This is a genomic window from Affinundibacterium flavidum (assembly GCF_014284175.1).
GTDB classification, from domain to species: Bacteria; Pseudomonadota; Gammaproteobacteria; order Burkholderiales; family Burkholderiaceae_D; genus Undibacterium; species Undibacterium flavidum.
The window spans coordinates 1-57,671 of sequence record NZ_JACOGA010000024.1 but is presented as its reverse complement, the minus strand read 5'-3'; the positions used below and the strand labels follow the sequence as shown (position 1 = coordinate 57,671).

General features: G+C 47.5%; 36 protein-coding genes (1 of these 36 running past the window's edge). 21 read left to right on the top strand and 15 right to left on the bottom strand.

Translation table 11 applies throughout. The annotated features are described in order from the left end of the window. The 4 genes from H8K55_RS19725 to H8K55_RS19710 all read left to right on the top strand — a co-directional run. Positions 1–287 carry the 3' end of a LysR substrate-binding domain-containing protein gene (locus H8K55_RS19725; protein WP_186943788.1) on the top strand. 796 nt of this gene lie to the left of the window's left edge, so 287 of the gene's 1,083 nt are visible here — the last part of the coding sequence; its start codon lies beyond the left edge, outside the window; the stop codon is at positions 285–287. Between the two features lie 256 nt (positions 288–543). Continuing rightward, positions 544–912, top strand: a complete 369-nt coding sequence (locus tag H8K55_RS19720) for an ArsR/SmtB family transcription factor (RefSeq protein ID WP_186943787.1) — start codon at positions 544–546, stop codon at positions 910–912. Between the two features lie 58 nt (positions 913–970). Then, on the top strand, positions 971–1,648 hold the full coding sequence (locus H8K55_RS19715) for an aquaporin (RefSeq protein WP_186943786.1): 678 nt from the start codon (positions 971–973) through the stop codon (positions 1,646–1,648). Positions 1,649–1,666: 18 nt separating this feature from the next. After that, positions 1,667–2,143, top strand: a complete 477-nt coding sequence (locus tag H8K55_RS19710) for an arsenate reductase ArsC (protein ID WP_186943785.1) — start codon at positions 1,667–1,669, stop codon at positions 2,141–2,143. Between the two features lie 65 nt (positions 2,144–2,208). Here the strand turns inward: H8K55_RS19710 and H8K55_RS19705 are convergent, their stop codons facing one another. The 3 genes from H8K55_RS19705 to H8K55_RS19695 all read right to left on the bottom strand — a co-directional run bounded on the left by H8K55_RS19705 (position 2,209) and on the right by H8K55_RS19695 (position 4,703). Then, a complete protein-coding gene (locus H8K55_RS19705) occupies positions 2,209–2,958 on the bottom strand; it encodes a LytR/AlgR family response regulator transcription factor (protein WP_222612550.1) in 750 nt (249 codons plus the stop codon). A gap of 8 nt (positions 2,959–2,966) precedes the next feature. Continuing rightward, positions 2,967–4,058 (bottom strand): sensor histidine kinase, encoded by a 1,092-nt coding sequence (locus tag H8K55_RS19700; protein WP_186943783.1) that lies wholly within the window; start codon positions 4,056–4,058, stop codon positions 2,967–2,969. 198 nt (positions 4,059–4,256) lie between these two features. Further along, a complete protein-coding gene (locus H8K55_RS19695) occupies positions 4,257–4,703 on the bottom strand; it encodes a hypothetical protein (protein ID WP_186943782.1) in 447 nt (148 codons plus the stop codon). A gap of 463 nt (positions 4,704–5,166) precedes the next feature. On the opposite strand from H8K55_RS19695, the gene H8K55_RS19690 reads away from it, so the two are divergent. From H8K55_RS19690 to H8K55_RS19655, 8 genes are all read left to right on the top strand, one after another. Then, positions 5,167–5,904, top strand: a complete 738-nt coding sequence (locus tag H8K55_RS19690) for a FadR/GntR family transcriptional regulator (protein ID WP_186943781.1) — start codon at positions 5,167–5,169, stop codon at positions 5,902–5,904. A 34-nt stretch (positions 5,905–5,938) separates the two neighbouring features. Further along, positions 5,939–6,331, top strand: a complete 393-nt coding sequence (locus H8K55_RS19685) for a hypothetical protein (protein ID WP_186943780.1) — start codon at positions 5,939–5,941, stop codon at positions 6,329–6,331. Positions 6,332–6,734: 403 nt separating this feature from the next. Next, positions 6,735–7,055 (top strand): hypothetical protein, encoded by a 321-nt coding sequence (locus H8K55_RS19680; RefSeq protein ID WP_186943779.1) that lies wholly within the window; start codon positions 6,735–6,737, stop codon positions 7,053–7,055. 368 nt (positions 7,056–7,423) lie between these two features. After that, on the top strand, positions 7,424–8,335 hold the full coding sequence (gene kdgD, locus H8K55_RS19675) for a 5-dehydro-4-deoxyglucarate dehydratase (protein WP_186943778.1): 912 nt from the start codon (positions 7,424–7,426) through the stop codon (positions 8,333–8,335). A gap of 96 nt (positions 8,336–8,431) precedes the next feature. After that, positions 8,432–10,003 (top strand): aldehyde dehydrogenase (NADP(+)), encoded by a 1,572-nt coding sequence (locus H8K55_RS19670; RefSeq protein WP_186943777.1) that lies wholly within the window; start codon positions 8,432–8,434, stop codon positions 10,001–10,003. A 229-nt stretch (positions 10,004–10,232) separates the two neighbouring features. Then, a complete protein-coding gene (locus H8K55_RS19665; protein WP_186943776.1) occupies positions 10,233–11,615 on the top strand; it encodes an MFS transporter in 1,383 nt (460 codons plus the stop codon). 1 nt (position 11,616) lies between these two features. Then, positions 11,617–12,543, top strand: a complete 927-nt coding sequence (locus tag H8K55_RS19660; RefSeq protein ID WP_186943775.1) for an SMP-30/gluconolactonase/LRE family protein — start codon at positions 11,617–11,619, stop codon at positions 12,541–12,543. A gap of 37 nt (positions 12,544–12,580) precedes the next feature. Further along, positions 12,581–14,224 carry a glycoside hydrolase family 43 protein gene (locus H8K55_RS19655; RefSeq protein ID WP_230408730.1) on the top strand — a complete coding sequence of 548 codons (1,644 nt, stop codon included), beginning with the start codon at positions 12,581–12,583 and terminating at the stop codon, positions 14,222–14,224. 41 nt (positions 14,225–14,265) lie between these two features. Here H8K55_RS19655 and H8K55_RS19650 read toward each other — a convergent pair whose 3' ends face one another. The 7 genes from H8K55_RS19650 to H8K55_RS19620 all read right to left on the bottom strand — a co-directional run bounded on the left by H8K55_RS19650 (position 14,266) and on the right by H8K55_RS19620 (position 29,211). Then, the gene (locus H8K55_RS19650) at positions 14,266–18,315 is read right to left on the bottom strand and encodes a response regulator (RefSeq protein WP_186943774.1); all 4,050 of its coding nucleotides are present in this window, start codon (positions 18,313–18,315) and stop codon (positions 14,266–14,268) included. Positions 18,316–18,353: 38 nt separating this feature from the next. Continuing rightward, entirely contained in the window at positions 18,354–19,274 is a 921-nt protein-coding gene (locus tag H8K55_RS19645) for a GGDEF domain-containing response regulator (protein ID WP_186943773.1), read from the bottom strand. A 300-nt stretch (positions 19,275–19,574) separates the two neighbouring features. Beyond that, positions 19,575–21,437 (bottom strand): glycoside hydrolase family 28 protein, encoded by a 1,863-nt coding sequence (locus tag H8K55_RS19640; RefSeq protein ID WP_186943772.1) that lies wholly within the window; start codon positions 21,435–21,437, stop codon positions 19,575–19,577. Positions 21,438–21,535: 98 nt separating this feature from the next. Next, positions 21,536–24,292 (bottom strand): pectinesterase family protein, encoded by a 2,757-nt coding sequence (locus H8K55_RS19635; RefSeq protein WP_186943771.1) that lies wholly within the window; start codon positions 24,290–24,292, stop codon positions 21,536–21,538. After that, positions 24,289–25,110: a rhamnogalacturonan acetylesterase gene (locus H8K55_RS19630; RefSeq protein WP_186943770.1), complete on the bottom strand. Its 822-nt coding sequence runs from the start codon at positions 25,108–25,110 to the stop codon at positions 24,289–24,291. Before H8K55_RS19630 ends, H8K55_RS19635 begins: the two co-directional genes overlap by 4 nt. A 339-nt stretch (positions 25,111–25,449) precedes the next feature. Beyond that, entirely contained in the window at positions 25,450–28,146 is a 2,697-nt protein-coding gene (locus H8K55_RS19625) for a TonB-dependent receptor plug domain-containing protein (RefSeq protein WP_186943769.1), read from the bottom strand. A gap of 375 nt (positions 28,147–28,521) precedes the next feature. Next, positions 28,522–29,211 (bottom strand): FadR/GntR family transcriptional regulator, encoded by a 690-nt coding sequence (locus H8K55_RS19620; protein ID WP_186943768.1) that lies wholly within the window; start codon positions 29,209–29,211, stop codon positions 28,522–28,524. Between the two features lie 424 nt (positions 29,212–29,635). Here H8K55_RS19620 and garD point away from each other — a divergent pair, with 424 nt between their 5' ends. The 6 genes from garD to H8K55_RS19590 all read left to right on the top strand — a co-directional run bounded on the left by garD (position 29,636) and on the right by H8K55_RS19590 (position 37,144). Next, positions 29,636–31,240 (top strand): galactarate dehydratase, encoded by a 1,605-nt coding sequence (gene garD / locus H8K55_RS19615; RefSeq protein ID WP_186943767.1) that lies wholly within the window; start codon positions 29,636–29,638, stop codon positions 31,238–31,240. A gap of 76 nt (positions 31,241–31,316) precedes the next feature. Then, a complete protein-coding gene (locus H8K55_RS19610) occupies positions 31,317–32,126 on the top strand; it encodes an NAD-dependent epimerase/dehydratase family protein (RefSeq protein ID WP_186943766.1) in 810 nt (269 codons plus the stop codon). Positions 32,127–32,633: 507 nt separating this feature from the next. Next, the gene (locus H8K55_RS19605; RefSeq protein ID WP_186943765.1) at positions 32,634–33,362 is read left to right on the top strand and encodes a hypothetical protein; all 729 of its coding nucleotides are present in this window, start codon (positions 32,634–32,636) and stop codon (positions 33,360–33,362) included. A 66-nt stretch (positions 33,363–33,428) separates the two neighbouring features. Next, complete coding sequence (locus H8K55_RS19600) at positions 33,429–33,986, top strand: C39 family peptidase (protein WP_186943764.1); 558 nt, start codon at positions 33,429–33,431, stop codon at positions 33,984–33,986. Between the two features lie 180 nt (positions 33,987–34,166). Then, positions 34,167–35,774, top strand: a complete 1,608-nt coding sequence (locus tag H8K55_RS19595; RefSeq protein ID WP_186943763.1) for a serine hydrolase domain-containing protein — start codon at positions 34,167–34,169, stop codon at positions 35,772–35,774. Between the two features lie 404 nt (positions 35,775–36,178). Further along, positions 36,179–37,144: an IS110 family RNA-guided transposase gene (locus H8K55_RS19590; protein WP_186943762.1), complete on the top strand. Its 966-nt coding sequence runs from the start codon at positions 36,179–36,181 to the stop codon at positions 37,142–37,144. A gap of 85 nt (positions 37,145–37,229) precedes the next feature. Here H8K55_RS19590 and H8K55_RS19585 read toward each other — a convergent pair whose 3' ends face one another. The 3 genes from H8K55_RS19585 to H8K55_RS19575 form a co-directional block, all read right to left on the bottom strand. After that, on the bottom strand, positions 37,230–40,637 hold the full coding sequence (locus tag H8K55_RS19585) for a TIM-barrel domain-containing protein (RefSeq protein WP_230408729.1): 3,408 nt from the start codon (positions 40,635–40,637) through the stop codon (positions 37,230–37,232). 157 nt (positions 40,638–40,794) lie between these two features. Further along, positions 40,795–50,895 (bottom strand): Ig-like domain-containing protein, encoded by a 10,101-nt coding sequence (locus H8K55_RS19580; RefSeq protein ID WP_186943761.1) that lies wholly within the window; start codon positions 50,893–50,895, stop codon positions 40,795–40,797. Between the two features lie 14 nt (positions 50,896–50,909). Continuing rightward, positions 50,910–51,746 (bottom strand): sulfotransferase, encoded by an 837-nt coding sequence (locus H8K55_RS19575; protein WP_186943760.1) that lies wholly within the window; start codon positions 51,744–51,746, stop codon positions 50,910–50,912. 356 nt (positions 51,747–52,102) lie between these two features. On the opposite strand from H8K55_RS19575, the gene H8K55_RS19570 reads away from it, so the two are divergent. Further along, the gene (locus H8K55_RS19570) at positions 52,103–53,677 is read left to right on the top strand and encodes a class I SAM-dependent methyltransferase (protein ID WP_186943759.1); all 1,575 of its coding nucleotides are present in this window, start codon (positions 52,103–52,105) and stop codon (positions 53,675–53,677) included. 246 nt (positions 53,678–53,923) lie between these two features. Here H8K55_RS19570 and H8K55_RS19565 read toward each other — a convergent pair whose 3' ends face one another. Together H8K55_RS19565 and gcvA are read right to left on the bottom strand one after the other, a co-directional pair. Next, complete coding sequence (locus tag H8K55_RS19565; protein WP_186943758.1) at positions 53,924–54,316, bottom strand: hypothetical protein; 393 nt, start codon at positions 54,314–54,316, stop codon at positions 53,924–53,926. A gap of 190 nt (positions 54,317–54,506) precedes the next feature. Further along, positions 54,507–55,391: a transcriptional regulator GcvA gene (gene gcvA / locus H8K55_RS19560; RefSeq protein ID WP_186943757.1), complete on the bottom strand. Its 885-nt coding sequence runs from the start codon at positions 55,389–55,391 to the stop codon at positions 54,507–54,509. Between the two features lie 519 nt (positions 55,392–55,910). Here gcvA and H8K55_RS19555 point away from each other — a divergent pair. Then, entirely contained in the window at positions 55,911–56,912 is a 1,002-nt protein-coding gene (locus H8K55_RS19555; RefSeq protein ID WP_186943756.1) for a 2-dehydro-3-deoxygalactonokinase, read from the top strand. A gap of 97 nt (positions 56,913–57,009) precedes the next feature. Then, positions 57,010–57,402, top strand: a complete 393-nt coding sequence (locus H8K55_RS19550) for a RidA family protein (RefSeq protein WP_186943755.1) — start codon at positions 57,010–57,012, stop codon at positions 57,400–57,402. Positions 57,403–57,671 lie beyond the last annotated feature (269 nt).

The following is a 57,671-nucleotide window of genomic DNA, read 5'->3' as shown; positions in this document are numbered from 1 at the left end:
CAAAAAAAGGCCCTTTCTATAGCCACGAACATCTCGCCATCGACACTGCCAAATCAGATCACGGCATTTGCCTGGCGCTAGATGTCTTAGTGATCGAGGATTTATTGGAAAAGAAATTACTGCGCCCATTGGCTGTGCGCAGCCGTGATCCCTACTCGCACTGGCTTCTGTATCGCGAACAAGATGCGCAACGCGCGAGTGTTCAGGCATTTGCCCAGTGGATTAGAGACGAGGCGGCGCTGTCTCTAAAAACGCTGTCAAGTTGTCGCTCGCGGTCACTGGCTTAACTCTTTGAAGGCATCGATATTTCAGAAGTCCTCGATGCCTTCAATACCCTAATCCCGCCATAGAATGGCGACATACGTAAATTAGGGATGAGAGATTTTGCCTGCTCTTCACTAAGGTTACAGTCAATCGCTCAGCCAACCACGCCCCCCCAATCAATCACGATCAGTTGCACAAACTGAAAATTGTTTACTTGATTCTATATTTCGATAAATATAGAATTATCGAAATCAACGTAATCACTACGAACTAATATCCATGGGAACCAAATCCGCCATCAGCGCCCTCGCCGCGCTGGCTCAAGAATCACGGCTTGCAATCTTTCGCTTACTGGTCGCAGTTGGACCTGAGGGTCTGGCGGCCAGCAAGATCGCTGAGCAGCTCGAAGTACCCTCTTCTTCTCTGTCATTTCACTTAAAAGAGTTGTCGCACGCAGATTTGATCGTGGCGCGGCAAGATGGACGGTTCATCATTTATTCTGCGAACTTTGGTGCGATGAATGACTTGATAGGTTTTTTGACTGAAAGCTGCTGCGGTGGAAATCCTTGCGGGCCAGCGTCTTTACCGAAATCAGTCGCAAAAAAAGCTGGCACCAAACACATTACCAAGACCACTGCAAAAGCTTAAATCTGTTTTTCGCTTCTTCACTATTCTCTAATCTGTTTTTAATCTTGATCTTAATTTTATGTCTTCAGAAAACACTTTACGTAAACGCCTCGTTGCCGAATTTTTAGGTACAGCATTTTTACTCGCGGTCGTCGTCGGCTCGGGCATCATGGCACAAACACTCTCCGCGGGTAATGCTGCTGTAGCTTTGCTGGCCAATGCGCTGGCAACAGGCGCTGGTTTGATTGCATTGATTTTGATGTTTGGAAATTTATCGGGTGCGCATTTTAATCCTGTAGTGACACTGTCTGAAGCCTGGCAAAAAAATCTCCCTGCACAGCTAGCTCTCCCTTACATCGCCGTGCAAATTGTGGGTGCGTTTGCTGGTGTCGCTGCGGCACATGGCATGTTCGATTTACCAGTATTTTTTGCATCCACACATGCGCGTACCGGTTTGTCGCAGTGGTGGAGTGAATTCATTGCGACATTTGGATTAATCGCCGTCATCATCAGCACTTCGCGCACTCGACCAGCGACCACGCCCTTTGCAGTGGCGGCCTATATCACGGCAGCGTATTGGTTCACTTCTTCCACATCTTTTGCGAATCCTGCGGTGAGTTTGGCGCGTGCGATGACCGATACTTTTGCGGGTATACGTCCTATTGATGCACCAGGCTTTATCGCGATGCAATTGCTAGGTGCCGCGTGTGCCACCGTGCTGTTCAATTGGTTGTATCCGAAGTCGTCCTCACACTAGAACTCAGACTCATTTATCATGAACGTTTTATTTCTTTGCACAGGCAATTCTTGCCGTTCAATTTTAGGCGAAGCGACTTTTAATCATTTGGCGCCTGCAGGTTGGTGTGCGATGAGCGCAGGTAGCCAACCAACTGGGCAAGTTCATCCACGTTCGCTGGCATTGCTCGCGCGTGAAGGTATTAGTACCGAAGGTTACTTCAGTAAGTCTTGGGATAATTTGCCAGCAACACCCGATATCGTCATCACCGTATGCGCGAGCGCTGCGGGCGAAACTTGCCCTGCTTATTTAGGTCCAGTTTTACGCACACATTGGGGTGTAGAAGATCCAGCTCATGCAACTGGTACGGATGCCGAAATCGATGCTAGCTTTATGCAGGCATATCGCATCTTACGCACACGGATCGAAGCATTTCTGGCTTTGCCTTTGACCACTTTGCAGCACGACAAAATCGCTTTAAAAGCGGAGATGGATAAGATCGCCGATTTGCATTAATACGCACGATGATGCACGATGCTGCGCTTATTACACACGTACCCGCTTTAGGAAAAAGCTTTGAATTAACGCCACTGATCAAATTGTTCCCGATACGTGCGGCTAAGAGTCAGGCGCGTTCCATCGCGTAAGAACACAGTCATATCGCCACCCGTCCATGGTTGCAAGTCACGTACAAAATCCAGATTTACTATGGTTGATCGGTGTATGCGTTTAAACAGCGACGAATCGAGCCGGCTCAGCATTTCGGCCATAGTATGGCGTAGCATATGGGTCGCACCATCCACGTGCAGGCGCACATAATTGCCTTCAGCGTCTATCCATTGAATATCGGCGCACCTAATCATCAACCAGCGCTCACCGGTTTTCACCAAAAACCGATCGGGTCGGGATGGTCCATTGCCTAGTTCGGACAACAAGGCCTTAAAGCTATCCGCTTTCTCGCGCGGTTGGCTACTTCGCTCGCGCACCCAGGCCAGCGCTCGCTTGAAACGATCGCGGTCTAAGGGTTTTAACAGGTAATCGACCGCATGTACCTCAAACGCTTTGACAGCATGCGCATCAAAGGCAGTACAAAACAGTGTGGCTGGCATGTGCTCGGCACCAATGGCATCGATCACGCCAAAGCCATCCAATAAAGGCATTTGAATATCCAAAAACACTAGATCGGGTTGCAGTGATTCTATCAAGGTCACGGCCTCCACCCCATTGCTGGCTTCGCCGATAACGACAAAGTCGGCCTCATCGTCCAGCAATTGGCGGGTGCGCTGACGGGCCAGCACTTCGTCATCCACAATCAGGGCGCGCAGCGGCATATTATTGCTCATGTCAGCGTAAAGGGAATCCGCACAAGAGCGCGGGTACCAAGGCCTGGGATATTTTCCAGCGTGAAGCTGTGCTGCGATTGATATAACAGTTGCAAACGCGCCTCGGTGTTTTGTGTTCCGATACCCATACCGCATCCATTACCGTTGCGCGTTCGTGTCCCCAAGCCTTTGCCATTGTCCAACACTTCCAAAATCAACCACTGGTCTTCTTGCCGCACACGAATATCGATGGTCGACAGGTTCACATTATCGGCCACCCCATGCTTGATAGAATTCTCCACCAGCGGTTGCAATAGGAAGGCTGGCACCAAGGCATTTTGGCAGGTAGCGGGGACTTCTATACTCGCCTGCAAGCGATCTTGAAAACGGATCAATTCGATATTCAAATAAGCGTCGATAATCGCAATTTCTCTACTCAAGGGAATTTGTTGGCTACTACCTGAATCGAGTGTCATACGCAATAAGTCGGCTAACCCTGACACCATGCGGTCGGCTTTATCTGCATCGCTATGGATCAGTGCAGAAATGGAATTCAAGGTATTAAACAAAAAATGCGGGCGTAACTGCATTTGTAGCGCAGCATTCTGGGCTTGCGCCAAGCGGCTTTCCAGTTGCGCTGCCTCGACTTCACGCTGACGGTATTTTTGGTAGATATGCATGCTATGCCAGCCCCCCAGTACCGCCCACATCAGCAATAAACTGACGTGAAAATACATGGAGAAAAAGCGCATCAGTGATTGGCCCGGGTTGGCCAGCATTTTTTCAAGGTAGGGTTGCTCGACATACATCAGGTTAACTGCCCAAAGCAGTACCAACGATAATGCCGCTATGACGGCACAAGCTAGTAGTTCGATGCTCCAGTTTTTTAATTCGCGTCGATTAAATTCAACCAGCGGCCAGTGCCGCGCGATTGCGATCACACCCAATCCGCCTAGTCCCCAGGCGATGTTTTGCAGCAAATTCATCGGCAATAAATGCCCTATGAAATTGGCACTAGGAAACCGCGTCAGATCCATGGTAGCCATATACAGGCCAAGCAGCATCCAGATGCTCCAATACAACAGCCATTTGTGAGTGCGTTGGTTCATGGTGTAGGCTTAGATCAAAGGATTTTTAAGATGATGGCGCAGCAGGTGCTGAGATCCTGTCCTGCCGCGCCAAGCGCTTAGCCATGATAGCTGGGTCTATACAACATGTCACGCTGCGCCCTTAGCTGAACGCCGCTGAGCGCCGTGAACTTGTGTTAGCTTGTAATAACTTGTATTAGCTTGTAATAAGCGCTGCTCTCAGTAGTTAGCGGCAACGATATATTTTGGCTCAGCCTCACCCTGCTGTGCTACAGCGTTCGCAGGTCTATATTGAACAGTGATTCGAGTGTCATAACCACTGCCGTGTGGCGCAAATACCATATTTATGGATTTATCCTTTGCAACAAAACGATTCTCGGACAGTGCATGAACCTCGGTGTCGGGCATGCCAGTCAACGACACCATAAAACGGCTGAGCCCCAATCGGCTGAATTTTAAAACCGCACCATTGTCGAGCGCATAGGTGCCGCCCAAGTACATGAATTCGTCCGGTGCAACCCGGTATTTTGGCGAGGTGATCGTCACCACATTGTCGGTTTCAGGATTTTGAGCGGCTGGTGTTTCTGCTGCGAAGGCGCAGGTAACAGCGCAGGTAGCGGCGCATGAAAATACACTGAAGACAGTAGCTTGTAATAATGTAGACATGATCGTTTCCTTTAATTGAGTAAATGTGAGATTTCCCTGCAAGGCTTGCACTGGACTTCCTTGCAATTTCCACCAGCTTGCTGCTTGTTGTCTGGCGATGACTTGATATTAAGTGGCAGCCCACAAAAGGAATAAAAGTTTGTGTTCAGCCGTGACGAATAGGGGATGAATCGTCATTTGATGGCGTCAACCGTGTACTGGCACGCGTAATCGCCCAGTTAAAATGAAGTTTGGATCAACTTACGGCGCTAGGATAAAGGAGTAATGTATGTAAATTACAGGAAGCACAGTCATCGTACAACAATCCAATATTCTGTTTCAGTGGCGAAAATCGGCATAAGCCCAGAATATTTTCCAATTTCAAATGTAGGGACTTGTCGGTTATCATATGAGAATCAAATAGCGTTTACGAATCAGGCCAAATGCTTTGCTTGATCACTACAGACAAAAAATCGATTCCACTATGACTAGCACCAACCCCATCCCCGTCCGCAGCAAACCTCGCAATCTTGCCAGCGCGGTAGTCGATCATCTGACTACACGTATTAAAAGCGATGATTTAAAAGTCGGCGAAAAACTGTCAACCGAATCGGAAATCATGCAAGTTTACGGGGTCAGTCGCACCGTCGTACGCGAAGCAATTTCGCAGTTAAAGGCCGCAGGCTTGGTCGAAACGCGCCATGGCATCGGCACCTTTGTACTCGCTCCCTCGCATCATTTGGGTTTACAAAATTCATCGATAGTAACGGTACGCGATGTGCTCGCGGTACTAGAAATTCGCATCAGCTTAGAAACCGAAGCCGCTTGGCATGCCGCTTCACGACGCACTGATACGCAGATTGAAGAAATGCGAGCGGTGTTGCAGCTAATGCGTGCCACTGTAGAATCTGGCGCGCACTCAGTTGATGCTGACGTACGCTTTCATTTGTTGATTGCGCAGGCTACTGGTAATCCCTATTTTGTCGAGTTGCTTGGGCATTTGGGACACACCTTAATTCCGCGTGCGCGTTTGAATACGGCACAACTCAATCAAGATGATCCATCGGCTTATTTGGTGCGTGTGCATCATGAGCATGAAGATATTTTCAATGCGATTTTACGTAAAGATCCTGAAGCAGCGCGGGCAGCTATGCGTACGCATTTGAGTAATAGTCGGGAGAGATTGAGGTTGGCGCAGGAGGTGATTGAGGGTGCTGGTTGAATAATTCAATTCTTAATTGAAAGTTTCGGATCACATGAAACAAGCACTCACATTAATAAAAAGCATTTCCGAGAGTGAGCTAGAATTTATTTCCAAAGCAGATTATGGGGATGAGTACCTACGCCATAAAGAAGCATTAAAGAAACTAATCTTCGAGCAAAATGGCATTGTTAATGCAGATCAATTGTGGTTTCCTTATGAAGTTGTAGAGCTTTCACGCTGGTCATGCAAAGAAGATCACGAACGTGAATTCGCAATTTCGAATGTGATCATTGCTCTCTCTATCTTGGGTGGAGCTGACACCACTAATTCAACAGAATACATGTTCGATCAACTATCACATGCATATGAACGATTACCTTTAGAGCTAAGGAACATCGTCGTTGATATTTTGTTTCTCGCCAAGGTATTTCAAGAAAAAAGCTAAGCTATTTTTCCGGCAAGGATTCTACACTTTGGTTCAACTCTATGCTGAGCTCAACCATAGATATTGTGCCTGCGATTTCATTGCTCTTATCGACTTTCGCTCGGTCTTATCGTCTGTAGGTCGGGAGTGGCCCGACAGCCAAGCACCTTTTTTGCTTCGCCAAAAAAGGTCCTCCAAAAAAGGCGACCGTAGACTCGCCCTGCGGGTGCTTACGCTACGCTCCAGCATAATTTGTGCGTCACAAAAAATGGGAAAGTGTCGAAACTCGCTTCGCTCAAACACGCCACTTTCTTATCCATTTTCTGTGAAGCACAAATTACATCGTCTCAAACGGGGGTAGGTCAAAATCAAAATCAACAACAAAATCAAAAACAACGACCTACAACTGCTAATAGAAAAATGAGTGCCGATCAATCCTGATTGTTTTGGTGTTGCCGTTGCTTTTGACTTTGCTTTTGACTTTGCTTTTGACTTTCATCCACTTCTGACACTGCCAATTGTGCAGGGCAGAAAATGGATAAAGAAAGTGGCGTTGTTTGAGCCGAAGGCGAGTTTCGACACTTTCCCATTTTTTGTCTTGCACAATTGGGAAGCCGAAGGCCAGTGGCAGCGTGGTCGCCTTTCTTTGCTTACTTTCTTTGGCGAAGCAAAGAAAGTGAGTGGCCGTCGGGCCACTCCCGACCTACTGACCGTAGATCACCCGCAAAAAATAAATATGATCTAAAAAATAGCCCGTCTTGTTAAGAATATTGACTCTATTTCCCCAGCAATAACCCATCCCCATCCCAACCTTCCCCTTGAAGGGGAAGGAGCAACACAACACGCGTAATACGGTCAAAAAACTCAGACACAGTTGATGAGTTATAGGCACATCGCCAGATTTCTTGACGCAATATTCACCTCGGCATTTGCTCACCAATACTCTCAAACAAAAGCTTTCACTAAGAACAACAAATCAGTCACCATCAATAAAAACCCAAAAAACCCTTTGCAAATTCCAATTTTAAGTTGTACGATGACGTATCACTTAAACATAAGCCCATGATTTTTTCTAACTCAAGCAAATTTCCTGCCTTTATTACTGGAGACGCCATGCACCCGCAAGAACTCAAACAAATCCTCTCATCTGGACTCTTATCCTTCCCTATCACCGATTTTGATGAAAACGGTGATTTCCGTGCCGATACCTATGTGGAACGTCTCGAATGGTTGGCACCGTATGGTGCGAGTGCCTTGTTTGCGGCGGGTGGTACGGGGGAATTCTTTTCTCTGACGCCGGGTGAATATAGCGACGTGATTCGTACGGCGGTCAATACTTGCCGTGGCAAGGTGCCAATTTTGGCGGGTGTCGGTGGCCCTACGCGTACTGCGATTGCTTTGGCGCAAGATGCGCAACGTTTAGGTGCACAAGGTTTGTTATTGTTGCCGCATTATCTGACCGAAGCTAGTCAAGACGGCTTGATCGAACATGTCGCCGAAGTCTGCAAATCTGTCAGCATTGGCGTGGTTGTGTACAACCGTGCTAACTGCCGCTTGACGCCTGACTCTTTGGAAAAATTGGCAGCACGTTGCCCGAATTTGATCGGTTTTAAAGACGGTATCGGCGATATTGAATTGATGGTATCGATCTGGCGTCGCATGGGTGATCGTTTTAGCTACCTCGGTGGTTTGCCAACGGCGGAGATTTTTGCTGGTGCATACAAGGCCATCGGTACGCCTGTGTATTCTTCCGCAGTATTCAATTTCGTACCTAAATTGGCGATGGATTTTTACCATGCAACCGCTGCAGATGACTTCGCCACAACTAACCGTTTAATTGATGAATTTTTCTTACCTTACCTCGATATCCGTAATCGTAAGGCAGGCTATTCCGTCAGTATCGTCAAAGCTGGTGCACGTTTGGTCGGCCATAGTGGCGGCCCAGTTCGTGCGCCTTTGACCGATTTGACTGCGGAAGAAGATGAAATGTTGTTAAAGTTAATTCGCGCACAAGGTCCGCAATAAGCATAAATGATGACGATTTTCATCAAGACTGGGCGCGGTCGCGCAGTTAAAATGAAATGTTCATCAACGTAAGTCTAAAGAATCTAGGAGTAATGTATGCAAATCACAGGAAGCATGGTTATCGGCCAGCAATCTGTATTCGGTAGTGCGGGCACGGTCAAAGCGATCAATCCAGCCACCAACAGCGAATTTGAACCAGCGTTTGGCCTGGCGACCAATGATAATGTCGAACAGGCATGCCAATTGGCCGCAGCGACGTTTGACAGTTATCGCGAAACCACGCCAGAACAAAGAGCGTCGTTTTTAGAAAAAATTGCCGACAATATTCTTGGCCTCGGCAATACTCTAATCGAGCGTGCACACCAAGAAACAGGTTTGCCAGTCGCGCGTCTCGAAGGTGAGCGTGGTCGTACTATGAATCAATTGCGCTTGTTTGCGAAAGTGGTGCGCGATGGCGTCTATGTGTCAGCGACGCTCGATTCAGCACTGCCAGAGCGCGTGCCACCACGTCCTGATTTGCGTTTGCGTAAAATCGGCTTGGGTCCTGTTGCCGTCTTCGGCGCGAGTAATTTCCCCTTGGCGTTCTCGGTTGCGGGCGGCGATACCGCATCGGCTTTGGCGGCGGGTTGCCCGGTCGTCGTGAAGGCGCATAGTGCCCATTTAGGCACCTCGGAATTAGTAGCGAAAGCGATTCAACAGGCGGCAAATGATTGCGGCTTGGCAGGCGTGTTCTCTATGCTGATCGGTAATGGTCGTCAAATTGGTCAGAGCTTGGTCGCCCATCCAGCGATTAAGGCGGTCGGATTTACTGGTTCACGTCAAGGCGGCATGGCGCTGGTTCGTACTGCTGCTGCACGTGCTGAACCGATTCCTGTGTATGCAGAAATGAGTAGCATCAATCCAGTATTCTTACTGCCCGATGCTTTGAAAACTAAGGGTGCAGCAATTGCCCAAGGCTTTGCCGATTCTTTGACCATGGGTGCAGGACAATTCTGTACTAATCCTGGCATGCTAATCGCACTCGACAGTCCAGAATTACAAAGCTTTATCGAGGCGGCGAGTGCTGCTTTGCAAGGTAAACCTGCCTCAACAATGCTAACACCTGGTATTCACAAAGCGTACAGCACAGGCGTTGAGCGTTTAAATCAAGTCAGTGGTGTCGAGGTACTAGCACAGGGGCAGGCCGCTACCGCACCGTGCGCGGCACAAGCCAATCTCGCTGTGTGTGGTGCTAAAGACTTTTTGAGCAATGTTGATTTGCATGATGAAGTTTTTGGTCCATCTTCACTCTTGATACGCTGTAAGGATTTAGCCGAAATGCAGGCAATTGCCGAGCATATCGAAGGTCAATTGACAGCAACGGTACACGCGACAGCTGCAGACTATGCAATCGCCAAATCTTTGTTGCCAACCTTGGAGCGCAAAGCAGGTCGTATTTTGTTTAATGGTTTTCCAACTGGCGTTGAAGTCTGTCATGCGATGGTGCATGGTGGTCCTTTCCCATCGACTTCGGATAGTCGTACGACTTCGGTTGGTGCAAGCGCGATTGATCGTTTCTTGCGTCCGGTTTGCTATCAAGAATTCCCTGCGGAACTCTTGCCGACTAGCTTGCAAGATGCCAATCCGTTTGGTATTCCGCGCGTAGTTAATGGTGAATTGACTTTGTAAGTCAAATGGTGAGCTGACTTTGCAGGTCAAATAATCTGCAGAAGAGTTTCCTCTACCGGAAGCGGGAAAGAAAGTAGTAAAAGTTAGGGCGGGTGCAACCCGCGCCGCCAGAACGTCGTACTTACGTAACCGACCTACAGGCGGCGCAGGTTGCACCCGCCCTACTGTCAAGGCTTCAAATCAATTCAAATTAATAGCAGCACTAAAAATAATAAAACCGGAGACAAGCATGTCAACAACAAGCTCGCCACACAGTATAGGCAAATATCGCTGGACGATTTGCGCCCTGCTATTTTTTGCCACCACGATCAATTATTTGGACCGCCAAGTTTTGAGTTTGCTTGCTCCCGATTTGAGTAAAGAATTTGGCTGGACCAACAGTGACTACGCGAATATCACTGCGGCGTTTCAGTTTGTGTATGCGATTTCCATGCTGTTCGCTGGCCGTTTCATCGATAGAATCGGCACCAAGAAAGCCTTCGTATTGGCGATTAGTATCTGGTCGCTGGGCGCCATCATGCATGCGTTTGCACTGGCATTTGGTAGCGCGATCAACACCATTTTTACGACAGTAGGTTTGGCGGTAGTGCCCGTCTCTATCGCTGGATTTATGTTGTCACGCGCCGTATTGGCATTGGGTGAAGCAGGTAATTTCCCAGCAGCGATCAAGGCGACGGCAGAATATTTCCCGAAAAAAGAACGTTCATTCGCGACCGGCATTTTTAATTCTGGAGCGAATATCGGTGCGGTATTAGCACCGATTACTGTACCTATGATTGCCGATGCCTGGGGCTGGCAAGCGACTTTTATTATCATTGGCGCGATAGGCTTTTTGTGGATGGGCGCATGGATGATTTTTTACGATAAGCCTGAACAACAAAAACGCTTATCCACAGCAGAACTCGCTTACATCAATCAAGACCAAGTGCGCGATGGCGTGATTGAAAACACGCAAGACGACGGTAAGAAATTTTCTTGGTTTCAATTGCTACATTATCGTCAGACCTGGGCCTTTGCTTTCGGTAAATTTATGACGGATGGTGTGTGGTGGTTCTTCTTATTTTGGTTACCAAAATATCTGGCAGCACAATACGGGATGAAGACTACGGATTTCGTCTTCCCCTTAGCCGTGTTGTACAGCATGACCATGGTCGGTAGTATCGGTGGCGGCTGGTTGCCAACGTATTTCATCAATCGTGGCGATGCGCCGTATGATGGTCGTATGAAAGCGATGTTGATGATAGCTGTTGTGCCGCTGGTCGTTTTGTTGGCGCAACCATTTGGCTACATCAGCTTTTGGGTACCTGTTATTTTGATCGGCATCGGTGCGTCAGCGCATCAGGCTTGGTCAGCGAATATTTTTACGACAGTATCTGATATGTTTCCGAAAAAAGCCGTTGCCTCAGTAGTCGGTATCGGTGGCATGGCAGGTGGCTTAGGCGGCGTTTTAATTACCAAACTTGGTGGCTGGCTGTTTGACTATTATGGTAGCCAAGGTCAATTGCAAACCGGCTATACGATCATGTTTGCGATCTGTGCACTCGCCTATCTGACCGCTTGGGCAGTCATGAAAACATTGGTACCTAAATACAAGCTCATTAGCGATCTGTAACATGCCTATCTTGCACAAACCTGAGATCACGCGCGTAAGGACAGCACAAGCAACACAAGCAACGCAAGCAACGATTCGCTGTGCTGTCGGTGAAAGCCCGATTTGGCTCGCGCAAGAAGCGGCCTGGTATTGGGTCGATATCACAGCGAAGACCATCTGGCGCTTAGACTCGCGTGGCGAAGTAAAAAGCTGGCAAACTGCGGAAATGATAGGCTGCTTGTCGCCACAGGTCTGTGGCGGTTTTATCGCTGGCATGGAGAGTGGGGTCTTCCATCTGCATCTGAATGAAAATGGATCGGTTCATGCACAAAGCTTAGCTGCACCAACTGAATCCATGGCAGCAATGCGCTTTAATGATGGTCGCTGTGACCGCCAGGGACGCTTCTGGAGTGGCACCATGTTGATCGATATGTCAGTGCCACGTGCTGCCGGACATTTGTATCGTTACACTAAAGAACAAGGCATCTCAACGCCTATCATCTCCAATTTATTCGTACAAAACGGTCTGGCATGGTCACCCGATGGCCGCACCATGTATCTCTCTGATTCACATCCAAACAGTCAATTGATTTGGGCATTTGATTACGATATCGATAGCGGTACACCGCGCAATCAACGCGTGTTTGTCGACATGAAAACCATGGACGGCCGACCCGATGGCGCAGCGATTGATACGGATGGTTGTTATTGGATCTGCGCGAACGATGCAGGATTGATTTTGCGATTTACACCGGATGGCAAACTGGATCGACAAATCGCTGTGCCGATGAAAAAACTTACCATGTGTTGCTTCGGAGGCGACAAGCTCGATACTTTACTGGTTACTTCTATCGCCGCAGGACAAGCACCCGACGATGAATGGGCGGGTGCGACTATCCTCCTCAATCCTGGTGTGCAAGGCTGCGCTGAAACTACTTTCGCTGGCTAAATCTGCATTTCACCATTCGCAAGAAAGAGACTATTCCATGACTCGATTGGATCAAGTATTGCGCTTGCTCGGCGCATTCATATTGATGGTTACATGCAGCGCTGTGGCACAAGTCCATCCCTCAAAAGTATGGAAAGCAGATCTAGGCAATGGACGCTATCGCAATCCGATTATTCATGCCGATTATTCTGATCCCGATGTCATTCGCGTCGGAAAACATTACTACATGACTGCGTCCAGCTTTAACAGTGCGCCTGGACTACCGCTATTGCAATCAGACGATATGATTCACTGGAAATTGGTTGGACATGCTTTGCCCAATCTAGTGCCAACTGATATGTTCGCAAGCCCACAACATGGTAAAGGTGTATGGGCGCCGAGCCTACGGTTTCATGACGAAAAATTTTGGATCTTTTATCCAGATCCTGATGTAGGAATATATGTCATAACGGCGAAAGACTTTGCCGGGCCTTGGAGTACGCCCCACTTACTGATCGCAGGCAAAGGCTTGATCGACCCGACGCCTTTATGGGATGAGGACGGCAAAGCGTGGCTGTTACACGCTTGGGCCAAGAGCCGCGCTGGTTTTAATAATCAACTTACGCTGAGGCAAATGGCTCCAGACGCTAGCACTCTGCTAGACGAGCAAGGTATCTTGCTCGTCGATGGCAATAAGCTCGCAGGCTACAAGACTTTGGAAGGTCCTAAATTCTACAAATATCAAGGCTGGTACTATATTTTTGCGCCCGCGGGTGGCGTAGAAACTGGCTGGCAAACCGTATTTCGTTCTCGGCAAATTCTTGGTCCCTACGAGGACAAAATCGTCCTCGCACAAGGTTCTTCTCGCACAAATGGCCCACATCAAGGTGCCTGGGTGAGAGCGGAAGATGGCAGCGACTGGTTTTATCATTTTCAAGATAGAAAAGCGTATGGTCGCATCGTGCATTTGCAGCCTATGCGCTGGGAAAACGCTTGGCCAGTGATGGGTGTGCCCAACCAACAAACTGGCATAGGCGAACCCGTCGCAGAATGGAGCAAGCCCATCCAGCGTTCAAGCTCCGCAGCGCAGATTAAGGATAGCGATGATTTCACTGGTCAAGAATTGGGATTGCAATGGCAATGGAATGCAAATTGGCAATCAACATGGTATTCCTTGAGTGCACATCCCAAGCACTTACGCCTTTACAGTCAAGCCTGGCCTGAGTCCGCCAATTTAGGAGATTTGCCGTCAATACTCCTTCAGAAAATACCGGCTCCTACATTTACACTTAATACCAGCGTCAGGCTCTCCGAGGATAGTGCAAACAGTCGTGCGGGCTTAGTCGTTTACGGTCAGCAGTATGTGTGGGCAGGCTTGAAGAAATTGGATGGTCACACCAATGTGGTGCTAGCGACGTGCACTGATATTCTTAAGCAATGTCAAGAGACGATAACGCATAGCATTCCCTTGCAACAATCCAAATTGTATCTACGTTTGGAGATGAAAGAATTTGCATTGGCACAATTTTCGTATAGTTTGGACGGTCGCCGTTATCAGCCACTAGGCAAGGCCTTTACTGCGACAGCTGGACGATGGGTGGGCGCAAAGCTCGGTTTGTTTAGTATCGCAGATGGAGTACGTGAGACGAAAACTAACAACGACTATGCCGACTTTTCAGCATTTCGGTTTAGTGTGAACTAACAGGCTCGATCAAGTAAATGTCGCCCAAGCGTGCCCTTGATTCAAGCGACATCGATTAACAATTGCAATGCAGTCTTGAAATCAAGATTGGATATCGCATTGCTTAATTGTTGCATCAATGGCTCGCTAAGTTTGGCTTGAAAAGCCGGGCGTAAATTCTCAAAGACATCACAGGCTTGCATGTTATTTTCTTGCAATAGGAGGCGCAATTGCGCTAGTGCCGCCTCGTTCAAGCTTAAGGAATCAGCGGGAGCAGAAGGAGAACTTGCCGGAGTCTCATGTTGCCGCAACCATGCCTGGGCGAGACCTAAGCTGCGATCTAGATCCAATTCTGCTTTTGCGAGCCGGTTTTCCAGATCGCTAAAATCGGCTGCGAGAATTTGCTTTTCTAGTTGTAAAGTGAGAGCGGCAAATGATTTCGCTCCCAAACTGCCGACCGCACCACGCATGCTATGCAATAAACGTGCTGCGTCTTCCCAGGCCTGCGTATTGATCGATTGTCGCACCAATGCCCACTGTTGACTTCCTTGCTCCACCACGCCTTTAATCGACACCAAAATTTTAGGCAGGCTTTCAGGTGCGGCGCGCGCTAATTTTTCAAATGGAATAGGATTGAAATAATCCGCATCGGCATTTTCCGACGTCAAAATAATGGCGTCTGTTGCCTCTTTCGACGTCATTCGAACAGACTTGATATCGGCCGGTTTTTCCTTAGCGTCAACTGTAAGCGGCTTAGATAGGTATTTCGCTATTACAGAGAACATCTGATCTATGTCTACGGGTTTGGCCACAAAATCATTCATCCCTGAACGCAAGCAACGATCACGTTCCGAATACATTACCCCTGCACTCATTGCGATAATTGGGATATCTAATTGTAATTCTGTGCGTATGATTTTGGTTGCGTTGATCCCATCCAAAATCGGCATCTGTACATCCATCAATATCGCGTCATATTGGTCAGCATGCATACGCAAATGATCAACTGCGAGCTGTCCATTATCCAATACAACGACCGAAGCCCCGCCCTGCTCTAAAAATCCCTTCGCGACAATTTGATTAAAAGGATTGTCTTCAACCAACAAGAATTTAGTTCCCGGCATATTCCAGGGACGACTGGTAGTAGACTTTCTGTGTGGTGACAAGTGTGCCGAATCGACGTTCAGAGCGATCGCCTCATGCACTGTATCAAAAATACTCGAGCCCGTAATCGGCTTCATCAATATAGCATCTGCATACTCAAGTGAAGGTTGATGCAATATATGATCCCGACTATAGGCACTCACCATGATCACGAACGAAGTCGTATGACCTGGCACCATCTCGCGCAAATATTTAATACTGGTCAAGCCGTCCATATCAGGCAACTGCCAATCGACCAGAACAACGTCATACATTTCTTGGCTCGCCATGCGAACTCGCACTAATTCCAGCGCTTGTGGGCCGCTGGTGGCAGACTCGACTAGCCAATCCCATGAGCGTATCGTTCTGCAAATATAATCGTTACTGGTGAGATTATCATCGACCACCAATAAGCGTAATTGTTTAGGATTGGGTTCACTCGACTCATTGGGAAAATCATCGAGTGCAATCAAAGGGACGACTACTTGAAATTCTGTGCCATGTCCGATCTGACTGCTTACCTCAATATCTCCGCCCATCATATCCAAAATGCGCTTGGAAATGGACAGACCCAAACCGGTGCCGCCATATTGTCTTGTGGTCGATGCATCCGCCTGAAAAAATGGCTGAAATAGTTTCTGCGTTTGCTGCGCATTCATTCCTATCCCAGTATCTCGTATGCTAAATCTTAATTTGATCTGTCTGGAACCTATAGGCGGTCTTGCACCACCCAACACTAATTCTTCGCTGGCATCCTCCGCCAATTTTTCTACAAAAATCGCGACTTCACCTTGCGCAGTAAATTTAAGCGCATTTCCCACTAAATTTGTCAGTACTTGCTGCAAACGCAATTGGTCTCCAACTAAACGCTTCGGCACACCAACATCGACCCCGATTGCGACTTCGATATCTTTATCTCCGACCGACACTGCCATCATACTGGCCAAGGCACCGAGTATGTCATCGAGTAAGAATTCGCCTTGTGATAACTCAAGCCGATTCGCCTCAATTTTTGAAAAATCCAGAATATCGTTCAAAATTCCTAACAGAGATTGCCCCGAGGTTTTGATCATTTCCAGATATTTGCGCTGTTCGGCATTCAGGTAAGTTGCCGCCAATAATTGCGACATACCCAACACAGCATTCATAGGTGTACGAATTTCGTGACTCATGTTAGCGACGAAATCACTCTTTGCTCTACTGGTTTGCTCGGCAGCTTCTTTCGCGTTAATTAATAATTGTTGTAACTCTTTCTCATCAGAAATATCGTTCGCAATACCAAGATAACCAGTAATATTTTCATTACTATCAAACATTGCTGTCACCACCAAACGCACCGGTATTTGGCGACCCGTTTTGTGTAGGTAAGTCCACTCTCGGGTTTCATTGACACCTTCTCTTGCCTTCACTACAAACACTTCAAAACCTGCAATATTGCGCTTTAACTCAGCACTCAATTCGCGCCCCCGCGCGGTGACTTCTTCTGCAGAATGCAAGATGGCAGGTGATTGTCGATTAACCAGTTCAGTACTGGAATAACCCAACATCTTCTCTGCGCCTTTACTAAACAAGCGAATAATGCCGACAGTGTCAGTCGCAATAATTGAAAACTCGGTCGCTGAATCGATCACTGATTGCAGCCGCGCCTGCGCCGCTGATTCAGCTTGCTGTGCCTTGCGTACTTCGGTGATATCCGAGATGAAAACAAACACTCCTTCAATCTCACCATCTCTATAGCTAGGAACGTAAGAAGTTATACTTTCTCTGGCACGCCCTTCGGGATCGATAATAGTCCGCTCAAACATCTGCGCATCACCACGCATCGCAGCTTCGAGATACGGCAAATTCTTAGCATAAATACTTTCACCGACCACTTCACGAACGTGTTTGCCAAGTATGTCTTCAGGTTTTACACCGAAATAAGTGGTGTACATGCGGTTCGCAAAAACATTTCTAAAATTCTTATCCCATAAGCCTATCAAGGCGGGGACATTATCGACGATGGTTTGTAGCTCAACGTGGTTGCGACGTAGGGCCTCCTCCATCAGTCCCTTTTGCGTATTTTGACTTCGAAACAAATTCATACTCGCCGTTAGCATAAAGACGGGTATAAAGGTCACTAAGATCGGAAGGTAATTTAGAAAGACCAAACCATAAACACTATTCATGGATGGCACGAACAGGCCTAGATGTATCATCACACCAATAATCATGGACTGCAAAAAAATCAAAGCAGTGACCGTCTTGGTATCGGTTTCTACCGCCGCAAATATCAAGGGAATGACCAGATAAATAAACGGGAATGGGAAAAATCGCAGTGCCAGATAACTCACGACAGAAACAATGATAGCGTAGAAAATCAGAGGCTTTTTGACCGGCAAGTTCCACTCAATTTCTGCGTGCTCTTGCTGCAATACTTCGCGGTTTAAGGCTTCCCGATTCAGCACCAAGAGGAATGGAAGCAGTGCCAGCATTCCAACCGATGAACTCACAAACCACAGAGGCAGTACGGTCAAAAATTGGGCGAATCCAGAGATCGCTAAGATACTAGCGCCTGCCAGCGCACCAAGTACACTAGATGGCAGACATATCTGTAGCACAAACCGCAGCATATGCTTAGGGGATTGGTCAAAATCTTGTTCAATTTGATCATGGCGTATGAACCAAATAGTCGCCAACATTTCAATCAAATTCGGCACGACAAAGGTGAGCGACAACCATAGAGAACTACCGCATATCCAATTGGCGCCAGCATTTGCTAATGCAAGGACAGCGATCATATACCATCGAAACTGCTTTTCGCAGCGCAAAAGAAAAACGATGCCGACGGCGTTGGGATACCAAAAATGGGCGACAGTAGCCTCGCCACGGGAAAAATAAATCGAAATAGTCGCCAACGCGAAGTAGGCAATCCCCACCAACCAAGCCCGCGCATAAGCACTGTGAGTCGTTGAGATTGGATTCGTCATCGTGATTTCTGAGAGATATCTTGATCTGAAAATCGAAACTAAGAATCACTGAAAATGTGATACCGATTTCGTCCGCTTTCTTTTGCATGGTACAGGGCACGATCTGCGCGTTCTATGCAATCTTTGGGCGATGACTCTGCATGAGGAATCTCGATAGACAAGCCAACACTAATGGTGATGTGCGCGGCACAAGAAGAAGCTTGATGTGGTATCTGTAACGCTCGCACAGCGTCACAAATCAATTGTCCATATTGCGCCAAGACGGACGCATCGACCTGCGGCAACAACACAACAAACTCTTCACCACCATACCTGGCGACAAGTTCACCCGGTCGCTTTGTCGCCAGTTGTAGCGCTTCTGCCACGGCTCTTAAGGCGATATCGCCAGCGATATGTCCATAGGTATCATTGTAATTCTTGAAGTGATCGATATCGACCAGCGCAATTCCCAACGGCAGTTGATGACGTTGAAGACGTTTGAACTCTACGTCAATTGCTTTATCAAAATAGCCGCGATTGTATAAGCCCGTTAATGCATCGCGTTGAGCGAGCAATTCCAGCGATGCAGAATCGTGGATCAAGCGCAAGTGGGTGCGCACCCTTGCCTGCACCACCAGTGGATTGAGTGGTTTACAAATAAAGTCGACAGCTCCCGCATCGAGGCAAGCGATTTCACTATCCATGCCAGTGTTGGCCGTGACAAATATGATTGCGATGTTGCGAGTGACTTCATCGTCGCGCAAACGTCGGCAAACTTCATAACCATCCATGGGCGTCATGGCGACGTCAAGCAAGATCAAGCTAGGTTTCTGCTGACGCGCTACCTCCAGTCCCATCTCCCCACTATTGGCAAACAAAATTCGACCAAAGTCCTTGAGAATTTCACTCAGCATACGAATCAAATTGATATCGTCATCAATAATGAGTATGGAACTGTGCTTGGACAAAAAAGCTGGCATCGAATTTCAATCTGAAATAAAGACACACACAGTCATTACCTCAGTGAGTTGACAACGCCTGACTGAGACATACCTGTGCCAATCTTGTGGATGCATTATTTTATCAAATTAAAAATAATGCTTTCTAGCATCCAACAATAACTCAAGCCACATTTTTCGCCAAATTTTTTTATGAAAAAACCTATAAATTTTGGTGAATGTCAGCAAATTGACGCAAATCATCTTTGCATTGAATGCCAATTAATTAATATTTATTCGCTTCATTTAAGCTCATACGAGATCACATCTTCATGATGAGACTCAAGCATTCAAAGTCTTATTCATACTTTCCCCATTGATGACCACATTTTTCAAACGCAGATTTTGTACATTGTACAAATAGAGAGGCTGTTCACGATTTACAGTGGAACCGAAATCGCAGTTTTCTATCGTCACATTCGAGACGGGTAACATTGTTGGCATCGGTAACTGGCCATTGTAGTCAGAGGCCACCGGTCCCAAGATCACGATCGCTTGAAAGCATGAGTGTCGCCCTGTTCTAGATTGCACATTGCCGACTTGAACGTTAGAGATATGGACGTCGCTGACTTCTGGCGGGCGCGTTCGTACATTGTCTGCTACAGGCGCGTAATCACAATCAAAGGTAATCACTGCTCCTGCAGCAGTCGCCACAGTGCGTGATGCGATCGGCGAACCGGGTAACGAGGCGTAATAAGATGGGCTAGTTTGCACGCCATTTGGGATGCGGATATTCCGTACATAAAAATGACGTAGAAAACCGCCGCGATTCATATTCGTTTTTAAACGGATTGCCATATTAAGCGGATTGGTCGCCCAATTGATATTTTCAAATAAGAGATTTTGCGCATAGACATGCTGTATGCCACCCGCCATTTCACTGCCCAAGGTCACGGCACCATGTCCGCTTTGCATCGTACAGTTTTGAATCACGATATGTTGCGAAGGTCCATATTGCGTGTCGCGGTTTTTGCCGGCTTTGATCGCAATACAATCATCGCCAGAATCAAAAGTACATGAATCGACCAAGACATACTCACAGGCTTCTGGATCAAAACCATCACTATTCGGACCGTGACTCTTCGCCAGCACTTGATGAATTTTCAGGTCACGGCAATTCACAGGATGATGTTGCCAGAACGGCGTATCTTTGACTTGATAGCCCTGCAGTAAAACTTTGTCGCAGCCTATCAGTTGTATCATGGGTGGCCGCAAGTAATGCCCTTTGCCAAACACGCGCTTAGGCAAAGCAACATTTGCCTCGGACAGTGCGGGTAAATAGGCGGCGTCGGCACGCCAGCGCTCACCTTCACCTTGTATCAAAACTGCATCTGCGGACGAAATCTCAGCAAGTTCCTGCAGCGCTTTGGCATTGCGCGGATTGACGGTGTTTTCCGACATTTTTCCGGCACTGAAATTAGGTGTCGTCCCCTGCCCTACCGAATTGATCGTGCGCTGTTTTCCCTTCCAAGTCCACCAACAATCACCGGCTTCATTAAACGGTACTCCACCTTGGCCATTCAAAATACTGGTCCAGTCTTCACCCGTCAACGCGATATTCGTTTGACCAAAGGCGTACACCATGGGTGAATAATTCAAGCAATCATTGCTTTGCCAACGCGATATCACCAGGCGTCCATTCGCACCACAATCGATAGTGCCATATTTGGCATAATCATCGGGTTGATTGCTGAAGAAAATATGTGCGCCCGCTTGCAAATGCACATGTACATTCGACAGCAAGACGATAGGCCCGGCACAATACCAATTTCCTTTCGGGATAATGACGCGTCCACCACCGGCTTTGTGACAAGCACTGATCGCCGCTGCAATCGCGGAATAAGCATCGAAAGAACCCGACTTAGGTGTAGGCAAATTGGTTTGCTCTTCAAAAGACACCCAGCCAGCGACGTCTTGCAATTCGCATTCCTGCGCGCCGAACGCCGTGATCAGAAAATCTTCATCACGAAATTTTAAGCCCTGCGCAAAACGATTCACGATGGCTTGTGCCGCATCCCAAGGATCTTTTGATGCTATTTTTGATTGTGCTGCGTTTGCTAATAAAGCTTGATTCGTGAGAGCTATGCCGCTCAAAGTTGCTAATGAAGTTTGGCGTAAGAATTGACGACGTGTGTTCTTTTTCATTTATTACCTCAGCTATTTTCTCAACTGACATCACGTCAATTCGTACTATGGTGATTGCAGATAGCCCAACAGGTACATAGGCTTTTTTACTCTTGTTTTTACTCTTGCTTGTTATTAAATTCCGCCAAAAATATCGCGGCGCTGCCAGTGGCAAGTTGCGCGGGAGCGGTATATCCCAAGTCCTTTACTGGATCAATCTCGGTCATTAACAAATTATTCCAATAGTCATCCACGCTAAATTGCACAGGGCGAAATGCCAAGCTGCTCTTCTTATTCCAATCTGCCCACGGATGCTGCTTTTGTATGTGTGCACCTATCGTAGAATTAAGAATCACAACCTTGCCCACAGTCTCCAATACCGTTTTAGAAATCGTGCCGCGTGGTGCTTGGTAACTATCTGCATCAGCTAAAGTGCAGCTATAAGCAGGCAGATTGATCCCCGCATAAGGCGTGCATTTTTGGGTATGGAACCACTGTCTGCCTAAATAAAATTTTCCGGCTAAGGCATTTACACTTCCATCATGCGTGAAGTGCGATTCGTTAAACACAAAACCATAGCGTGTTTTGACATTGGTATTCGGTGCTGTGACATACGAAGTCGAACGATCACCCAAGGACTTGATTTCTGAACGATAAAAATACGCTGTGGTATCACCGAAAATGAAATCCACATTACCTTCAACATAGGCACGATGAAAAAAACTACGTGAGGTATGCGCAATCGCCCGTGATTTCAAAAACAGCGTATCTTGAAATCCATGTACGCGGACATTTTCAAACTGTGCTTTATCAGCCCCCTCCAGCATCAAGGCAACCGCTTGATGTTGAACCACAACTACGGGTGCCGTTCCGGCAGTCGCACCACAACTGGTATTCGGGCACTCGGCTTTCAGATCAACTTTGTCTTTGTTATAGGCATTTTCAAACGTAATGTTCTTGGCTTGAAACCCATCAGCTTTAATCCAGGCGATGCCAGTACCACTGGTGCCGACCACAGGCCGGTCTTTCAGTGATTGATACATGGCGAGTATCGCAGGGTCGAGGTTCGCAAATTGCTGAGCGAAACGTTCTGTGTACACCGAGCCAAGTAAAGCAGCGTGAACGCTGGCGGAGATTTTGGTGTTGCGAGCATCGCTGTCTTTGGAATACAAAGTAATCGGCAAAGCAGTCTCTGGCACGTACATGAGTTCCTTGTAGATTCCAGCTTGTACCAGTATGTAGAGGCGACGGCGGGGTGATTTTTCTGCAAGCAAACGACGACCATCCAACAATGCCTGATTAATCGCAGCTTGTACTGTGGTGAATTTAGTCTTGTTATCTGCACTCGCATTGGCATCGACAATGTAATCCACGGGCAAATCCGTCTTTGTGACCAGATCATCTTGTAATGGATTCCAAGGATCGACAATCTCTTTACCTGCCGCACCAGTAGTGCGTAAGACTTGCTCTATAGCATACAGCTTTGCTTGCTCTGCACTAAGTTGTGGACGAAAATCGATTTGCTGCTTTACGGGAAACGTCAGCAATTTTTCTTGGCAATCGTTTGCTTTAGGAGCTGACCAAGTGAGATCTGTCGCAGCATCCGAAAAATTAAACGTCTTTTGATCGATATTCAGATTCGCGAACTGCAAGGTTTGTACTGAAGGCGCCGCGAGCGCGACTTGTTTGAATTGAATAGATAAAGGATGCGCGACATCGTAGCCGCGTACGATAATCTGCCCGGGTGTCAGGCTACGCACATTTTCCAAGACGATGTCGCGATACTGAGGAATTTTATCGCCAAGGGCTTTCGGGTCATAACGCGTATCGATATCGATGGGTCGCTTACTATTGCGGATGCAGACGTCTTCATAGCGCACTTGCTCAACGATACCACCGCGTGATACATCGCTCTTAATGCGCAAGCCTGAAGTGGTGCCATCCAAACTCAAATCTTGCACCAAAATACGACGCACCCCACTATTAGTTTCACTACCGATGGACATGCCATGCCCGCTGTAGAAATGATTGTGTAAGACCGACACATTTTCAGTCGCACCATTATTGCCGCCCTTGATCGCGATGTTGTCGTCACCAGTGCGGATATAACTATGTGCAATCGTGATATTGCGCGAAGAAATAGGATCGATACCATCGGTATTTCTGGCATCGTGCGGCGTGTCTATCTTCACGCCCCACGCAGTAAAGCCATCGACTCGGTTTAAAGTCACGTGAAAATTGGGTGAATTACGCAAAGTAATTTGATGCAGCGTAACGTCTTCAGAGCGTATAACTTCTATCAGACGTGGCACGTTGTGTTCGTTCTTTTCTTTTTGCGCACGACGCGCCATTTGCCACCAACTTTCAGTTTTTCCGAGCACGGTTTGCCCACCCTGACCGTCAATCACACCAGTTCCATAGATGCCGCTACCGCGTGCATTTTCTATGGTGATAAATGGTTTACAGCTACGTCCTTTGTCCGCATTCACACCACAAGTCTGTGAACCTTTTTGGATATCTTTTTCGTAGAGTGCCGCATCGCTGCTCGCGTATAAAGTCACGTCTCTGTCAATCAATAGGCTAACGCCGCTGGGGATGCGCAAAGGCCCGGATTGAAAGCTATCCTTTTCATTATTCGCCGCCAGTTGTACGGCTTGCCCCTGTGGGCAATGGTCGAGCGCTCTCTGTATGCGCTCTGCATCGACTGCTTTATTGTGTTCTGCTTGACTTTGATTGGCTGTCAATATCATACAAACCAAAGGCTTGCGCGGTTCGCTGACTTGGCGACTGTCTTGGGCGCTGGCAGATCCGGTAAAGCTTACAAATGCTATGCATACCAGACTCGCAGAGATCAGACGATGAGGTACATTATTCATTGCGCAGCTTCCATTTTAAATGCCGTGCGTAGTGCGGGGACTTGTTGTTTCAATTCTTGTTCAACCATGTGAGAAAAGAAAGCTGCGCCTTTGCTACCAACGTGGGTACGGTCAAACGCTGACTTGGCAGCACCTTGTGGTTCTACTTTGGCGATGTCGCTTGTGGGCATTTCTGTACTTGGCACTTTAGCTGGTGGCGGTGCTACGGCTAAAGTATCTGCCTCCGCTTCTCCCATCGCCTGCACTGCGGCATGACTTTCTGCATTCAAAGGCAATAAAATCGTCTTAGTTTCAAGCGCGACTTTTTCTATCGCCTCTGCCCAAGGTTTTAAATTATTTTCCAACACGCCCTCTTTAAAACTACGACGCGTTAAGGGAGTGAGCAACACTGGTACACCATTCCAAGCTTTTACTTCGGTCACATAGCGTGCCATGTTCACTGGAAATTCTGTCACCAGATCGGTTGAACGTCCGGGCTTGCCTGGTTGATCGTTGTGTCCAAATTGAATCAGTACATAGGTTGTCGCGTTCGTGCTTGCTGGCTGCTGCAAGAGCTCTTGCACTTTATCCCACAAACCCTCCGCACGAAAACTACCAGAGCTACGTCCACCGCGCGCCAGATTGATACATTCCACATTAGCTTGAAAACGCTGGCATAGGGCATCGCCATAACCACTCTTAGTTGCCATGGTCGAATCGCCGACCAAGATCACGCGAACTCGGCTATTTTCAGCAAACGCATGGTGTGGTGTTGACAGTGAAAAACTGAGGGAAAGTGCGGAGTAGGCCAGCAGGCTTACGATAGAAAACTTTTTCATAGCATGTCACTTTTACACTGAAATTTGCTTTGCTTAGCATTGCTTAGGGAGAACTTATTCGGAAGAACCTGCGCTGTTTACTTTTCGTGCGCCTGATCCGCGCGGGGTTCACCCCATAAGTACCAACCAAAATAGAGCTTGCCCCGAAACGGTCAGACCGACCGATTTACTCCTTCCCCTTCAAGGGGAAGGCCGGGATGGGGATGGGTCTAAATCGAACAATCAAAGTATTTCATACTCAAATCAACCCCATCGCCACCCTAGCCCTCCCCTTGAAGGGGAGGGAACTGCTAGTGGCGCTACAACTTGTATATTTAAAGAACCTAGACGACACCACGCTTAGAACGTATAAGTCACACGCGTATTAAATGCACGACCCAAAGGACTAGCAGCGCTGCTCAAATAGCCGTTGTAACCACTGTGATTCGTCACAGGAGGATTCACGTCGAACAGATTATTGACACCAAACACGATAGATACATTTTTAAAGCCCTTGTAGCTCATCGTGAAGTTATACATGGTGTAAGAACTGATATCGCGGTAGTACTGTGCTGCAACCAAGTTTTGGTCGTGGTAGCCAGTATTGTAGTTTTGCGTCAACTGCGCATTCCAATCACCTTTCGACCATGACAAAGCAAGGTTATGTTTCCAACGGAAAGTGATGATAGGTAAGCTGCTGGTTGTACCGTTACTAGCCAAACCAAAGCGACCAATATTCGAGACGAACTCGCCGCCTTTTTCCAGTTGATTATCAAACTGTGTCAAATAAGTACCATTCAATTGCACTTTGAATGTTCCCATATTCGATGCAGGGAATACATAATTGGAAGCGACGTCGATACCGGCCGCTTTTTGCCCACCCAGATTCATTGTCGTGTTTTTGATGTACAACAATTTACCTGTCGCGTCACGCACAAACAAATCTGCATAACGTGTCGGATTCATGAAGTAAGCTTGCTCAGGCAAGTTCGCCAACATGTTATCCATGTTCACACGCCAGTAATCGAAAGATACTGTCAGATTTTTCATTGGTTCCAGCACCACACCGAGCGTGCCGCCGACGGAAGTTTCTGGCGTTAATTCTGCGTTACTACCTGTTTGCTTAGGCAGTTTCACATTACATACAGTAGCTGCCACCAAACCTGGCAAAGGCTTACCTGTATTCGCAATCGCAGGCGTTGCACTAGGACATTGCAAAGGATCATCCCAAGCAGATGCAGTCGTTGTCGTGGCACCTGGCAGACGATAACCATAGCGATCAAACAAAGTCGGTGCGCGGAAGCCTGTATTCGCAGAGCCGCGGAACATAATCACCGAATTTGGCTGATAACGGAAACTTGCTTTAGGATTAATCGTATTACCGAAGTCGCTGAAATGATCATCACGTACTGCCAGATTGACGTTCAATTCTTTAGTCACTGGAATTTCCAATTCAGCAAACAAGGCCGCCACATTGCGTGCACCTTGACCGCGTGATGGCGATGATGCTGCATAGGTCGCTACCAAACCAACATCGGTCTTCACGTCTTCTGTCGTATCACGGTGGAAATCTACACCCAACGCCAAACCTACCGAGCCTGCTGATAATTGCATGATAGGCTTGTTCATCGTGAATTCGAGACCAGTAAAGGTACTCTTAGAGACACGCAATTTTTGCCCGTTCAAAGAAATACTATCGAGGTAGGCTTTACCTGTTGCATCTTGCAAACCGAAGGGATTCAAAGTGCCGCTAGCAATACCAGCTAGTAGTTTAGGTCCATCGACTGCGCCAGAATTCAAATAGCCAACACGATCACTGACGCCAAACACCAATCCAGCTTTGTAATCCCATCCACCAATCACACCTTCATCGTTAAAATTCAAGCGTTGATTCGTTTGCACGTCTCTAGTTTCGTAGATGCCGGCATCTGCCACACTCCAAGTCACCAATAATGGTGCACCAGTCACGCCAGCAACCGCTGGTACGCCACCGCTACCGCCCGGATACCATTTGCTGGTGGATGGCAAAAGTGCCGTCACACCGTTTGCTGCCAGACTAGTCGTTGGAATTTTGGTGCCGTAAATACTTGCTTCGCCGCGGGAATAATCAACTGAGAACAAATGGTCATCGCTGATTTTTTTGGTCGCTTTCGCGAAGAAAGTCAATTGTTCACGACCGTAAATCGCGGTGTTGTATTCAGCGTTATTGATGACGCAGGTGTTCTTACCACCTTGGATCGAATACGGTGCCAAACAACCCGTTGCATAATACGGATTCGCTGCAGCAAAGTTTTTATTGCTAGGAATAGTGAAATTAGCTGGGCTGGCAAAACCACCGCTGACCAAGGATGGTGCGCGGCCTATGCTGGTCAATAATTCGGTAGAGGTCAGTTCAGCGCGATCGGACGCTGCCAAACGGCTGCGACGCAAACCATCCAAGGTGGCATACACATTCCAGCCATCTTTTTGCAAATCACCAGCACCAACCGTCATACTGATGCGTTTTTCATCGCCACCGCCATCGCGTTGTGGATCGAGGATTTGCCCTGTGATCGACGCGCCTTGATATTCACGCTTAGTAATGAAGTTGACGACGCCACCAATCGCATCAGAACCATAAATCGACGATGCGCCGTCATTCAAAATCTCAACCCGCGCAATCGCGCTCATCGGAATCACATCGAGGTTGGCATAACCATCGGCGATCGCTTCATTCGCTAAACGACGTCCATTCAATAACACCAGCGTACGATTCACGCCCAGACCACGTAAATTGATATTCGTGCCTGAACCAGCATTTGACGGTGCCAAAGAATTTGACTGTGGCAAGGCCATCATCAAGTCTGCCAAGGTCGTCATGCCGCGTTTTTCTAATTCATCGCCTGTCACCGCAGTAATTGGCAACGAGGCTTCACTCGCCAGGCGCTTGATCGAAGAACCTGTGACTTCCACGCGCATGGGTTCTTGCGCGGATGCCTGTTGCATTAAACCCAGCACTGCGAGTGTGATCGCCGACAAGGTCAATTGTTTCACTTGAGATTTTTTACTTGTTTGCATTACTGTCTCCTACTCATTTTTAAATTGAAGTAGGACTTACGCAAAACAGACGCTAGCGTCGTTGTGTTCGCCTCGCCGTACAGTTGTACTGTCTTCGGCTCCTCGTCTAGCCAGCGCAATTTTGCGTAAATCCTTTAAAGCTCAAGTTCTCATCAACCTGAGACAAATGTCGGAATACCTCGCGTACCCGTTGCCGTCATGACGAAGGTGCTACTGCACCGAGGTCTGAATCGGTCAATTTACTCAACTTCTAAAACTTGTTTCTACTTGCATGCCAAGTAAAAGAACCTGGCTACTTACTTATTTAAGTCAAAATTACCTAAGTCAAAATTGCCTAAGTCAAAATCATCTGATTCAAAATCATCTTGGTCAAAATTAACCACGAGAAAAAGTTCTTGTGACACGCTCCAAATGTGCCCGCATCGCTTTGCGGGCGGCAGCCGGATCGTGTGCTGCAATCGCTTCTAAGATATTGCGATGATCAGTTAAAGTTAACTGGCGCAACTCTTCGGTTTGAAAATGTTCTTTTAAACGGTTCCACATACGTCCACGTTGATTCCACAAATATTCCATGGTGCCAACCAGCGCACTGTTGCCAGTGGCGCGCACAATAGATAAATGGAACTCGCGATCTGCCTGTTCATTACTCGCATAATTCGCATGCTCGCGCTCCATGGCAATGACAGCTTTTAAAATCGCGTCAATCGCACTATCGGTTGCGACCCTTGCGGCAATCGCGGCGATTTCAGATTCAATCATCCGACGCGCCGATAGCACTTCAAATGGCCCTGGCCCGACTTCAGGAATATCTTCTTCCACTTTGGCCGCACATAAATACACACCTGAGCCGCCACGCACTTCGACCACACCACCTAATTCCAAGGCCAAAATCGCTTCACGCAAGGAAGCACGACTCACATTCAACTTACCGGCCAGATCACGCTCAGAAGGCAAACGCTCACCGGCTGCGATTCCGTCATCGGCGATCAAGCGCTGGATCTTATCCGCGACCACGCGGTATAGCCTGGGCTCGTTTTCATTCGGTAAATATGCTTTTTTTGCCATTTGACTATGAAGGTAAGTAGTGCTCGTTGCTATTTTGCTGCATTTGGTAAGACCATTCTAATGTGGTTAGACCAATTTTGCAATGTGGACTAGCCAAATATTTTTTTTGGTGGCATACTCGCCACATGTAATAAGCTCAAACATGGTGGAAATAGGTGTAGTCATCGCTCGCCTCCTTCATAAGCTAGGCATAGACCAGATATAAACCAGATAGATGCACCAAGAAAAAAACCTTATACAGATTGGCTAGAACAGAGATTTTCGACTGCTGCAACAACTTTTACCCAAGTCGAATAATCAATAAGTGATCTGACCAAAACCTTAATCGCAACAGAAAATGAGCGTTTAAAACTGGTCAGTCCAGTTGTAGGCAATATCAAGGCATAAAAAAAGACGAGCACAGAATCAGGACGAGAGGAACCAAATGGCAAGCGACTCCCAAAGCACTTCGGCACCAGCTTCAGCATCCACGGCTGGCAAAGCCTTATATATACGCATGCATCAAGGCGACAATGTCGCCATCGTGGTTAATGACGGCGGCCTGCCCGCAGCGACGCAATTCGAAGACGGCTTAACTTTATTAGAAGCCGTACCGCAGGGTCATAAAGTAGCCTTGACCGATATCGCGCAAGGCCAGCCCATTATTCGCTATAACGTCACCATAGGCTTTGCCGTGCGTGACATCGCGGCTGGCAGTTGGATACAAGAAGCATTGGTGGAATTGCCACCAGCACGTGAACTACAAAACCTGCCGATTGCGAATCGCCAGGCGCCCGCTTTACCAGCCTTAGAGGGTTACACTTTTCAAGGCTTTCGCAATCCCGATGGCAGTGTCGGCACACGCAATATTTTGGCGATCACGACGACAGTGCAATGTGTTGCCGGTGTCGTCGACTATGCGGTGCAAAGGATCAAGGCAGAACTACTGCCTAAGTTTCCGAATGTTGATGATGTGGTCGGACTGGAACACACTTATGGCTGCGGCGTCGCGATTGATGCGCCAGATGCGATGATTCCGATACGCACGGTGAGAAATATCAGCTTGAATCCGAATTTCGGTGGGCAAACCATGGTGGTCAGCTTGGGTTGCGAAAAACTGCAACCGACGCGTTTATTCCCTAAGCCGACGATACCAATTCAAGCACAAGCGCAATTGCAAACGCATAACGAACCCGATGTCGTTTGCTTGCAGGACGCAGGCCATATCGGCTTTCAGAGCATGATCACATCCATTATGCAAACTGCAGAAGTGCATCTCATACGTTTAAATCAACGCCAGCGTGAAACTTGTCCGGCGTCTGAATTAGTCGTCGGTGTTCAATGTGGTGGCAGTGATGCTTTCTCTGGCGTGACAGCAAACCCGGCGGTTGGATTTGCTACGGATTTATTAGTCCGTGCTGGCGCTACTGTGATGTTTTCTGAAGTAACGGAAGTGCGCGATGGCATAGATCAATTGACCTCGCGTGCTGCCACGCCAGAGATCGCCGAAGCGATGATCCGTGAAATGGCTTGGTACGACAATTACTTAAAACGGGGCGGCGTGGATCGCAGCGCGAACACGACACCGGGCAATAAAAAAGGCGGCCTCTCGAACATCGTTGAAAAAGCGATGGGCTCTATCGTTAAATCGGGTAGTAGCGCCATTACTGGTGTATTGTCTCCTGGCGAAAAACTCAATCAAAAAGGATTAATCTACGCCGCTACTCCAGCCAGTGATTTCATTTGTGGTACTTTGCAAATGGCGGCGGGGATGAATCTACATGTATTTACCACAGGGCGTGGCACACCTTATGGCTTAGCAGCCGTGCCAGTTATCAAAGTCGCGACGCGCAACGACTTGGCGCGACGCTGGCATGATTTAATGGATATCAATGCAGGCCGCATTGCCAGTGGTGAAGCAACGATAGAAGATTTGGGCTGGGAATTATTTCACTTCTTATTGGAAGTCGCGAGTGGCAAAAAAACCTGGGCGGAATATTGGAAATTACATAATGCGCTGGTCTTATTTAATCCGGCGCCGATTACTTGATTCGCGGATTGGCGATTCATTTTTGCCGACTAAAATTTCTTTCATTCTTTAATTCTTTTATCGAGCGATACTTATCATGACTAGCAAACCATTCAACCGCATCTTGCTCACCGGCGCTGCTGGTGGCCTTGGAAAAATCTTACGCGAACGGATTAAGCCGTGGGCGAATATCGTGCGGCTCAGCGATATCAGCGACATGGGTCCCGCAAACGAAGGCGAAGAAGTCGTGCTATGCGATCTGGCCGACAAAGCGGCGGTTCATGCATTGATGGACGGTGTGGATGCGGTATTGCATTTTGGCGGTATCTCTACCGAAAACAATTTCGAAGCCATCATGCTGGCGAATATTCAGGGCACCTATAACATCTACGAGGCCGTACATAAAGCTGGTGTCAAACGGGTGGTATTTGCTAGCTCGAATCACACAGTTGGTTACTACAAAACCACTGACTACATCGATGCCGACAGTCCACGTCGTCCGGACGGCATGTATGGCATCAGTAAATGTTTTGGCGAAGATTTGTCACGCTTTTACTACGATCGTTTTGGGATAGAAACCGTGTGTCTGCGCATAGGCTCATCGTTCCCTGAACCTATCAACAAGCGCATGATGGTCACCTATTTCAGCTATGACGATCTGGTGGAAATGTTGCGTTGCTGCCTGTTCACGCCACGCGTTGGTCACACCATCGCATTCGGTGTTTCGGACAATCCAGCTAGCTGGTGGGACAACCGTCTGGCGAGTCATCTTGGCTATCAGGCCAAGGACAGCTCTAGTCAGTTTGCGCACAAATTTCCCGACAGCGCTGACTATCCAGAAAAAGACGATGTCACTACCATCTTTCAAGGCGGCGGTTTCTTACTGACCACGCCGCAATACAAATAATCATCTCGTTCAAAGCTCCGCAAAACTTTTCCGCAATAGTGAAGTCTGAGCCTGATCTGGCTCGGACTTCAAAAAACATTCCCCACGCAAAAGTACTAAGTCGCTCTTCCTAGATTTACACTTCCACTACTACAGTCACAAGCCCATTTTTTTACGACAAAACTGTGGCAAATCAAGCACAAACTTATAGTAAATAGAGCTTTACCTATTCATCACCAATCATGATTTTTATTTGGTACTCAAGCTTTTTTTGAGGATCTTCTTTTGATTTTCAGTAAAGCACACCAGACAAGCGCTAGGCCTGCGCAATCTTTATGTCACATTTCATATAAATCTGCATAGTTCTTTTTCATAGAAGTCAGCTGTATTGATCGCAAAAACCGCATTTAATTGACTCACGGTGTACGCAATATTAACAACCGTATCTCGGCAAAAAAAGCATTTGAGGGAGACAAACAAATGCCAAAATTTGACCATTCACATCAATTGACACAAGGAAAAAAATCTATGAAATACCCCTTGAAAACCTTAGCTGTAAGCATCGCCATGCTGACTGCTATCCCTGCCCTTGCACAAAACATTACTGGCGGTCGCGTTCAATTTGACGCCAATGCCGTTGCCAAAGCATCCGCAGCAAAAGAGCCTGCTGGTCTGCGTAGCGCAGCCACTAGCGGCTTACGTGCAGTGATCAATGACCTGACTGTAGACTTAAAAGCTGGTTCGTTGCCACATGGATTCCCGATTGAAGTCAATGATATTTCTGAACTCAAAAATGCCGAACTAGGTTTGGGTTTCGAAGTTTATTCTGCACACCCACAAACTTTGATGGCAGGTGGCCGTCCATTTGATCAAATGTTGATGGGAACTGGTGTATGGAATTTTGTTGTCTTGGTCGACAAACATCCAGTCGCCTTGCTAGAACTGGAAAAAGTGAACGGCAAGTGGCAAGTGAATGGTGTTGGCGGTGCCAAACTGGCGCAAGATGTGCAAGCTTCTAGCCAAAACCATGCAGGCAAAAACGCTTTCCGCTTCGTCCGTATTTATCAAGCGACATCTGACTTCTTAGAAGTGAAAGACATCGAAGGCAAATCTCGTTATGCCCCGCTGATCGCTGCGCGTCAAACTTTGCGCATGAGCGCTGCCGTTGGTGCTGATACTCCGCTAGCTACTGGCTCTGACGTGCTACCAGCGTTGCAAGAAGCCGTGCGTGGTCACCTTGACCGCTTTGGCAAATAAGCGCCCTAGCTCGTCATCACAACACTAACGCAACATTAACAATTAATCCGTCTCGGAGACAAGACAATGAAAAAAATGATTCGTAGTATTAAAACGCTGACTGCCATCGGCGCACTCACATTGAGCGGTTTTGCAGCCGCCCAAACTTATAATTTGAACGTGCCATTGAAGGTGCAAGAGCATAGTCAATGGTGCTGGGCCGGTAGTAGCCAAATGGTGTTAAATTTCTTTGGTAAAACACCGTCACAATGCGCTGAAGTGAATTACGCTAAAGGTATCAACTACGCTTGCGGCAATTCCACATTCAACTGGAATAGCAATGCCAATCAACCCAACTCTACGAATTCAATATCGTACATTTTGAATGGCTGGGGCGTTAGCTCTTCTGTAGTCGGTGTGCTCTCACAATCCAATTCCACTTCCCGCATTAATGCAAATCGTCCTTACGTCATTTTGTGGCAATGGACAGGCGGCGGTGGTCACTTCGTCGTAGTCAAAGGCTATAGCGGCAACTACCTGTACATCAACGATCCATGGCCAGGTAACGGTGCATATTCACGCACTTACGCCAGCACAGTTTCTGCCTCTGATCGCTACTGGTATAACACAGCAGTAACCAACTAAGATTTTTCTGAAAGCCAGATTCGCGACCCCTGCTTATCTGGCTTACTTTTTACGAAGTCTTATGCGCTGACCACAACTTCAACACAGACAGAAATTTGTCGTAAGAACACAATAATTCTCCAGTATTGAAAAGCTCTGGTGCTAACATGCATACACATTGCATTCAACCGGAGAGTTTTCATGGCTAGCAGCAAATCCTTCAACTTTGCATCCAACGTCATTTCTATACTCGCGCCCACGGCACTACTCATGAGCGCGCTCTGTACATCCAGCGCCTTCGCTCAGACTAGCGCTAAGCCGGCGTATCCACACAATTACGCTGCCGCACAGTTCAGTGATCAAGAACGCCAACAACGGGTCGCTGCACTGATTCCCGAAATCGATAAATTATATGCAGAGCTAGCAAATGCCGAACATCTGCCCGGATTAAGTTACGGCATCGTGATGGATGGCAAGCTAATCCATACGCAATCGCTGGGCTTGGCGAATCTGGCTTCAAAAACACCGGTGACCAGTAGCACCCAATTTAGAATCGCCTCCATGACCAAGAGTTTCGCCACCATGGCGATCATGCAGTTACGCGATCAAGGCGCATTAAAACTGGATGATCCTGTTAGCAAGTATTTACCTGAGTTACGCACGCTCGCCTTGCCGACGAATGATTCACCGCCCTTGAGCTTGAAAAATCTCATGACGATGACGACCGGCTTGCCAGAAGACAATCCCTGGGGCGACCGCCAAATGGCACTCGACAATCGCAGTCTAGAGCGCTTTGTTGCGCACGGCTTGTCTTTCTCGAATGTACCGGGAGGGACTTACGAGTACAGCAATCTTGGCTATGTTTTATTAGGCAAAGTCATCTCAAAAGTATCTAAGATGCGCTTTCAAGACTACATCACTAAAAACATTCTGCTCCCTTTAGGGATGAAAGACACAATCTGGGAATACAGCAAAGCTGCACCAGAAAAATTGGCGCTTGGCTATCGCTGGCGCAATGAACAATGGGAAGCGGAACCCATTCTGCATGATGGTGATGCCGCAGCAATGGGCGGCTTGATTACAACGATGGATGATTTTGCACGCTATACCGCATTTCATCTCGCTGCATGGCCAGCACGTAATGAAATCGACCGTGGCCCAGTGAAACGCGCCAGCGTACGTGAAATGCAGCAAGCCCAAATCTTTGCCTCATTTCAACCACAGGCGACCTTTATCGATAGCACTCGCCCCAATCCGCGCTTTAGTTTTTATGCGTATGGATTGCGCACTGTGCGCGATAGCAATAATGTTTTGGTGGTTGGTCACGGTGGTGGCTTACCTGGCTATGGAAGTCAATTTTTCTTCGCACCCGATCATGGTGTTGCTGTGATCGCTTTTAGTAATTTGCGTTATGGTCCGGTCTATGGTTTGACTGGAAAAGCCCTCGCCATGCTGATAGAAAAAGCCAAGCTGCCAGCACGTAGTGTACAAGCACCAGCGATATTACTTAAACGTCAGCAGCAAGTCGCCGAATTAATTCAACACTGGGATCTGACTTTGGGCAATAGTATTGCCGCCGACAATTTTTTCCTCGATTATTCACGTGAAGACCGCATCGCAGAAAGTAAAAAACATTTCGACAGTATAGGCAAAGTGTTGAGCGTAGGTGCGATCCGCGCGGAAAATCAATTGCGTGGAAATTTTGAAATCAAAGGTGAAAATGGCAGCTTGCTCATCGCATTCACATTGACGCCCGAACCTGATCCTAAAGTGCAATTTGTCAGTATCAGCAAAGTTAACAATCCATAATCTACAAAGAAAAATGCCGCGCAGTTTCATTGCGAACTGAGCGGCATTTATCGTAGCGAACGACTGTATTTGGCCTTAAGTAAAACAGACGATAGCTAAAGTTTCTTTGCATAGTTTGTGTGGTGCGCCGTGCGCACCACACAAACATTGAGCGCAAATTCGGTGCGCAAGGCACACCCTTGTATTATGAATGAAGAGTCGATATTTTGATTGACTCGATGTTTTAACAGTTTTTGATAGGCATATCAGAAACGAGCAACTGGATGCCGTACCCGCCCTTTGGTTCAAAACCAGTGACGTAGATTTTGCACCAGTTGCTCACCCCTCGTCTAAAAATCGGACAGTATCTTTGGCCCAGCTTGCTGGCAGCCCGTATTCACAAGGTAGATTATCAGAGGATTTGTATGCAGGAGTTTTACTTAGGAATTGATGTTGCGAAGGCTAAATTAGATTGTACTTTACGCCTCACAACTGGAAAATTTCGCCATAAAGTGATTCAAAATAACCAGCAAGGATTCAAGGAGTTACGTATCTGGCTCGACAAACAAGGTGCCGCTATTGCGCATGTTTGCATGGAAGCGACAGGCATTTATTGGGAAGCTGTTGCGCACTATTTTGCAGAACAAAAGTTTCCCGTCAGTGTCATCAATCCAGCACAGATTAAGGCTTTCGGTGCTTCACGCTTAGTGCGAACAAAGACAGATAAAGTCGATGCACAGCTGATCGCAGAATTCGGTTTTGAGCGGCGTCCAGAGCTGTGGATCGCCCCCTCCATAGCGGAACAAACCTTACGTGCTTTGGTTCTGCGCTTAGATGCCTTGCAGAACATGCGCACGCAAGAATTAAATCGACTCGATGTAGCACGTGAAGCGATTCGCCAAGGAATTACTGATCATATTGACTGGCTAGATAAAGAAATCAAAGCACTGATTCGTTCAATCAATGACCATACACATCACGATCCAGACTTAAAAGACAAGCAAAAGCTATTGGATAGCATACCTGGCTTAGGGGAGCGTACTATCGCTATTTTGCTTTCGTACTATGCTGATACAGAGCGATTTACCTCAGTGAAGAAAGCAATTGCATTTGCAGGACTTGACCCGCGTCATCATGAATCTGGCAGTAGTGTTCGGGGTAAGACTCGCATGTCGAAAGTAGGCCATACTTTTATTCGCAAAGCACTCTACATGCCTGCCATGGTTGCTTTATATCGAACCACATGGGGAACGGCTTTCCGCCAGCGCCTTACGGCATCGGGAAAACCGCCCATGGTCATCATTGGGGCAATGATGAGAAAACTCATTCATGTCGCATTTGGCGTACTAAAATCCGGCAAGCCTTTCGATGCAAGCTTGCATTCTGCTTGACTCGGATAACAGTATCTACTTAATCCCATTGCCTCTTTAGGTCTGTACGATATCAAGCTATGTTTGCGTAAGTCCTATGTATAAATTATTGCCCTACTTTATCCCCACGAAACCCTATCACCGTCGCATTCGCCCAATTGGCGCAAACTGCTGCACTGGTTTTCTTCTTCACGCCGGTCGTCGTCAAGCGTAAGACTTCGACACCGCGAATATCCAATTCAGGTTTAACGACCGCGGGTGCGACGATTAAGCCGCTATCAAACAAGAGACGACCATCACCATACACTTGAAATTGCAAGCCGCCATTTTGACGACAGGCATCATCGATACCGACGTCGGCACGGAAAGTTTGCCAGTGACCTTGCAGACGATACGAAATGTCGCTGGCATCCACCACACCTAAGCCTTTACGGAATTTTAAGCCGTTCATTTGCATCATGCCTTCTGCGTTACTTGGCTTTTTGCTGTTCACTTTATCTTTCAACACAGAATTTTGTTTTTGCACGGCTTTAGATGGCAGCGCAATTTGATCAGATAAAGATAATTGCGATGGCGGAAGATCTGGGGTTTGTTGTTCCAACAAGGCAAACTCAGAAATCGTAATCGGTGGCACGGCCAAAGGCGTAAAGGCATTGTAGGCACGCGGTGCGTTCGCCGCATCGTTGCTGGTCAAGACCATAGGATCTTGTGCATTACCACCTTCATCTTGATCATGCGTGCTCAAAATACGGAATCTAAATAAACGTCCCGCCTTCGCCGCAAACTCGACGCGTTGCTTGCCCTCTTGTTTTTTCAAACGTCCAGTAAACACGGGCTTGCCCCATTCACCATTACTATCAGCCAGGTAAATTTCAAAATCTTTAACCTGACCTGCTTCCCAATGTTTGTCATTACGTGGCGCGATTTCAAAACCTTTAATCATGCGACGCTCGCCCAATGCCAAGGTAAATTCATGCGCACCCGTTTTTTGCGATTGATCACGCAGCGTTCTGAACCAAGTTCCAGGCTTGCCATCGAAAGCGTTTTCTAAAGGATGGCCGGGTTCTTCGGCTGGACGATTGAGTACGATCAGCGTATCGGTTGCGACCACATCACCGCTTGCTGGTGCAGCTGGATAATCGGCTGTTACCGCCAGGCTTGCATTCGCCGCTATCACCAGGCGTACTTGCAGCGCTTGACGGATATCGAGCTTGGCTGTTTTTACAGTCACCACGCCATATTTTTGCGTGGCATCGTAAAACCAAGTAGCAGTCGCCCCCGCCGCATCAAATTCTGCACGTGATTTTGCTTCGCTTAAGTTTTGACCTTGCAAGAACACTTGTTGAGGTTTCACTCGCGTATGAATTTGGAATTCTTGTACGCGTGTTTTTTCCATACCTTGATACTGGCCTTGCACGCCGTCGAGCTGCAGCGTGATGTCTCCCGCTGTTCCAAGCGGCGCAGTTACACGCAAAGTTTGTGTACTCTGTTCACCTTGTTGATATTGACGGGTTTCACCATCGTCTTCATACAAGGTATAAGTCGATTCGCCGTGTGGATAAATATCCCAAGTCAGAACATCTTTAGCGACTTGGCCATCGTACAAAGCACTCGGATACATAGGCAAAATCGCCCCGGCACGCACGAATACTGGCAAGCGATCCAAGCTCACTTGATAATCAATCACTTTGCCCTGTGCACCCACTTCCAGCACGCGTCCATCTGCATAATCTATCCACTGCCCTTGCGGTAAATAAATCCCCTTACGCCAACCTTTGCTCGCCGCCTGACTGCGATACACGGGCGCCACTAACAAATCTTTGCCTAAGAAAAATTGATATTTGTAAGCCTCGTTATTCGCGTTGGGATCTTGTGGATGATCCCACATCAAGCCACGCACCAGCGGTGCACCTGTTTGTTCTGCCTCTTGCGCCAATGTGTACATATAAGGCATCAGGCGCATTTTGAGTTTCAGATAATCGCGGTTGATACTGCGATACGGTTCATCAAAGGCCCAAGGATGTTTGCGCGAATTTTGCGACCAGCCCGACATGCCCATTAACACCGGCGTGAACGCTTTCCATTGCAAATCACGGGTGAAGGTTTCCGGACTACCGCCAAAGATGCCATCGACGTCACCAGTCGCATAAGCCTGCCCCGACAAACCAGAACCGATAATGGTCGGGATATGCCAACGTATGTAATCCCAACTACCGCTTTGATCACCAGTCCAAGTCACCGCATAGCGTTGCATGCCAGCCCAGCCCATCACCGTCCACAAGAACGGGCGTGAATTAGAATTATCTAAAATCCCCTGCGCTGCGGCCTGATTTGCATCGAGTGCAAATTGGTAACCAGCACCCGTCCATGCGACATCCAGTTTTTGCGCGCGCGTGCCCGCCGTGCCGACTTCCCATTTAATTTTATCGACACCGTTTTCTGTCCAGAGACCCGTGCGGAAACCATATTTCTTCAAACCGGCAACCACACCTTCGAGATCGGTATAACCGCAGCCATAACCATCGTTCGGTAGTATCCAACCACCTGGCATATCGTGCTCACGATATTTCGCTGCTACCGATAGCACCACGTCTGGCGTTTTGCCCGTAGGGCCATCGCTCCAGCCTTTTGGCACTGTGCCCGGCTTCTTAATATTATCGCCATCGTTATAGCAATCGGCATCGCCATATTCGTAAGCCCAGCGCGGCAAAATTTTTGCGCGTCCGGTCAGTTCGGTATAGGCATTCAAAACATCTTTGATGTTATCGCCGACGAAGTAGTAGGCATCAAAGCGTTTTTCGTTGTGGCTGGTCGTGATGAAATCATTGGCACGGAAATCGTAACTGCCATTGCTCCAGGTATTGCGTAACACGCCATAGCCTTTGTTACTCATATAAAACGGTGCGGGACTCGGCCTGTCGTTTTCTTCCCAGCCGCCTGAGTAAGAAACTTCCAGAGACTTGCCTTTAAAAGCATAGCTACCGTTTTGCTGACCGCCACCAAAGAACACTTCTTCCGCTGTAGTGGATAGAGTTTGAAAACTGCTTTTCTCGGCGATATCAAGCGACTGCATTTCTTGCCACAACAAAGTTTTGTTATCGGCCTTATACAAAGCTAAACGCAGTGGTTTTTTGTAGATACGCAAAGCCATTTTGGCAGTTTGCAGTAATTGATAATCGCCTTTATCAGTAAGCTGATAATCGACCTTGGTGACATCTTTTTTTAATACGATAGGAGCAGCCTTATCACCCGCGCCGATCAGTTTTCCATCACTACCAGCCCATACGCGAAACATATCCGGCCGCAACAAACTGATTTCCAACAAATGACCTTTATCGGTGAGGATCTTCACGCTGCTGGCATTGGCAGGCGTTTCAATTTGACGCAAATTGCCGACGGCCGCTGCATACGTGTTGGCAGGCAGGGCGACGCTCGCTGCAAAAGCCGCGGAGATCGCAGCTTGCATCAGGCGTCGTGTAAATGAGAAATTAGCTAGTGACGTAGAGACTGACATGATGAGATTCAAGTATTCGAATGTGGGTAACCCTAAAACTGTAAAGGCAAACACAAAATACTAACAGCGAGATTTTTTGCCGTTCTCATCAAATCAATCTAAACGAAACGCTTTTTCAACTCCAAAACTTAAGCGAAGCAATTCAATTATAAAAAAATTACATGGAAATACTTTGCTCTCCAATCAGGCTCACCCACTGCTCATGATTTACTACATTAAGAACAGCATTAATTGTAGGAGTAGCATGCAAAGTATTCATATTATTCGCAAGCGACTCATCGGTAGCATTCACTTTAGCGATGATTAATTGCGCTGCATGGTAAGCAGGATCAAGGTCGGTAGCACTCAAAGGATTGGTCGCACTACCGAACTGTTTAACGAATTCCAGACCAAGATCAATGCGGTTTAACAAAGTATTCTGACGCACTGTAGCGGCAAGAAACTCGGCGTCGCTTAAGCCATGAGCATCATGTATAGAGACCAGGTTCGTCGTCATGGCCGAGAGAGCGAACTCGGCGACCATATCGGCGCGGCTTTGTCCGAGATTGAGCTTATTAATCCAGAAGGAAACGCCTTGTGCATCGCCGGCATTTCCCAGCCCGTCCTTGTACAAAGTTTCCACAAACAACTGATTATTCATGGTGGCATAGTCTTTCATGAAACGAGAGTGACTGGCAAAAGCACGTGAGATATCGGTCATGGTCTTACCATGAGCCATCTCGTTGAGCCAGTAAGTCAAGCCTTCCTGATCCGGTGCGCGGTGATACATCAGCGTATAGAGCGCGGCGATTTTCTCACTGTTGCTATGCAAGGCGATATCACTTTGCAATGGATGCGGTGCCGTAGTCACGATGTTATTGACCGTGGTGCTCAACGCCGTACCATAGAGATCCGTGATGTCATTGCCAGATACACCGGTTTTGACTGCCACAACTAACGAACCATTACCAGTGACGCTATCGACCGAAACTTTGTAAAGCGTATCGGAAATTTTAACAACTTGCTTAATCGTGCCTTGTGCCGTGCCCGTGGCATTGAGGGCAAAATCGGTGATATCGACATTTTTTACGGCAGTACTAAAGCTGACATTAAAGTCCAGTTTTTTGACATTCCGTGGCGCGACTTCCGTCAGGGCAAAGGCATTCATATTCGGTGCTGCACCCGTGAATAAACCTGGGCCACCCGGGTCGCTGATCTTGCCGTTGACGATTCCATCGGCATCAAACTCGCCGCCATCCGTCAGCGTAAAATCAATCCGTATCGTATTGCCAGTGGTTGTCACACTGTCGGCAATATTAACCCAATGACCGGCTTTGTCTTGCTTCCAGTACCCGTTGATTGGCGTACCTTTTTCGACAAATACAGACATCTTGGTGGACGCACCTGGCTTGAGATCAACAATATCAAAAGCGAGCAAACCAAATGGCATACTGACATCGGCAGGCAAGTTAGTCGGCGTTGGTGTAGTGATGACATTGACTTGTGACGCACCTTCCGAATTGGCTAAGGTGACGTACGAGGTGACGCCGTTGGGCTGTTGTTTCCATACCAGCGAACTAACACTATTTTGATCGGTATCAGCAATACCATCGCCGTTGCCGTCACCTGTACCAGTACCGAAGCGATTCGGCACCTTAGACTCTAAAGTGTCAGAAATATTGTCGTTATCCAGATCTGTTTTAACGTCTAATTTGCTACCGATAAAGCCAGCAGAAATCGGATTGGATACCAGATCGGCAATCCCTGATCCAACACTATTCAGGTCTAGGCGCAAACTACCATTGCCTGCCACGTGATTCACACTGACCCGGTAGGTACTGGCATTAATCTGCGTGATTTCTTTAAGCGTACCGTTGGCACCGCCAGAGGCTAATAAACTAAAGTCATTCAGATTGACGCCTGTAACCTCTTCACTAAATTGCACCAGGAAATCCACCTGATCAGCTTGCGAAGTAGAGAAACTACCGTCTATGGAAACAACTTTAGGGGCGACATCATCTTTGACACCAACCGTAAAGGTCTTAATAAAACTAGCACCCGCCGCGTCAGTGGTACGTACCGCTAATTGGTAATTACCTGCCGCAATCAACCCCGGTGTTTTGACTTTAACCTGATTACCATCTAAGGTGAACAAGACATTGTCGTTCGAGGCCGGACTATTGACCAGAGTATAGGTGTGAGTATCGCCCAAATTGATATCCGTGCTACTTAACAAACCAAGTGAAGCGAGTGCATTGGCGGATTGATTGATTAGTGTGTTACTCAATGCAATATCCGATGGTGCGCTATTGACTGCGGTTGTAATCACACTAGTGTTAGCATTGTTAGCAGTCTCAATCCCATCGTTGACACTGACCGTAAAAGTCGTTGTGTCTGTGTTGCCGACGCTGACGCGGCTGGCGTTAGGCTGGAACACTAAAGCGCGTAAAGCAGCTTGTATATTCGCTGGTGAGGCCGCTGCATTAGAGGTGTATGTAAGTCCACCATCGTTAGAAGAAAAACCTGCCAACGCCAATGAGGCTGCAGTAAAACTTCCCTTATCTGCATTATCCAAACGTACCGTCACCTTCTCCATCGCACCAAGATCAGAATCTACAATCGTCACGTTGCTAAAAGGCTTCACAGTATTATTACTATTGATCGATTGACCGGACTGCGTACCAACGATGCTTGGCAAAGTATTGCGGGTGTCTATGCTGAAATTCGCTGACGTTGCATTGCCTACACCCACGTTACCAGCGGCATCCATAACACCTGCCTGGTTGAGAGTAATGAGGTTAGTACTATCATTGAGGAAAGCGCTTGGAGTGAAAATAGCACTCCAAGTCAAACCACCATCGGTTGATGTGACCGCACTCAAGCTACCATTTTCAACTGTCAAATCGGCGTTGGTAAAGCCTGTTACTGGACGATTAAAACTAAAGCTCACGTTTGCTGTTTCACCGAGCAATAAATTATTATCATTTAGACTGATGGTCGCGGCCGGACGCAGTGTATCCACGCTGTAATTACTAGAAGAGCTCGTACCGGTGCCGATGTTTCCATTAAGATCGGTGTAGGTAGTATTGTTGAGCACAATGACATTGCTGGCATCCGAAGTGCTGATCGCCGGTGTAAATGTCGCTGTCCAGGTAGTACCACCGTTCGTTGATTCAAGTTGTGAGAGCGCGCCATTCTCTATGCTCAAATCAGCATTCGAGAAATTGGTAACTGCTTCACTAAATTGGACGGTCAATGTAGTGGTTTCCCCTGCGGTCAACTGATTATCTGCCAGTGTCAGGGTTGCACTCGGGCGTACCGTATCAAGCTTATAAGCGGCTGATGATGTGATGCCACTTCCCGCATTGCCAGCCGCATCATTGACACCCGCATTATCAAGCGTAATCAGATTATTTGTCGCGGTGACGTTTGCTTCAGGTGTCAGCGTCGCGCTCCAGGTGCGCCCTCCATCTGTTGAGCTAACGGCAGAAAGTGTGCCGTGAGTCAGGCTCAGGTCAGCATTGCTAAAGTTAGAAACAGGCTCAGAGAATGTAATGGTGACGATGGCACTTTCACCTATGCTCAAGGCGCTATCATTGAGGCTGATGCTTGAGGTTGGGCGTAGCGTATCTATGCTGTAGTTCGCTGAACTTGTACTACCCAGACCAGTATTGCCCGCTGCATCAATGACGCCGGTGTTATTGAGCACGATGACATTGCTGCTATCTTCCAGATTGACTGTCGGCGTGAACGTAGCACTCCACGTCAGACCGCCATTAGAAGAACTGACAGGGGTCAAAGTACCATTGGCTATAGTCAGGTCGGCATTAGTCAAATCACTGACCGCTTCACTGAAAGTGATCGTAACAATAGCGCTCTCGCCTGCAATGAGTGCCGTATCACTAAAACTGATGGTCGCTGTAGGACGTAAAGTATCAATCGCGTAATTGGGCGAACTGGCTGAACCAATCCCGGCGTTACCCGCAAGATCACTAATGCCTGCCAGATTCAAGCTCAGGCTATTAGTAGCATCGGTGAGGTTATTGCTTGGCGTGAGTGTAGCGATCCAAGTAATGCCCCCATCGGTGGAGCTAAGGGGCGAGAGGATACCATTCTCAACCGTCAGATCAGCATTGGTGAAGTTAACAACAGGCTCGGAGAAGGTGATGGTGACGGTGGCACTTTCGCCAACGTTCAATGCGCTGTCGTTGAGGCTAATATTGAGACCAATGTTTGCGGTTGGACGTAGCGTATCGACGCTGTAGTTCGCTGAGCTTGTGCTACCCAGACCAGTATTACCCGCTGCATCAATGACGCCGGCATTGTTGAGCACGATAACATTGCTGCTATCTTCCAAATTGACCGTCGGCGTGAACGTAGCACTCCAGCTCAGACCACCATTGGAAGAACTGACAGAGGTCAAAGTACCATTGGCGATAGTCAGGTCTGCATTGGTCAAATCACTGACCGCTTCACTGAAAGTGATCGTAACTATGGCGCTCTCGCCTGCAATGAGTGCCGTATCACTAAAACTGATGGTCGCCGTAGGACGTAAAGTATCAATCGCGTAATTGGGCGAACTGGCTGAACCAGTCCCGGCGTTACCCGCCAAATCACTGATGCCAGCCAGATTCAAGCTCAGGCTATTAGTAGCATCGGTGAGGTTATTGGTTGGAGTAAATGTAGCCGTCCAAGTAATGCCACCATTGGTGGAGCTAAGGGGAGAGAGAATACCGTTCTCGACCGTCAAATCGGCATTAGTAAAATCCGTGATTGCTTCCGAGAAGGTGATCGTCACCTGCGCAGTCTCACCTACTGCCAGTGCGGTATCAGACCAGCTGATTGTCGAGGCTAAGCTTGGGCGAACGGTGTCAATACTATAGTTACCAGAAGAGCCGAGATTAACCCCTTCCAAACTGATGCCAACGACGTTCGTGCTGTCATTGATGTTGGCCTTGGCCGTTAAACTGGCAGTCCAACTGATTCCACCATCATTGGAGATCAGATTACTGATGACGCCGTTCTCAGCGATAATATTGGCGCTTGTGAAATTGCTGGCCGCTTTGTTAAAACTGAACGATACCGTTGCGGTATCACCTATTTTTAAAGCAGTATCTGAAATGCTGATAGCTGATGCCAACACAGGACGCGTTGTGTCGATTGCATAGTTTGAACTTTTCAGTGTGCCAATTCCCGCATTGCCAGCTAAATCGCTAATCCCTGTGCAATCAACAGTGAGCGTATTCGTGCTATCGGCAATTTTGTCAGTCGGCGTTAATAAAGCCGTAAAGTGGATATTATCGGTTGTCAATAAATTTGACAGTACGCCATTTTCCACGGCAACGTCTGCTATCGAAAAACCTGATACGGGTTCAGCAAAAGTGAAACTCACCGTCGCGGTTTCCCCAACGGTCAAATTGCTATCTGAAATGGTAATGCTAGGAGCATTAGGAGGAACGGTATCGACCACGTAATTTTTGCTGGTGGCGCTACCAGTGCCCGCATTGCCTTTTAAATCAAGGATACCCGTATAGTCTAGTGTTATTAGGTTGGTGTTAATTGATGAATTTGCATTTGGCGTAAGCGTTGCTGTCCACGTAACGCCACCATCGCCAGACACCAAATTTGAAATGACCGCATTCGGTGAATTCAGATCAGCGGTGGTAAATCCAGTGATCGCTTCAGCGAAAACAAAACTCAGATTTGCCGTATCACCAATCTTTAAAGAGGTGTCACTAATACTGATACCTGTTGTCAAACTAGGGCGCATCGTATCGACACTATAAGATGGTGAAAGACTGCTTCCCACACCAGCATTCCCAGCCAAATCAACATACCCAATATTAGACAAGGTCAAGGTATTGCTTACATTGGTGACGTTCGAGTTTGGCGTCAGCGTTGCGCTCCAATTTACTCCTCCATCTGAACTCGACAAGCCCGTCAATTGCCCATTAGGTACAGCCACATCTGCCGTCGTAAAACCACTAACCGCCTCCGTGAACGAAAATTTTACTTGTGCAGTATCACCAATTTTAAGTGCTGTATCACTGATCGTAATCGCCGATAGCAATGCTGGCGCGGTCGTGTCTATTTTGACGATTGTTGATGCAGAAGCTGCACTCACATTACCAGCAATATCAGTTGCCTTTGCTGTCAGCGTATGAGAACCGCTTGCAAGCTTACTGCTGGTAATTGACCAATTCCCACTACCATCTGCCGTCGTCGTTCCTAGTACAGTAACACCACCTGTATCGAACAATTCGACGCTGGCATTAGCTATAGTTGTACCACGAATCACAGGATTCACTTTATTGGTTATGCCGTCGCTATTACTGCTACCACTATCACTGGCGCTGTCCAGGGCAATGGTCGGTGCTGCTGGTGCAGTTTGATCTAATGTATAGGCCTGAGATGCTACGGTGCCGCTGTTGCCAGCAGTATCGACGACTCGCACTTTGATGGTATCGCTACCAACTAAAGTTAAGCCAGATGCACTCCAGCTTTTTTGCCCTGCCGCCCCAGTAGCGACTGTCCAGCTTGCACCATTGTTTACAGATACCTCGACTACTTCATCGTTAGCAAGATCCGCGTCTACCGTTCCAGAAATGGTTTGTGACGCCGTTTTAGTAATGAAATCTGATGATGAGCTCCCTGTGTCAGCAGACAGTGACATCGTCTTATTCGCGGTGGTCGGCCCCGTAGTATCGATGGTTACCGTCAAAGCCGCAGACAAGCCGCTGTTATTGCCAGCGACATCAACCACTTCTACTTTTAAGTCATGGCTACCGGCTTTCAGTGTTGAGCTAATGATGCTCCAATTACCACTGCCATCCGATGTCGTAATGCCGAGCACTGTCGTATCATCGGTGTCATACAAAGTGACACTGGCATTAGCTTCTGTGACGCCACTGACAGTCGGCGTGTTGTCATTGGTGATGTCATCTGTGGCGGAGATACCACTATCACTGCCACTTACTAAATCAGGGGCATCAGGAGTGCTTGGTGAGGTAGTGTCAACTGTCAAAGTAAATGTGTTGGAAGCCGGGCCGACGTTGCCTGCCAGATCCACGCTTCTCGCCACCATCTTGTAAGTACCATCACCTTTGCTAGGTGAGTAGGTATATTCCCAGTGTCCTTGAGAATCAGCCTGAATAATATCAACCAGAGTTAAGCCATCGTTTTCATACAGGTTGATCCACTGGTTTTTCACAGCACCATTGCCATACAATAAGGGCGTACTGAAGTTGGTAATATTATCGGTATTAGATGTACCGCTATCTTCGGCATCGGTAAGTGCAACATCGCCCGGCGCGCTTGCTGGTGCTGTCTTGTCAATCGTGACACTGAGGCTGGACGAATTGCTGCTTAAGTTACCAACCGTATCGCTGGCTTTGGCGACAATGACATGCGTACCTTCAGTTAGTGTGGTGCTAGTAATGGACCATTTACCCGCGCCATTCACTGTCTTAGTGCCCAATACCGCATTGCTATTACTGGTGTCGTACAAGGTGACAGTCGATCCAATCTCACCTGTACCATTGAAAAGAGGCGTAGTGACACTGGTATAGTTATCAAAACTAAAAATACCGCTATCACTAGCCGGTGCTAAATCTGGGGTGGACGGTGTGGCCGGCGCAGTATGGTCGAAGGTATAGACTTCGCCGCTAGTAAAATCCGTGTCTATCGCATTATTTTTGGTACTGGTGTCGGCGATGCCGGAACCCGATGCAACCAAGTCAAGGCGTAGAGTGCCGTCACCAGTGATCGTATTCACCGTCACCGTGTAGGTATCACCGCTGCCAGTCACATTAGAAACCGTACCGCTGGTACCACTGGTTGTCAGCGAAAAGTCGCCAGCATCGACTCCAGTCACATCCTCTGAAAATTTAACCGTATATTGCACGCTAGTAGCGTTTGAAGTGGCGGTGTCAACTCGGGTGATACTGCTAACTACCGGAGGCGTGTTGTCGCTGTCGTCATCAGTAATCGTACCAGTAGCATTGGCGGTACCCAAGGTAGCATTGGTCGGGCTCGACAGCGTTACAGTGAAGTCTTCATCCGATTCAATAGTGCTGTCTCCCGCGATGACCACATTAAAAGTTTTGGTGGTTTCGCCAGCTGCAAAGTTCAGCGTGCCGCTGGCAGCAGTGTAATCACTGCCAGCGCTTGCCGTACCATTTATGGTGGCATAATTGACCGATACCGCTTGCGCCGATGCCGCCGATAAAGTGACAGTAAAAGTCAGGTTGGTAGAGCCAGAATTGCCTTCAGCTTGGCTAACATTAGCAATCGATAGCGATGGCGTGGCATCATCGTCGGTAATCGTAATCGTTTGTTGCTGAGTACCACTCTCCGTAGCACTGTCGCCGCCGGAAACACTGATGATATCAACAATGACAGTTTCATTCGGTTCGTCTAGCGTGTCCTGCACTGCCGTGACCAAAGCGGTGCCAGTCAGATTGCCTGCCAAAATTTTGATTGAGGTTGAAGACAAGGTGTAATCCGTGCCACTGCCGGTAGCCGTACCTGTCGCGGCAATAGTCACAATGGTGTCGGTGCTGGCAATTGAACTCAATGTTGCGGTTATTGTGGACATGCCCGCACTTTCAGCAATGCTACTGTTATTAGTCGACAATAAAACAGTCGGAGCAACGATAAGTGTACCTATCGTGCCCAACGTCTGGTTCGCACCACGATTGCTACCTGCGGAACCTCCACCGCCTTTTGCATAACCACCGTAACCACCTTTCCCAACATTTGTCGCGCCAGTAATGGAAGTTTTGGTGGAAGCATCAGCCGAAACCGTACCAGACTTATTCCAAATTGCCGCCACACCATAGCCGCCGTTACCGCCATTGCCGGGGAAATTGGCATACACCGAACCACCACCACCACCACCACCAGCCGCAATATTATTCGAGAACGTGCTGGAACTAATTTTGACGGTACCACCATTATTGTAAATGGCGCCTACTGCATTACCACCACGGCCACCTGCTGCATAGTTACCACCGCCACCGCCACCGCCGCCAATTGAACTGGTACCATCAGACGCCGTGGCACCCTTGCCGCCAGTGGATCCACCGGCAAGTGCGCCAGCCTTTCCGCCTGTCGTGGTGCCGCCGTAGCCGCCAATTTCGGGAGCCGAATTAGTACCCGCGCCGTTGCCTCCCTTGCCCGCTGACGGACTGGTGGCTGTATAAGTATCATTCGCACCACCAGAACCACCGTTAGTGGTACCGAAACCACCGCCGCCACCGCCACCGCCGCTTTGACCACCAGGACCTGCGGCACCGCCGCCGCCGCCGGCCGCCTTGTTGCCAGAGAAAGTCACGCCGCTAATATTGAGCGTACCAGAATTACTAATAGCTGCACCGAGTGCATCTCCACCCGCTACAGCTCCACTTGAGAGCGAATCGCCGCCGTTAGCACTTAAAAAGCCATTGGCTAGCGTCAGATTTTGTAGAGAAATCGTCGATCCCGCATTGGTGGTGCCGGTAACCAACAACCGGCTCGCATTGTTACCGTCGATCTTGTAACCGGCACCGACAATGGTCAGCGTCTTGCCGTCGTTGACGGCAATGGTCACCGCTGAAGTCAACGTAAAATCGCCGGTCAAGGTAATGGTGTCGTCTGAACCGTCGCCCACCGCCGCCGCAATCGCACTCACCAGCGTGGCCTGGCTATTGGCCGAACCGGTACTTGCCAAATGATCCCAGTCTCGTAGTTGCAATAAGTCTAGAATGGGTGTTTGACTGATATCACCCGTTGAGATTTCTAGTTCCCAATTGCCATTGCGGTTAGCGCTACCAGTATCGTCACTTGACGCAGCAATATCGGCGCCAGTGGCTGCCGCTAAGGCGTTCATAAACGCGACACCGTCTGAGCCAGAGCCAACGTCGCATCCGTAAAGTGCGATATCACCGTCGGCGCTTAAACTTTCACCAATGCTTTTCAGTTCGCTGGCGTATTGATCTACATTTCCAAGATGCAAAGGGCTATCACCAAGCAAAACCATGCCGTGGTTACCATGAGAGACTATGCTAATGGAATCAATATTACTGATCCCTTTTAACGCATCCGCAATTTGTTTTATACCGTTTTGATTTTGATCCAATACAATCACGATCACACCAGATTTTGCGGCATTAACGATGCTCTGAAAATCTGGCAATCGACTATCCACAACCAACACGGTTTTGCCACTAGCAACTGGATTTTGGCTAGCTGCATTTAATATGCTCATATCGAAGACATTGCCGGTAGTTAAGCTGCTCATTTTGTAGTCCTTAATTATTCTGTGACAGATTTAGTAGTGATGACGTTGCAGTTACTGCCGCTGGTATTTTTCCAGAAGGACAATGCTGAATATTGCTCAAACAAATCGGGAGGAAGTATTGTTCTGCGCGACTCTAAACTGACTTTATCGCGCACTTTATGCAATCCGCTCATGCCGAGTTGTGCATCAAACTCAGGAGCGTCAAATTGAACATTGTGATAGTCATGCTCAAAGGCTGGCTCGCCTATGAACTGGTAAATCAGGGGTAAAACTTTTTCTGGCACTTGCGCCAATAAATCGTATTCAACTAACAGCAGCGAAGACGCATGTTCTCCATAAAAAGCTTCTTTCAACGCAGTCCACGGATAACCAACCAATCTATTACGTTGTGCCAAGGTATCTACCCTGCTATACACCGTATTGCGCTCAGTATCGTCATTAAATAGTTTGGTCAATTCATATGGATTAGCACGAAAACGTCGCTCCATACTATCCATTACCCAAGCCACATTACGGACACAAGCAATGACTTTGGCACCGGGGAACTGGTCCATCACCAACGGCAGCTTCGCACTCCACATGCGATTCGTATCAAAGATGACTTTCTTATCTGTTTGATCCGCATAATAAGCATCAAACAAAGCGCGCACCAAGCGTCTTCTTTGCTCAGTCGTCACCACAGCACCAAATTCACTGCCCGCGGCAAACTGATGCAACATATTGGAAAACAGTACCCCAACCGGACTTGTCATACTGGCGTGAAAACGCGGATTTTGCAGCAGCAGTGCCGAAAGTAAAGTACTACCGGAGCGGGGCAAGCCAGTAATAAAGTGATAGTTAGGTTTTGTCATTGAGGCTAAAAATGCTCGATTAATTTGCGGTTAAAGATTTCTTGTAAAGTGCGAACTTGGAGAAATGCGCCTCGACGTTGCCATATAGGAATAAAATGGTAACACTTGCTTGATCCTAATCAAATATTAAAAGCATATGAGAGTATCTAAAAAAATAAAATGAATGAAAGTGAGCTAGAAAACCACACTTAGGGTCAGTGTACATAAATGCTATTTATTGTCGTCATGATCAGTTAAAGTTGGCAGATTGCTCGCTGCATACAGACAAATCGAAAATAACAACTACTTCAATGCGCGCTTAACGGCATCAAATAAGTCTGTATAACAGACAAAATTCAATTTAAACGGAGAATTGCATGGATTGGACCGCTGGATACGCATCGGGTGTGGAATATACGTCAGGCTTTTATCGCGAACAAAGCCCCGCCTACTTGAATTTTGTCAGCATCCTAAATCGATGCGAGCCAATTCCCTTGGATCAGCCATTTACCTATTTTGAATTAGGTTTTGGGCAAGGGCTGACCATCAATTTATTAGCTGCGAGTAATCCTCAAGGCCAGTTTTATGCCGCAGACTTTACCCCCGCTCATGTCGCCAACGCACGCCAACTAGCCAACTCAGCAAAATTAACTAATTTGACTTTACTTGAAAATAGTTTTGCTGAACTGGCACAGGGTGACGTGCAGGGACTTCCACAATTCGACTTTATTACTTTACATGGCATTTATAGCTGGGTGTCGCCTGAGAGTCGTCAACATATGGTGGACTTTATCGCTCGTTATTTGAAACCTGGTGGTATTGTTTATGTAAGCTATAACGCTATGCCGGGGTGGGCAGCCGCTTTGCCATTGCAACGCTTGTTGATGGAACATGCCAATCTTTTTCCGAATGATGGCCTCGACAAAATCATGGCTGGCAGAGCTTTTTTGGAGAAACTGACTTCGACCAATGCCAGTTATATTCAAGCAAATCCGGGTTTGAATTTTCGACTTGAATCTATCACCAATAACGATGCGAAGTATTTGGTTCACGAATACTTAAATAACGATTGGTCCGCGCTGTATCACGCAGATGTCGCGCGCGACATGTCTCAAGCCAAACTCGACTACATCGGCTCCGCGGATTTGCTGAGTTTTTATGAAAATTTATACCTATCCGAAGAGAAAATACAAGTCTTAAACACCATACCGAATGCCATTGTGCGCGAGACCATTAAGGATTACTACCTCAATAATGGTTTCCGTAAGGATGTCTATACGCGCGGTGCGAGAATGATGAGTACCTTGCGACAAAATGATTGGATAGATCGATTAGGCTTGGCTTTGATGATTCCCCGCGACCGAGTCAGCCTCAAAATAAAACTAGGATCTGGCGCGGTCGATGCGAAACCTGAACTTTACAACCCAGTACTTGATTTACTGGCAGAACGGCCATGTTCATTGAGTGAATTAAAGGCCATGTTGTTTGAAAAATTTCAAACCAATAGCGATATCTTACAGATAGCCGCCATCTTAATGACAGGTGGAATCGCGTCAATCTATTTTATCCCCGCGCCAGACAACAAGCTAGACGACAATCATACAAACGCTACGCAACAAGCAAGTCAAGCGATTAACCGCACCATCGCCTGGAATGCAAGATATGGCGATGAACATAGGGCATTCGCATCCCCCTTACTCGGAAACGGTGTCGCAATGACGATCGTCGAACGTATGGCTTATTCGGTCATTGCGAAACAAAAATCGCCCGACCTAGGGGTAAAAATCATTACCGAAGAAATTACTAAATTAATGAAAGAAACGGGTGTTACTTTTATCAAAGAAGGTAAAAGAATTGAATCCAGCGAAGAGAATATTGCCTTTCTCGAAGTACAGGTGATAGACATTTTAAAAAATCGTTTACCGCTTTGGCGTCAATTGCAATTACTCTAAAAACCGAATTGCACCTAAGACGAAATTAATTTTTTTTAGAACTCTATTCAATCCTACTATCCGTCGATCAACATGCATTAATTCTGCGCGATGATGCCTTGGCGGATAGCCGGTTTTGTATTAGAACTGGGCTAAGCAGATCTTAATGATCGGGGCGACACCTGCGACTATCATTCAGTTGATCGAATGTTAGCAATTGATTTGAAGAGGATGTCTTTACTCTTGGCGCTCGAGCTCAGATGCCTCTTAGCGCTCACCGTTTGACCACATAGTCGACGAACATAAGCGACGAACATAATGCTGAGTCATGCGCGAGACATTTTCGCGCGAGCGCGTTCCAACTACAAGAATTTTTTCTGCCTGCTTAGCGCATGCTATCGCCAAATCTAAACAATACTGGCTGTCACCAAAGAACGCGAGCTCTGCAAATTGCGCATGTGTTGCTACAGTTTTGTCGGCGCTTTTTGGCAAGGCAAACACTACACATCGATGTGCCGCAGATTCTTCAGAAAAGCTCACATCTAAAATCCTTGAACAAACGTCTTGCTGCAAGCGATCTCTAGAAACACCAGCACCAAAGGTTTCAAGTAAAACTTTTTCGCTACTCAGTAACAACACATCTTTTTGAAATAGAGTCATAAAAAAATCGTGACTCTTCAGTCACATTAATATGGATAAACATTCAAACCCCTCAACGCTGAGACGCAGAGGCGCTGAGGAGCGCAGAGAAAAACGAAAGAATTATTGGTTTTCTCCACTTGTCTCTGTGTCTCTGCGCCTCTGCGTTGAGGGGTCTTGACTTGTTTTATGAATTATTAACAGCCGATTATTAGCGCGCCTGCGCTTCACTAATCAACCATTGATGAAAAGCGAGGAAGGCGGTGTTTTCTTTCATATCCGCGGCATAAATTAAGTAGTAATCAAGACGTAGCGGCGTCTCTACATTAAACGGTCGTACCAGACGTCCGGCGGCAATATCGTACTCCACCAATAAAGCTTGACCCAATGCGACACCCTGCCCATCAATCGCTGCTTGCAAAGCCATCAGCGCCAGCGTAAATAATGGCCCTTTACGCACCTCTTTATCATTCACACCAAGTGTAGAAAACCAAGATTGCCAGCTAGGATAATCGGGATCATTCATGGCGCTAACTTCATGCAGCAAAGTTTGTTTGCTTAAGTCAGATGGCGTCGTCATAGCTTTAGCAATCGCTGGACTACAGACCGGAAATACCTCGGTCACGATGAAGGGCTCAATCCTAAAATCGGCAAATTGAGTACGTCGAAAATCTATCGAAATATCACAATCGCGATAACTACGATCAACCTCCGACACGATCTCAACCCGGACTTGCGGATGCCGATTTAAAAAACGATACAAGCGCGGCACCAACCATTTGGATCCAAACGAAGGCGGTACACCGACTCGCAACAAGACATTATTATCGTTGAGTAGCGTGTCAGTCGCTTGCTGAAAAATTTTGAAACCTTCGCGTATGCGCGGCAAATAGCGTTCGCCCGCTTCGGTCAGTTTTAAGACATTATTACTACGTTGGAACAGATCTAAGCCAAGGAAGTCTTCCAACAATTTGATCTGATGACTGACAGCTGCGTTCGTCACATGCAACTCTTCCGCCGCACGCGTGAAGTTCAAGCGTCGCGCTGCGACTTCGAAAACCTTTAATGCGTTTAGTGGTGGAAGACGTTTGGACATAGTACCCTCATTGAAAAACGATACCATATCAGAAGTTCGTTTAATAAAACTTAATGAAAGCTTGAAATTTAATTGTTGTGCTAATGCAGTCCGCTTCCTTACTAACTTCTTACCAATTTCTTACTAACAGTGCTAACATTTTCATCATGATTATTTCAAATCGGGAAAATCGATTCATGTTAAAACTCAGGATTAAGCCTTGACCGGCCCATAAAACCATAGAAAACCCAGATGATTATCAAACTAATCAGTAAATTAAAATTTTCTCCTTAAATATTTTTTAATGACATCTCAAATATTCCTCGCTTGCTCAGCCCGCCCTAGCCCGTTAAGCTGCGATCAATCTGTTGAAGTCGGATTGAATGATTGATTTATTTTATGGCCGCTGTATATACACTGGCGCTGACACTGACACTGACACTGACACTGATACCAAATGGGAAAAAAGTGTGCGCCGCCATCCATACAAATCGACTTCTTCCGTGCGTCACCCAAAATTTCACTTAGGTCTTATTTGACATGACTCATATTATTACTATCGATACAGGCACGACCAATACTCGTGTCACGCTGTGGCAGGACGGCGAAGTGCTGGCACATCAGGCGTGCGAAGTTGGTGTGCGCGATACAGCAATTACCGGCAGCCGCGAAAAATTACAAAACGGCGTACGCGATACGATCAACAAAACACTGGCAGCCGCCCAAGTAAGGGAAGAGCAAATCGACCTTGTCATAGGCTCGGGCATGATCAGCTCCAACGTCGGTCTGTTTGAATTACCGCACGTATTAGCCCCCGCTGGCTTACAACAATTAGCACGTGGCATGGTCTCGGTAACAATACCCGAAGTCTTCGCCAAGCCAATCTGGTTTGTACCCGGTGTACGCAATGTCGTCGATAACATCGGCTTACATAATTGCGAAGCAATGGACATGATGCGTGGCGAGGAAGTCGAAGTCATGAGCGTGATCGAACAACTTGATATCACTGGCCCTGCCATGATGGTGATGCCTGGTTCGCACTCTAAATTTGTCTGTATCGACGATAAAAATCGCATCACAGGTTGCGTCACGACCTTGGCTGGTGAGCTAATGTATGTGATCACGCACAATACGATTTTGGCGCAATCTTTAGATTCGCAGTTTGCGACATCCATCAGCGAAGAAATGTTATTAGCTGGTGCGCAATCAGCACAAACCATAGGCCTAGGTCGTACTTGTTTCAACGTTCGCACGCTTGATCAATTCACGATTTACGAACGCAATGATAGAGCCAATTTCTTACTCGGTGCCATCCTCGGTGCGGATTTATTGACGCTAAAAAATAGCACCGCAATCAAGATGATGCCAGGAACGCCAGTGGTCATTTGCGGCAAACCGATTATGAAAGAAGCCTTAGCAATCTTGATTAAGAACGATGATTACTTCTCAGGAAAAATCACCGTCGTATCCGATGAGACCCAAGCGCATTTGGCTGGTCAAGGCGCGATCCTGGTCGCTACCGCCCGCGGCTTGATTAAGTAAATGAGGGAATTTACCCATACGACTATGCGGTGCAAGGCAAGTATGCTTAGCCCCAACATTTAAACAGATTCAACACTTCTATATTTACGAGTTCAGCATGACTAAAGACATCACACGTTTCGGCAATATCCCTTCCGGTGCAGGCGGTCAGCGCCTACCATTTTCTCCCGCAGTACGTGCAGGCGATTTTGTATTTTGCTCCGGTCAAGTCGCGATGAAAGACAACGGTGAAATCGAAACTGGCGGCATAGAATCGCAAACTCGCCGCACCATGGAAAATGTGAAAAAAGTACTGGCATTGGCTGGTTGCGAGTTAAGCGATGTCGTCAAAGTCAGTGTATGGCTAGACGACACGCGCGACTTCTGGACTTTCAATCGCATCTACACAGAATATTTTGGCGATAACCCACCTGCACGTTCCTGTGTGCAATCGGCGATGATGGTGGATTGCAAAGTTGAGATAGAAGTGACGGCTTATAAGCCGATTTAAGGACAAAATTAGCACCGCAATATCCCCTCTCCCGCAAGCGGGAGAGGGTTAGGGTGAGGGTGTTTCAGAAGCAGTAAAGCTCTTTCGTGGCATGAGTCAATATATAAATTTATGCACTTAAAATTTTATCCGAATCTGAATTTCCCTCATCCCCAACCCTTGTATGCTGTCTTATAGATTGTCTGTTCTTGTAGTTGGTTGTATGGTTTTGCGGTAGTAGGTGCCTGCGTAAGGAGCGCGTAGTGCGACTGGAGTTGGCACCTACTACC

Coding starts and splice junctions, on each gene's coding strand:
- H8K55_RS19585 (WP_230408729.1), bottom strand. CDS start 40,637: ATGTCAGTCTCTACGTCACTAGCTAATTTCTCATTTACACGACGCCTG.
- H8K55_RS19565 (WP_186943758.1), bottom strand. CDS start 54,316: ATGACTCTATTTCAAAAAGATGTGTTGTTACTGAGTAGCGAAAAAGTT.
- H8K55_RS19665 (WP_186943776.1), top strand. CDS start 10,233: ATGTCAACAACAAGCTCGCCACACAGTATAGGCAAATATCGCTGGACG.
- H8K55_RS19555 (WP_186943756.1), top strand. CDS start 55,911: ATGACTCATATTATTACTATCGATACAGGCACGACCAATACTCGTGTC.
- H8K55_RS19650 (WP_186943774.1), bottom strand. CDS start 18,315: ATGACGAATCCAATCTCAACGACTCACAGTGCTTATGCGCGGGCTTGG.
- H8K55_RS19715 (WP_186943786.1), top strand. CDS start 971: ATGTCTTCAGAAAACACTTTACGTAAACGCCTCGTTGCCGAATTTTTA.
- H8K55_RS19575 (WP_186943760.1), bottom strand. CDS start 51,746: ATGACAAAACCTAACTATCACTTTATTACTGGCTTGCCCCGCTCCGGT.
- H8K55_RS19580 (WP_186943761.1), bottom strand. CDS start 50,895: ATGAGCAGCTTAACTACCGGCAATGTCTTCGATATGAGCATATTAAAT.
- H8K55_RS19720 (WP_186943787.1), top strand. CDS start 544: ATGGGAACCAAATCCGCCATCAGCGCCCTCGCCGCGCTGGCTCAAGAA.
- H8K55_RS19610 (WP_186943766.1), top strand. CDS start 31,317: ATGACTAGCAAACCATTCAACCGCATCTTGCTCACCGGCGCTGCTGGT.
- H8K55_RS19620 (WP_186943768.1), bottom strand. CDS start 29,211: ATGGCAAAAAAAGCATATTTACCGAATGAAAACGAGCCCAGGCTATAC.
- gcvA (WP_186943757.1), bottom strand. CDS start 55,391: ATGTCCAAACGTCTTCCACCACTAAACGCATTAAAGGTTTTCGAAGTC.
- H8K55_RS19660 (WP_186943775.1), top strand. CDS start 11,617: ATGCCTATCTTGCACAAACCTGAGATCACGCGCGTAAGGACAGCACAA.
- H8K55_RS19655 (WP_230408730.1), top strand. CDS start 12,581: ATGACTCGATTGGATCAAGTATTGCGCTTGCTCGGCGCATTCATATTG.
- H8K55_RS19590 (WP_186943762.1), top strand. CDS start 36,179: ATGCAGGAGTTTTACTTAGGAATTGATGTTGCGAAGGCTAAATTAGAT.
- H8K55_RS19570 (WP_186943759.1), top strand. CDS start 52,103: ATGGATTGGACCGCTGGATACGCATCGGGTGTGGAATATACGTCAGGC.
- garD (WP_186943767.1), top strand. CDS start 29,636: ATGGCAAGCGACTCCCAAAGCACTTCGGCACCAGCTTCAGCATCCACG.
- H8K55_RS19550 (WP_186943755.1), top strand. CDS start 57,010: ATGACTAAAGACATCACACGTTTCGGCAATATCCCTTCCGGTGCAGGC.
- H8K55_RS19685 (WP_186943780.1), top strand. CDS start 5,939: ATGAAACAAGCACTCACATTAATAAAAAGCATTTCCGAGAGTGAGCTA.
- H8K55_RS19595 (WP_186943763.1), top strand. CDS start 34,167: ATGGCTAGCAGCAAATCCTTCAACTTTGCATCCAACGTCATTTCTATA.
- H8K55_RS19640 (WP_186943772.1), bottom strand. CDS start 21,437: ATGAAAAAGAACACACGTCGTCAATTCTTACGCCAAACTTCATTAGCA.
- H8K55_RS19605 (WP_186943765.1), top strand. CDS start 32,634: ATGAAATACCCCTTGAAAACCTTAGCTGTAAGCATCGCCATGCTGACT.
- H8K55_RS19670 (WP_186943777.1), top strand. CDS start 8,432: ATGCAAATCACAGGAAGCATGGTTATCGGCCAGCAATCTGTATTCGGT.
- H8K55_RS19695 (WP_186943782.1), bottom strand. CDS start 4,703: ATGTCTACATTATTACAAGCTACTGTCTTCAGTGTATTTTCATGCGCC.
- H8K55_RS19690 (WP_186943781.1), top strand. CDS start 5,167: ATGACTAGCACCAACCCCATCCCCGTCCGCAGCAAACCTCGCAATCTT.
- H8K55_RS19630 (WP_186943770.1), bottom strand. CDS start 25,110: ATGAAAAAGTTTTCTATCGTAAGCCTGCTGGCCTACTCCGCACTTTCC.
- H8K55_RS19700 (WP_186943783.1), bottom strand. CDS start 4,058: ATGAACCAACGCACTCACAAATGGCTGTTGTATTGGAGCATCTGGATG.
- kdgD (WP_186943778.1), top strand. CDS start 7,424: ATGCACCCGCAAGAACTCAAACAAATCCTCTCATCTGGACTCTTATCC.
- H8K55_RS19635 (WP_186943771.1), bottom strand. CDS start 24,292: ATGAATAATGTACCTCATCGTCTGATCTCTGCGAGTCTGGTATGCATA.
- H8K55_RS19710 (WP_186943785.1), top strand. CDS start 1,667: ATGAACGTTTTATTTCTTTGCACAGGCAATTCTTGCCGTTCAATTTTA.
- H8K55_RS19625 (WP_186943769.1), bottom strand. CDS start 28,146: ATGCAAACAAGTAAAAAATCTCAAGTGAAACAATTGACCTTGTCGGCG.
- H8K55_RS19645 (WP_186943773.1), bottom strand. CDS start 19,274: ATGCCAGCTTTTTTGTCCAAGCACAGTTCCATACTCATTATTGATGAC.
- H8K55_RS19705 (WP_222612550.1), bottom strand. CDS start 2,958: ATGCCGCTGCGCGCCCTGATTGTGGATGACGAAGTGCTGGCCCGTCAG.
- H8K55_RS19600 (WP_186943764.1), top strand. CDS start 33,429: ATGAAAAAAATGATTCGTAGTATTAAAACGCTGACTGCCATCGGCGCA.